Source organism: Rhodopseudomonas rhenobacensis (genome assembly GCF_014203125.1).
Classification (GTDB): Bacteria; Pseudomonadota; Alphaproteobacteria; order Rhizobiales; family Xanthobacteraceae; genus Rhodopseudomonas_A; species Rhodopseudomonas_A rhenobacensis.
Map to the genome: position 1 here is coordinate 1 of NZ_JACHIH010000016.1, position 56,267 is coordinate 56,267.

53 protein-coding genes and 2 tRNA genes (1 of these 55 running past the window's edge) are annotated in these 56,267 nt (G+C 66.3%); 11 read left to right on the forward strand and 44 right to left on the reverse strand.

Going from position 1 to position 56,267, the window contains the following annotated elements:
- The first annotated feature begins 285 nt into the window (after positions 1 to 285).
- The 5 genes from HNR60_RS13340 to HNR60_RS13360 all read left to right on the forward strand — a co-directional run bounded on the left by HNR60_RS13340 (position 286) and on the right by HNR60_RS13360 (position 5,160).
- Complete coding sequence (locus HNR60_RS13340) at positions 286 to 1,059, forward strand: ABC transporter permease subunit (protein ID WP_184258414.1); 774 nt, start codon at positions 286 to 288, stop codon at positions 1,057 to 1,059.
- Entirely contained in the window at positions 1,056 to 1,841 is a 786-nt protein-coding gene (locus HNR60_RS13345) for an ABC transporter ATP-binding protein (protein WP_184258255.1), read from the forward strand. The genes HNR60_RS13340 and HNR60_RS13345 overlap by 4 nt, the downstream gene beginning before the upstream one ends.
- Positions 1,834 to 3,066, forward strand: a complete 1,233-nt coding sequence (locus HNR60_RS13350; RefSeq protein WP_184258257.1) for a Zn-dependent hydrolase — start codon at positions 1,834 to 1,836, stop codon at positions 3,064 to 3,066. Before HNR60_RS13345 ends, HNR60_RS13350 begins: the two co-directional genes overlap by 8 nt.
- Before the next feature lie 77 nt (positions 3,067 to 3,143).
- Complete coding sequence (locus HNR60_RS13355) at positions 3,144 to 4,145, forward strand: ornithine cyclodeaminase family protein (RefSeq protein ID WP_184258259.1); 1,002 nt, start codon at positions 3,144 to 3,146, stop codon at positions 4,143 to 4,145.
- A 202-nt stretch (positions 4,146 to 4,347) separates the two neighbouring features.
- Positions 4,348 to 5,160 carry a phosphate/phosphite/phosphonate ABC transporter substrate-binding protein gene (locus HNR60_RS13360; RefSeq protein ID WP_184258261.1) on the forward strand — a complete coding sequence of 271 codons (813 nt, stop codon included), beginning with the start codon at positions 4,348 to 4,350 and terminating at the stop codon, positions 5,158 to 5,160.
- Between the two features lie 161 nt (positions 5,161 to 5,321).
- Here the strand turns inward: HNR60_RS13360 and HNR60_RS13365 are convergent, their stop codons facing one another.
- The 3 genes from HNR60_RS13365 to hutI are packed head-to-tail and all read right to left on the reverse strand — an operon-like array spanning position 5,322 to position 8,843.
- The gene (locus tag HNR60_RS13365) at positions 5,322 to 5,978 is read right to left on the reverse strand and encodes a HutD/Ves family protein (protein ID WP_210313527.1); all 657 of its coding nucleotides are present in this window, start codon (positions 5,976 to 5,978) and stop codon (positions 5,322 to 5,324) included.
- Entirely contained in the window at positions 5,920 to 7,584 is a 1,665-nt protein-coding gene (hutU, locus tag HNR60_RS13370; RefSeq protein WP_184258263.1) for a urocanate hydratase, read from the reverse strand. The genes HNR60_RS13365 and hutU overlap by 59 nt, the downstream gene beginning before the upstream one ends.
- A gap of 23 nt (positions 7,585 to 7,607) precedes the next feature.
- Entirely contained in the window at positions 7,608 to 8,843 is a 1,236-nt protein-coding gene (hutI, locus tag HNR60_RS13375) for an imidazolonepropionase (protein WP_184258265.1), read from the reverse strand.
- Positions 8,844 to 8,946: 103 nt separating this feature from the next.
- Here hutI and HNR60_RS13380 point away from each other — a divergent pair, with 103 nt between their 5' ends.
- Positions 8,947 to 10,302: a formimidoylglutamate deiminase gene (locus HNR60_RS13380; protein WP_184258267.1), complete on the forward strand. Its 1,356-nt coding sequence runs from the start codon at positions 8,947 to 8,949 to the stop codon at positions 10,300 to 10,302.
- Positions 10,299 to 11,030, forward strand: a complete 732-nt coding sequence (gene hutC / locus HNR60_RS13385) for a histidine utilization transcriptional repressor HutC (RefSeq protein WP_184258269.1) — start codon at positions 10,299 to 10,301, stop codon at positions 11,028 to 11,030. Before HNR60_RS13380 ends, hutC begins: the two co-directional genes overlap by 4 nt.
- A gap of 200 nt (positions 11,031 to 11,230) precedes the next feature.
- Here the strand turns inward: hutC and HNR60_RS13390 are convergent, their stop codons facing one another.
- The 10 genes from HNR60_RS13390 to HNR60_RS13435 form a co-directional block, all read right to left on the reverse strand.
- Complete coding sequence (locus tag HNR60_RS13390; protein WP_184258271.1) at positions 11,231 to 12,274, reverse strand: ABC transporter substrate-binding protein; 1,044 nt, start codon at positions 12,272 to 12,274, stop codon at positions 11,231 to 11,233.
- A 22-nt stretch (positions 12,275 to 12,296) separates the two neighbouring features.
- Positions 12,297 to 13,133 (reverse strand): ABC transporter permease, encoded by an 837-nt coding sequence (locus HNR60_RS13395; protein ID WP_184258273.1) that lies wholly within the window; start codon positions 13,131 to 13,133, stop codon positions 12,297 to 12,299.
- Positions 13,130 to 13,942 carry an ABC transporter ATP-binding protein gene (locus tag HNR60_RS13400; RefSeq protein ID WP_184258275.1) on the reverse strand — a complete coding sequence of 271 codons (813 nt, stop codon included), beginning with the start codon at positions 13,940 to 13,942 and terminating at the stop codon, positions 13,130 to 13,132. The genes HNR60_RS13395 and HNR60_RS13400 overlap by 4 nt, the downstream gene beginning before the upstream one ends.
- Before the next feature lie 294 nt (positions 13,943 to 14,236).
- Complete coding sequence (locus HNR60_RS13405; protein WP_184258277.1) at positions 14,237 to 15,781, reverse strand: class I adenylate-forming enzyme family protein; 1,545 nt, start codon at positions 15,779 to 15,781, stop codon at positions 14,237 to 14,239.
- 6 nt (positions 15,782 to 15,787) lie between these two features.
- Positions 15,788 to 16,204, reverse strand: a complete 417-nt coding sequence (locus tag HNR60_RS13410) for a Zn-ribbon domain-containing OB-fold protein (RefSeq protein ID WP_184258279.1) — start codon at positions 16,202 to 16,204, stop codon at positions 15,788 to 15,790.
- Positions 16,205 to 16,206: 2 nt separating this feature from the next.
- Entirely contained in the window at positions 16,207 to 17,376 is a 1,170-nt protein-coding gene (locus HNR60_RS13415) for a thiolase family protein (RefSeq protein WP_246432931.1), read from the reverse strand.
- A gap of 2 nt (positions 17,377 to 17,378) precedes the next feature.
- Positions 17,379 to 18,173: an enoyl-CoA hydratase/isomerase family protein gene (locus HNR60_RS13420; RefSeq protein ID WP_184258282.1), complete on the reverse strand. Its 795-nt coding sequence runs from the start codon at positions 18,171 to 18,173 to the stop codon at positions 17,379 to 17,381.
- A gap of 37 nt (positions 18,174 to 18,210) precedes the next feature.
- The gene (locus HNR60_RS13425; RefSeq protein WP_184258284.1) at positions 18,211 to 18,966 is read right to left on the reverse strand and encodes an ABC transporter ATP-binding protein; all 756 of its coding nucleotides are present in this window, start codon (positions 18,964 to 18,966) and stop codon (positions 18,211 to 18,213) included.
- Positions 18,963 to 19,817, reverse strand: coding sequence for an ABC transporter permease (locus HNR60_RS13430; RefSeq protein ID WP_246432932.1), 855 nt, complete (start codon positions 19,815 to 19,817; stop codon positions 18,963 to 18,965). Before HNR60_RS13430 ends, HNR60_RS13425 begins: the two co-directional genes overlap by 4 nt.
- Positions 19,818 to 19,835: 18 nt before the next feature.
- Positions 19,836 to 20,816 carry an ABC transporter substrate-binding protein gene (locus HNR60_RS13435; protein WP_184258288.1) on the reverse strand — a complete coding sequence of 327 codons (981 nt, stop codon included), beginning with the start codon at positions 20,814 to 20,816 and terminating at the stop codon, positions 19,836 to 19,838.
- A gap of 196 nt (positions 20,817 to 21,012) precedes the next feature.
- Here HNR60_RS13435 and HNR60_RS13440 point away from each other — a divergent pair, with 196 nt between their 5' ends.
- Positions 21,013 to 21,954: a LysR family transcriptional regulator gene (locus HNR60_RS13440; protein WP_184258290.1), complete on the forward strand. Its 942-nt coding sequence runs from the start codon at positions 21,013 to 21,015 to the stop codon at positions 21,952 to 21,954.
- A gap of 27 nt (positions 21,955 to 21,981) precedes the next feature.
- Here HNR60_RS13440 and HNR60_RS13445 read toward each other — a convergent pair whose 3' ends face one another.
- From HNR60_RS13445 to HNR60_RS13485, 9 genes are all read right to left on the reverse strand, one after another.
- Complete coding sequence (locus tag HNR60_RS13445) at positions 21,982 to 23,433, reverse strand: aldehyde dehydrogenase family protein (RefSeq protein WP_184258292.1); 1,452 nt, start codon at positions 23,431 to 23,433, stop codon at positions 21,982 to 21,984.
- Between the two features lie 81 nt (positions 23,434 to 23,514).
- Positions 23,515 to 24,321 carry an enoyl-CoA hydratase/isomerase family protein gene (locus HNR60_RS13450; RefSeq protein ID WP_184258294.1) on the reverse strand — a complete coding sequence of 269 codons (807 nt, stop codon included), beginning with the start codon at positions 24,319 to 24,321 and terminating at the stop codon, positions 23,515 to 23,517.
- Positions 24,322 to 24,348: 27 nt separating this feature from the next.
- Positions 24,349 to 25,905, reverse strand: coding sequence for an AMP-binding protein (locus HNR60_RS13455; protein ID WP_184258296.1), 1,557 nt, complete (start codon positions 25,903 to 25,905; stop codon positions 24,349 to 24,351).
- On the reverse strand, positions 25,898 to 26,419 hold the full coding sequence (locus HNR60_RS13460; protein ID WP_184258298.1) for a (2Fe-2S)-binding protein: 522 nt from the start codon (positions 26,417 to 26,419) through the stop codon (positions 25,898 to 25,900). The genes HNR60_RS13455 and HNR60_RS13460 overlap by 8 nt, the downstream gene beginning before the upstream one ends.
- Positions 26,416 to 27,228: an FAD binding domain-containing protein gene (locus HNR60_RS13465; RefSeq protein WP_184258300.1), complete on the reverse strand. Its 813-nt coding sequence runs from the start codon at positions 27,226 to 27,228 to the stop codon at positions 26,416 to 26,418. The genes HNR60_RS13460 and HNR60_RS13465 overlap by 4 nt, the downstream gene beginning before the upstream one ends.
- Entirely contained in the window at positions 27,225 to 30,218 is a 2,994-nt protein-coding gene (locus tag HNR60_RS13470; RefSeq protein ID WP_184258302.1) for a xanthine dehydrogenase family protein molybdopterin-binding subunit, read from the reverse strand. The genes HNR60_RS13465 and HNR60_RS13470 overlap by 4 nt, the downstream gene beginning before the upstream one ends.
- Positions 30,219 to 30,351: 133 nt before the next feature.
- Positions 30,352 to 31,194 carry an AraC family transcriptional regulator gene (locus HNR60_RS13475; RefSeq protein WP_184258304.1) on the reverse strand — a complete coding sequence of 281 codons (843 nt, stop codon included), beginning with the start codon at positions 31,192 to 31,194 and terminating at the stop codon, positions 30,352 to 30,354.
- Between the two features lie 224 nt (positions 31,195 to 31,418).
- On the reverse strand, positions 31,419 to 32,837 hold the full coding sequence (locus HNR60_RS13480; protein WP_184258306.1) for a UbiD family decarboxylase: 1,419 nt from the start codon (positions 32,835 to 32,837) through the stop codon (positions 31,419 to 31,421).
- Between the two features lie 24 nt (positions 32,838 to 32,861).
- Entirely contained in the window at positions 32,862 to 33,479 is a 618-nt protein-coding gene (locus HNR60_RS13485) for a UbiX family flavin prenyltransferase (protein ID WP_184258308.1), read from the reverse strand.
- A gap of 161 nt (positions 33,480 to 33,640) precedes the next feature.
- Here HNR60_RS13485 and HNR60_RS13490 point away from each other — a divergent pair, with 161 nt between their 5' ends.
- Positions 33,641 to 34,570: a LysR family transcriptional regulator gene (locus HNR60_RS13490; protein ID WP_184258310.1), complete on the forward strand. Its 930-nt coding sequence runs from the start codon at positions 33,641 to 33,643 to the stop codon at positions 34,568 to 34,570.
- Here HNR60_RS13490 and HNR60_RS13495 read toward each other — a convergent pair.
- The 19 genes from HNR60_RS13495 to HNR60_RS13585 form a co-directional block, all read right to left on the reverse strand.
- A complete protein-coding gene (locus HNR60_RS13495) occupies positions 34,554 to 35,264 on the reverse strand; it encodes an ABC transporter ATP-binding protein (RefSeq protein WP_210313531.1) in 711 nt (236 codons plus the stop codon). The genes HNR60_RS13490 and HNR60_RS13495 overlap by 17 nt on opposite strands.
- Positions 35,264 to 36,004: an ABC transporter ATP-binding protein gene (locus HNR60_RS13500; RefSeq protein ID WP_184258314.1), complete on the reverse strand. Its 741-nt coding sequence runs from the start codon at positions 36,002 to 36,004 to the stop codon at positions 35,264 to 35,266. Before HNR60_RS13500 ends, HNR60_RS13495 begins: the two co-directional genes overlap by 1 nt.
- Positions 36,001 to 37,038, reverse strand: a complete 1,038-nt coding sequence (locus tag HNR60_RS13505) for a branched-chain amino acid ABC transporter permease (RefSeq protein WP_184258316.1) — start codon at positions 37,036 to 37,038, stop codon at positions 36,001 to 36,003. The genes HNR60_RS13500 and HNR60_RS13505 overlap by 4 nt, the downstream gene beginning before the upstream one ends.
- Positions 37,031 to 37,918 carry a branched-chain amino acid ABC transporter permease gene (locus tag HNR60_RS13510; protein WP_184258418.1) on the reverse strand — a complete coding sequence of 296 codons (888 nt, stop codon included), beginning with the start codon at positions 37,916 to 37,918 and terminating at the stop codon, positions 37,031 to 37,033. Before HNR60_RS13510 ends, HNR60_RS13505 begins: the two co-directional genes overlap by 8 nt.
- A gap of 67 nt (positions 37,919 to 37,985) precedes the next feature.
- A complete protein-coding gene (locus HNR60_RS13515; protein ID WP_184258318.1) occupies positions 37,986 to 39,158 on the reverse strand; it encodes an ABC transporter substrate-binding protein in 1,173 nt (390 codons plus the stop codon).
- A 506-nt stretch (positions 39,159 to 39,664) separates the two neighbouring features.
- Positions 39,665 to 41,128, reverse strand: a complete 1,464-nt coding sequence (locus tag HNR60_RS13520) for an ATP-binding protein (protein WP_184258320.1) — start codon at positions 41,126 to 41,128, stop codon at positions 39,665 to 39,667.
- A 302-nt stretch (positions 41,129 to 41,430) separates the two neighbouring features.
- A tRNA-Phe gene (locus tag HNR60_RS13525) sits at positions 41,431 to 41,506 on the reverse strand.
- A gap of 223 nt (positions 41,507 to 41,729) precedes the next feature.
- A complete protein-coding gene (gene yacG, locus HNR60_RS13530; RefSeq protein ID WP_184258322.1) occupies positions 41,730 to 41,915 on the reverse strand; it encodes a DNA gyrase inhibitor YacG in 186 nt (61 codons plus the stop codon).
- Entirely contained in the window at positions 41,905 to 42,528 is a 624-nt protein-coding gene (locus tag HNR60_RS13535) for a Maf-like protein (protein ID WP_184258324.1), read from the reverse strand. Before HNR60_RS13535 ends, yacG begins: the two co-directional genes overlap by 11 nt.
- 369 nt (positions 42,529 to 42,897) lie before the next feature.
- Complete coding sequence (locus HNR60_RS13540) at positions 42,898 to 43,365, reverse strand: arsenate-mycothiol transferase ArsC (RefSeq protein WP_184258326.1); 468 nt, start codon at positions 43,363 to 43,365, stop codon at positions 42,898 to 42,900.
- A gap of 66 nt (positions 43,366 to 43,431) precedes the next feature.
- Entirely contained in the window at positions 43,432 to 43,923 is a 492-nt protein-coding gene (locus HNR60_RS13545) for a UPF0262 family protein (protein ID WP_184258328.1), read from the reverse strand.
- The gene (hisD, locus tag HNR60_RS13550) at positions 43,920 to 45,215 is read right to left on the reverse strand and encodes a histidinol dehydrogenase (protein ID WP_184258330.1); all 1,296 of its coding nucleotides are present in this window, start codon (positions 45,213 to 45,215) and stop codon (positions 43,920 to 43,922) included. The genes HNR60_RS13545 and hisD overlap by 4 nt, the downstream gene beginning before the upstream one ends.
- A 132-nt stretch (positions 45,216 to 45,347) precedes the next feature.
- Positions 45,348 to 45,818 (reverse strand): DUF2948 family protein, encoded by a 471-nt coding sequence (locus HNR60_RS13555; RefSeq protein ID WP_184258420.1) that lies wholly within the window; start codon positions 45,816 to 45,818, stop codon positions 45,348 to 45,350.
- Between the two features lie 16 nt (positions 45,819 to 45,834).
- Positions 45,835 to 47,124 carry a UDP-N-acetylglucosamine 1-carboxyvinyltransferase gene (murA, locus tag HNR60_RS13560; RefSeq protein ID WP_184258332.1) on the reverse strand — a complete coding sequence of 430 codons (1,290 nt, stop codon included), beginning with the start codon at positions 47,122 to 47,124 and terminating at the stop codon, positions 45,835 to 45,837.
- 348 nt (positions 47,125 to 47,472) lie between these two features.
- Positions 47,473 to 48,132: an NAD-dependent epimerase/dehydratase family protein gene (locus HNR60_RS13565; RefSeq protein WP_184258334.1), complete on the reverse strand. Its 660-nt coding sequence runs from the start codon at positions 48,130 to 48,132 to the stop codon at positions 47,473 to 47,475.
- Positions 48,133 to 48,282: 150 nt separating this feature from the next.
- Positions 48,283 to 48,783: a hypothetical protein gene (locus HNR60_RS13570; RefSeq protein ID WP_184258336.1), complete on the reverse strand. Its 501-nt coding sequence runs from the start codon at positions 48,781 to 48,783 to the stop codon at positions 48,283 to 48,285.
- A gap of 386 nt (positions 48,784 to 49,169) precedes the next feature.
- Complete coding sequence (locus HNR60_RS13575) at positions 49,170 to 50,108, reverse strand: alpha/beta fold hydrolase (protein ID WP_246432933.1); 939 nt, start codon at positions 50,106 to 50,108, stop codon at positions 49,170 to 49,172.
- Between the two features lie 42 nt (positions 50,109 to 50,150).
- The gene (locus tag HNR60_RS13580) at positions 50,151 to 51,836 is read right to left on the reverse strand and encodes an FAD-dependent oxidoreductase (RefSeq protein ID WP_246432939.1); all 1,686 of its coding nucleotides are present in this window, start codon (positions 51,834 to 51,836) and stop codon (positions 50,151 to 50,153) included.
- A gap of 84 nt (positions 51,837 to 51,920) precedes the next feature.
- Positions 51,921 to 52,136 (reverse strand): hypothetical protein, encoded by a 216-nt coding sequence (locus HNR60_RS13585; protein ID WP_184258340.1) that lies wholly within the window; start codon positions 52,134 to 52,136, stop codon positions 51,921 to 51,923.
- 39 nt (positions 52,137 to 52,175) lie between these two features.
- On the opposite strand from HNR60_RS13585, the gene HNR60_RS13590 reads away from it, so the two are divergent.
- Both HNR60_RS13590 and HNR60_RS13595 read left to right on the forward strand, forming a co-directional pair.
- Positions 52,176 to 52,616 (forward strand): nuclear transport factor 2-like protein, encoded by a 441-nt coding sequence (locus tag HNR60_RS13590; protein WP_184258342.1) that lies wholly within the window; start codon positions 52,176 to 52,178, stop codon positions 52,614 to 52,616.
- A 238-nt stretch (positions 52,617 to 52,854) separates the two neighbouring features.
- A tRNA-Thr gene (locus HNR60_RS13595) sits at positions 52,855 to 52,929 on the forward strand.
- A 140-nt stretch (positions 52,930 to 53,069) separates the two neighbouring features.
- Here HNR60_RS13595 and HNR60_RS13600 read toward each other — a convergent pair.
- The 3 genes from HNR60_RS13600 to HNR60_RS13610 form a co-directional block, all read right to left on the reverse strand.
- Complete coding sequence (locus HNR60_RS13600) at positions 53,070 to 53,846, reverse strand: DeoR/GlpR family DNA-binding transcription regulator (RefSeq protein WP_184258344.1); 777 nt, start codon at positions 53,844 to 53,846, stop codon at positions 53,070 to 53,072.
- 286 nt (positions 53,847 to 54,132) lie between these two features.
- The gene (pdxA, locus tag HNR60_RS13605; protein ID WP_184258346.1) at positions 54,133 to 55,140 is read right to left on the reverse strand and encodes a 4-hydroxythreonine-4-phosphate dehydrogenase PdxA; all 1,008 of its coding nucleotides are present in this window, start codon (positions 55,138 to 55,140) and stop codon (positions 54,133 to 54,135) included.
- Positions 55,137 to 56,267, reverse strand: partial view of a four-carbon acid sugar kinase family protein gene (locus HNR60_RS13610; protein ID WP_184258348.1) — the 3' portion only. Its footprint extends 120 nt past the window's final position; only the last 1,131 of its 1,251 coding nucleotides appear in the window; its start codon lies off the right edge, out of view — the gene reads right to left on this strand; its stop codon occupies positions 55,137 to 55,139. The genes pdxA and HNR60_RS13610 overlap by 4 nt, the downstream gene beginning before the upstream one ends.

Here is a 56,267-nt window from a genome sequence, read left to right on the forward strand (position 1 = left end):
CGGCCGCGCGCCCCCCCCCCTCATTCATCCCCACCCCCGGCGGGGCCGTTTGCGGGGCGCCGCCCCCCCCCGCCCCCCCCCCCCCGGGGGGGGGGGGGGGGGGGGGGGGGGGCCCCCGCATCCGCGAGGTCGGGCTCGATGAGACGCCCCCTCACCCGACCCGGCTTCGCTTTCGCTACGCCGGGTCGACCTCTCCCCGCAGGCGGGGAGAGGTGAGGCCCGCGGCCGGCATTGCAGCACGATGATGAGATATCAACCTCGACCAGCCACCAAGGAAGCCCCGTGATACGTCCCCTGGATCCCGTGAGCGCGAGGCAGCGCGTCGTTTACGGCCTTGCGTTCTTCGTGGTGTTCGTCGCGCTGTGGAGTTGGGCGACGTTCGGCGGCCATGTCTCGCGGACCTTCCTCGCCGATCCCTTGACCATGCTGCGCGAAGGCTGGGACCTGTTGACCAAATACGATTTCCTCTCCGACATCGGCATGACGATCTGGCGGGTGATCGGCGGCTTTACGCTGGCGGCCGTGGTGGCGGTGCCGCTCGGCGTGCTGATGGGCGCCTACAAGCCGATCGAGGCGCTGCTGGAGCCGTTCGTCTCGTTCGCGCGCTATCTGCCGGCCTCCGCCTTCATTCCGCTGCTGATCCTGTGGGCCGGCATCGGCGAGATGCAGAAGCTGTTGGTGATCTTCATCGGCTCGGTGTTCCAGATCATCCTGATGATCGCGGTGAATGTCGGCGGCACCCGGCGCGATCTGGTCGAAGCCGCCTATACGCTGGGGGCCAGCGACAGCGGCATCATCCGCCGCGTGCTGTTGCCCTCTTCGGCGCCGGAGATCGCCGAGATTTTGAGGCTGGTGCTGGGCTGGGCCTGGACCTACGTCATCGTCGCCGAACTGATCGGCTCGTCGTCCGGCATCGGCCACATGATCACCGACAGCCAGGCGCTGCTCAACACCGGCCAGATCATCTTCGGCATCATCGTCATCGGACTGATCGGGCTGGTCTCCGACTTCCTGTTCAAGGCGTTCAACGCCTGGCTGTTTCCCTGGAAGCTGGCATGACCGAGCTTGTGATCGATCAGGTGTCGCGCACCTTTCCGGCGCGCGCCGGCCACGAACCGACCAGGGCGCTGGAGCCGACCACGCTCCGCGTCGGCAACAACGACTTCGTCACCATTCTCGGCCCGTCGGGCTGCGGCAAGTCGACCTTGCTGCGCATCATCGCCGGGCTCGACCGGCCGAGCAGCGGCCGCGTGCTGCTCGACGGCCGCGAGGTCACCGGCCCCGGCGCCGATCGCGGCGTGGTGTTTCAATCCTACACGCTGTTTCCCTGGCTGAGCGTGCGCGACAACATCGCCTTCGGCCTGCGCGAGCGCGGCGTGCCGGAGGCTGAGCGCGGCAGAATCGCCGACGGCTTCATCGCGCGGGTCGGGCTCGCCGGCTTTGAAGATCATTGGCCGAAGCAATTGTCCGGCGGCATGCAGCAACGCACCGCGATCGCCCGCGCGCTCGCCAATGATCCGAAGATCCTGCTGCTCGACGAACCGTTCGGCGCGCTCGACAATCAGACCCGCGCCTTGATGCAGGAGATGCTGCTCGGGATCTGGGAGCGCGAGCAGAAGACCGTGCTGTTCGTCACCCACGACATCGAAGAGGCGATCTTTCTCGGCGGCCGCGTCATCGTGATGACCGCGCGGCCCGGCCGCATCAAGGCCGAGATCGCCGTCGATCTGCCGCATCCGCGCTCCTACAAGATCAAGACCACGCCGGAATTCGTCCAGCTGAAAGAGCGCCTGGTCGAAGAGATCCGCGCCGAAGCATTGAAAGTCGCCGCCGATGTCTGACGCTGAATTGCCGGTCGACGGCGCCCGCGTGCTCGCCGATCTCACGACGTTGCGCGGCTTCGGCGCCTACGAGACCGGCGTACACAAGCCGACCTTCTCCGAGCCGCATCTGCGCTCGCTGCATTGGCTCGCCGATGAATTGCCCGAGGCCGGACTCAGCGCCACCATCGACGGCATCGGCAATGTGCTCGGCCAAAGCACCAAGCCCGGCTTGAAGCTGCTGGCCGGATCGCATCTGGAGAGCCAGAACTACGCGGGCTGGCTCGATGGGCCGCTCGGCGTGATCTACGCGCTGGAAGCCGCGCGGGTGATCAACAATGACCCGAGCATTGCCGGGTCGGTCGAGGTGGCGTCGTGGTGCGACGAGGAAGGCCATTTCGGGTCATTGCTCGGCAGCCGCTCCTATGTGGGCGACGTCAGCGAGGCCGAGCTCGACGCCGCGCGCGACCGCAGCACCGGCCGGCCGATGCGCGAGGCGCTGCGCGACGCAGGGCTTGAAGGACGGGCGCGTATCACCGCCGAACCCGGCCGCCATATCGGCTATCTCGAAGCCCATATCGAACAGGGCGACACGCTGGAAAGCGGCGGGCTTGCGATCGGCGTGGTGACGTCGATCGTCGGCATCTGGCAATATCGCATCGGGTTTGCCGGCGAACAGAATCACGCCGGCACCACGCGGATGGCGGTGCGCAAGGACGCCGGCCTGGCGCTGGCGAAGTTCTTCGTCGCGATCGACGCGCGTTTCCCCGCGGCCTGCGGCCCGCGCACGGTGTGGACCACCGGGCGCATTTCGCTCGAACCCGGCGCGCCGAGCATCATCCCAGGCCACGCCGAGATGCTGTTTCAGATTCGCGACGACGATCCGGCGGTGATCGAACGGCTGGAGAGTTTGCTACGCAGCCTGGCGGAGGACGCCACCGCGCACGGCCCGTGCCGCGTCACCGTGGAGCGGGTCCGCACCGGCGCGCCGGCGCGGATGGACCCGATGTTCCATCATGCCATCGAGACGGCGAGCGCCACGCTCGCCAACGGCCGCTCACTGCACATGCCGAGCGGCGCCGGCCACGACGCCCAGGTGCTCGCCCGCATCATGCCGGCGGGGATGCTGTTCGTGCCGTCGATCGGCGGCGTCAGCCACCATTGGACCGAAGACACCAGCGACGCCGACATCGTCACCGGCGCCCGGGTGTTCGCCGAGGCCTGCCGGCGTCTGCTGGCGGGATGACATCGGACCAACAGGCCGCGCCGCCTCGGCCTGCCGCCGACCAAGCCGCGCACCGCGCGGCAACATGGAGAATCCACTTGCCCCCGATCTACATCGATTTCCTCAACCGCCTCGACATCGAAGAACTGCAGATCACGGACGACGAGATTCTTGCGGCGGTGGAAGGCGGGCTGCTGAGCCAGGGCCGCGGCGAGACCGTGATCGAGCCGCGAATGCATCTGGAGCCGGGCGTCGCCAACGGCCACTTCAACGTGCTGCGCGGCGCGATCAAGCCGCCGATCGATTCCGCCGGCGTGAAGATCGTCGGCGATTTCGTCGACAACTACAAACTCGGCTTCCCCTCGGAGCTGGCGATGCTGGCGCTGTTCGATCCGCGCACCGGCGCGCCGAAGGCGATCCTCGACGCCAGCGGCATCACCGACATGCGTACCGGCGCGGTGACCGCGATCGGCGCCAAGCATCTGGCGCGGAAGAATTCGAAGATCCTCGGCCATGTCGGCGCCCGCGGCACCGCCTATTGGAACGTGCGGCTGCTGGATCACCTGTTCGACTTCGACGAAATCCGCGTGCATTCGCGCCGCCCGGAGAGCCGCGACGCGTTTGCCGAGCGGCTGAGCCAGGATCTCGGCAAGCCGGTGATCGCGACGGCCGACTGGAAGAGCTGCGTGGAGGGCGCCGACATCGTGGTCGAGGCCTCGCGGCTCGATCAGCCCACCCCGATGCTGAAGACCGAGTGGATCAAGCAAGGCGCGCTGGTGGTGCCCTACGGCACGATGAGCGCGGTCGAATTGTCGCTCACCGACATCATGGCGAAGATGGTGGTCGACGACTGGGGCCAGTGCAAGGGCGGCAAGTTCGGCAGCCTGCGCGCCCATGTCGAGGCCGGCAAATTGTCGGAGACGACGCTGCACGCCGAGTTGGGCCAGATCGTCGCCGGCCTCAAGCCCGGCCGGCAGAGCGAGGAGGAGACCAATCTGTTCTGGCATCGCGGTCTGTCGCTGTCGGACATCGCGCTCGGTCATGCCATGCTGGAAAAATCCAAGCGGCTCGGCATCGGCCAGCGGCTGCGCTTCGCCTGAGTACTTCGCAAAGTAACCGTTCCGTCATTGCGAGCCGAGGACGGCGCGCAGCGCCGGCCGAACAGCGAAGCAATCCAGGGGCTGCACGCGAAGCCCTGGATTGCTTCGTCGCAACAGTTCCTCGCAATGACGAACTTGAGCGCCGGATTTCGTTGAGAGCATGATGAGTCAAACTCTGGGATTGGCCACGGGAGCTTCCGCGATGTCCTGGATCGCCAATGCGCGGATGTATGCGGTCGATCCTGCTGCTGCGGCGGCGTGGCGCGAGTTGTTCGGCTGGCTGGCGGCGGCGAGCGGCGTCGAGCTGAAGGTGATCGACCACGCCTACCCCTCGCCGCTGTCAGAATTGTGGGTGCGGCCGGATCTCGGCTGCGGTTTCATGTGCGGCTTGCCGTTTACCCACGCGATGCCCAAGCCGCAGCCGGTCGCGGCGCCGGTGCCGCTGAACGCGGCGCTGTCGGGACGGCCGCTGTACCAGACGCGACTGGTCGTGCGCGCGGAGTCAGACTATCAAACGCTGGAAGATACGTTCGGCGGCCGCCTCGGCTACACCGTTGCGGAGTCGCATTCCGGCTACAACGCGCTGCGCCATCATCTGCTGCCGTTCTGGCGCACCCGCGGGACTAACCTCTATCGCGAGAGCATCGGTCCGCTGGTGACGCCGCGGCGGGTGATCGAGGCGGTGCTCGCCGGCGCCATCGACGTCGGCCCGCTGGACGGCTACGCGCTGGAGCTGATGCTGCGGCACCAACCGGATCTCGCGGGTAGGATCAGGGTCGTCGCCAGCACCGAGGCTGCGCCGATTCCATTTCTGATCGCGAGCCCGCAATGTCCGCCGGCGGTGGTGGAGGCACTGCGATCGGCGTTGCTATCTTTCGGCGATGACGCGCAATGCGCAGGCTTGCGCGACCGGCTGTGCCTGCTGGGTTTTGCGCCGGTGCGTGTCGTGGATTACGATGTGATCGCGGCTTGGGAGGCCGAGGCCGAGGCGGCGGGCTACATGCAGCCGGGCTGACGATGCCGGCCTGCGTGCGATGACTCTCGGTCAGCAGGGATCGCCAGCTCCGTCATTGCGAGGAGCTCTTGCGACGAAGCAATCCAGTCCTCGCAGGTTGCCTCTGGATTGCTTCGCTTCGCTCGCAATGACGCGGCGAAGGGGGCCGATTTGACGTTAAGTCATCCGGCTAGTGGCGTCGCGCGCAGCAAGACCAGATAGCAGACGCCTCCCGGCGCCGGCACGATCTGCGCGCCGGCATCGGCTCGCTGCAACAACGCGGCGTCACGCGGCGCCAGCGCCTCGCTTTCGCTGGCCGTGGTCAGCTCGATGCTGCCACGCAACGCAACAACAACCGCGATCTCATCGTCAGCGAAATCGCAGCGCATCGGCTGCGCACAGCGCAGCAGGCGATGCGCATAGCGGCCGCGCCGGGTCATCACGTTGAGGTCGGTGATCTCGCCGTCGAGCAGCTTTGCCTGCGTCGCGACGTCGCCGGCAAACCCGAGCGGCCTACTGTCCGGCGTCAATATCAGCGGCGCCGCCTCGCCGATCATCAGTTCGAGTCCGTTGCCCTGCACGACCGCGAGCGTGCGGTCGATGCCCGGAAAGCGCGAGAACGGACCGTCCGAGGCCACCCGCGCCATGCTGATCCGCCAGTCGAACGTCTCCAGCGAGGCACCCTCGGGTGACGCGGCGATCTGCGTGGTCGAGCCGCCGCCGTTCTTCCACGGCATGGTGCGGCAGTTAGCAGCCCGAATGATCCGCACGGCGGCGCGCTCAGCGCAGGCTCGGCAGATCGAGATTTTTCTCGCGCGCACAGTCGATCGCCAGATCATAGCCGGCGTCGGCGTGGCGCATCACGCCGGTCGCCGGATCGTTCCACAGCACCCGCCCAATGCGTTGCGCGGCTTCGGGCGTGCCGTCGCAGACGATCACCATGCCGGCGTGCTGCGAATACCCCATGCCGACGCCGCCGCCGTGATGCAGCGACACCCAGGTGGCACCAGACGCGCAATTCAACAATGCGTTGAGCAATGGCCAATCCGACACCGCGTCGGAGCCGTCCTTCATCGATTCGGTTTCGCGGTTGGGCGACGCCACCGAGCCGGAATCCAGATGATCGCGGCCGACCACGATCGGCGCTTTCAATTCGCCGCGCGCCACCATCTCGTTGAAGGCGAGGCCGAGGCGATGGCGGTCGCCGAGCCCGACCCAGCAGATCCGCGCCGGCAGCCCCTGGAACGCGATGCGCTCGCGCGCCATGTCGAGCCAGTGATGCAGCGCGGCGTTGTCCGGCAGCAGCTCCTTCACCTTGGCGTCGGTGCGATAGATGTCCTCGGGATCGCCGGACAGCGCCGCCCAGCGGAACGGTCCGATGCCGCGGCAGAACAGCGGCCTGATGTAGCCTGGCACGAAGCCTGGAAAATCGAACGCGTCCTTGACGCCTTCGTCGAACGCCATCTGCCGAATGTTGTTGCCGTAGTCGACCACCGGAATGCCGAGGCGGTGGAAGGCCAGCATGGCGCGGACGTGCTCGGCCATCGATTGCTTGGCGGCTTTCGCCACTGACGCAGCATCGCTCTCGCGGCGCGATTGCCATTCGGCAAGGGTCCAGCCCTTCGGCAGATAGCCGTTCACCGGATCATGCGCCGAGGTCTGATCGGTGACGATGTCGGGCCGCACGCCGCGCTTGACCAACTCCGGAAACACATCGGCGGCGTTGCCGAGTAGCCCCACCGAGACGGGTTTGCCGTCGCGCGCGGCCTGCGCCATCATCTCCAGCGCCTCGTCGAGCGTAGCAGCCTGGCGATCGAGATAACGCGTGCGCAGCCGCATTTCGATCCGCGACGGCTGGCATTCCACCGCAAGACACGACGCGCCCGCCATCACCGCGGCGAGCGGCTGCGCGCCGCCCATGCCGCCGAGCCCGCCGGTGAGAATCCATTTGCCGGTGAGATTGCCGCCGAAATGCTGGCGGCCGATCTCGACGAAGGTCTCGTAGGTGCCCTGGATGATGCCCTGGCTGCCGATGTAGATCCACGAGCCCGCGGTCATCTGGCCGTACATCATCAGGCCCTTGCGATCGAGCTCGGAAAAATGCTCCCAATTCGCCCAATGCGGCACCAGGTTGGAGTTGGCGATCAGCACCCGCGGCGCGTCGGCATGGGTGCGGAATACGCCGACCGGCTTGCCGGATTGCACCAGCAGCGTCTCGTCGCCTTCGAGCCGCTTCAGCGTCGAGACGATGCGATCGAAACTCTCCCAGTCGCGCGCGGCGCGGCCGATGCCGCCATAGACCACGAGTTCGTTCGGCCGCTCGGCGACATCGGGATCGAGATTGTTCATCAGCATCCGCAGCGGCGCCTCGGTCAGCCAGGATTTCGCCGAAAGCTCAGGGCCGCGCGCGGCGCGGATGATACGGGCGTTGTCGATGCGGGTCATAGGCGGGATGTCCTTGGCGTCTGTTAGTTGCGTGAGGGCGCGACGGCGTCGGGCGTGCCGCGCCAGACCCGCGCATGCAGCGGATTGAAGCCCATGCGATAGACCAGCTCGGCGGGGCGCTCGATGTCCCAGATCGCGAGGTCGCAGGATTTGCCGACCTCGAGGCTGCTGGTCTCTGCGAACAGCCCGAGCGCCCGCGCCGCCTCGCGGGTCACCGCGGCGATGCATTCGTCGACGGTCAACCGAAACAGCGTCGCGCCCATGTTCATGGTCAAGAGCAGCGAGGTCAGCGGCGAGGTGCCGGGATTGCTGTCGGTGGCCAGCGCAATCGATACGCCGTGGCGGCGCATCGCGGCGATCGGCGGGGTCTTCGTTTCGCGAATGAAATAGTACGCGCCGGGCAGCACCACGGCGACCGTGCCGGCGCGCGCCATCGCGGCGATGCCGGCGTCATCGGCGTATTCCAGATGATCTGCCGACAGCGCGCCGAAGCTGGCGGCTAGTGCGGCGCCGTGCAGGTTGGACAACTGATCGGCATGCAGCCGGACCGGCAGGCCGAGCGCGCGCGCCTTGCTAAATACCCGCGAAATTTGCTCCGGCGAGAACGCAATGCCTTCGCAGAACGCATCGACGGCATCGGCGAGACCCTCGGCGGCAATTGCCGGCAGCATGGTCTCGCAGACCGCGTCGATGTAGCGATCCTTGTCGCCAGATAGTTCCGGCGGCACCGCGTGGGCGCCGAGAAAGGTGGTCCGCACCGAAACCGCGCGGTGTTCCGCCAAAAGCCGCGCGGCCTGCAATTGCCGCCGCTCGGTCGCAAGCTCGAGGCCGTAGCCGGACTTGATCTCGAGCGTGGTGACGCCCTCCGCAATCAGCGCGTCGAGCCGCGGCAGCGCGGCGGCGACCAGCGCCGCGGTGTCGGCTTGCCGCGTCGCGTTGACCGTTGATACGATGCCGCCGCCGGCGCGGGCGATCTCTTCGTAGCTGGCGCCGGCCAGCCGCCGCTCGAATTCATGGGCGCGGTTGCCGCCGTAAACGAGATGGGTGTGACAATCGATCAGTCCGGGCGTGATCCAGCGCCCGCCGCAGTCGATCCGCTCACGCGCATCGAGATCGGGCGCCTCGGCGGCGGGGCCGGCGTAGACGATGCGGCCGTCGCGGCTGGCGATCAGGCCGTCCTCGATCACGCCGAGGCCTTGGCGCGACGGCGCGAGCGTTGCTATGCGGCAGCGGTGCCAGATCCGATCAACGACGCTCATGATGACGATCCACTATGGGAGGCGCTTGGCAGGCGATCCATTTGTCTATACATATTGGAGGCGCTTTCATCTGTCCAGCCCACAGCGATCATCGGAGGCCTGCGTGTCCGGATTATTCTTTGAGGATGCGTTGTTGCCGCAAGGCTGGGCGCGCAACGTCCGACTGCTGATCGACGCCGGCCGCTTCGCCAGCATCGAGTCCGGAGCTACGCCGCAGCCCGGCGACGAGCGGCATCGCATCGGCCTGCCGGGGATCTGCAATCTGCACAGCCACGCGTTCCAGCGCGGCATGGCGGGGCTCGCCGAATTCAGCAGCTCGTCCGCCGACAGTTTCTGGACCTGGCGCGAGGTGATGTATCGCTTCGTCGGCCGCATGAGCCCCGACGATATCGAGGCGGTGGCGGCGCAGGCCTATGTGGAGATGCTGGAGGGCGGCTTCACGCGGGTCGGCGAATTTCACTACATCCATCACGATGCTGCCGGCACGCCTTACGACAACATCGCCGAACTGGCCGAGCGGATCGCAGCCTCCGCGCAGGCGACCGGAATAGGGCTGACGCTGCTGCCGGTGTTCTACGCGCATGGCGGATTCGGCGGCCGCGAGCCGAGCCCGGCGCAGCGCCGCTTCATCAACGGCATCGACGGATTTTCGCGGTTGCTCGAGGCGAGCCGCCGCGCGGTCGCCGGACTGCCTGGCGCCGTGGTCGGCGTCGCGCCGCATTCGCTGCGCGCGGTGACGGCAGATGAACTCGCCACGGTGCTGGCGCTCGCCGGCGAAGGGCCGATTCACATCCACATCGCCGAGCAAATGCTGGAAGTGGACGACTGCGTCGCCTGGAGCGGGCAGCGGCCGCTGCAATGGCTGTTCGAGCGCGCCGGCGTCGATCGCCGCTGGTGCCTCGTGCACGCCACCCACGCCGACGCCGAGGAGTTGTCGCGAATTGCTGCGAGCGGCGCGGTGGTTGGGCTCTGTCCGATCACCGAGGCCAATCTCGGCGACGGCGTTTTCGACGCGCCGCGGTTTCTCGACGCCGGCGGCCGCTACGGCATCGGCTCGGATTCCAATGTGCAGATCGGGCTTGCCGACGAATTGCGGCTTTTGGAATACGGCCAGCGGCTGGCGCAGCGCGGCCGCAACGTCATGGCGCGCGACGGCTCGACCGGCCGCGCGCTGTTCGAGGCGTCGCTGCAAGGCGGCGCGCAGGCGCTCGGGCTTCAGCCGACGGGCTTGGTGGAAGGCGCGATCGCCGATTTGATCAGCCTTCAGACGAGTCACATCGCGCTCGCCGGCCGCGCCGGCGACGCGATCCTCGACAGCTGGATCTTTGCGGGCCAAGAGAAGCTGGTGGATTGCGTCTGGGCCGGCGGCGTCCAGCTGGTGAGCGGCGGCCGGCATCACGACCGCGAGCCGGTGGCGCAGCGGTTTCGGCGCACCTTGGAGCGATTGTTGGCGGCATGAGCATCGAGCAGAAATCGGCCGGGACGGTGGCGCTGTATCAGCGCATTCGTACCGATCTCGAAACCAGGATCCTGTCGGGGGAATGGCCGCCGGGCTATCGCGTGCCGTTCGAGCACGAATTGATGCAGTCCTATTCCTGCTCGCGGATGACGGTGAACAAGGTGCTCTCGGCGCTGGCCGCGGCGGGCCTCGTGGTGCGCCGGCGCCGCGCCGGCAGTTTCGTGTCGCGGCCGCGCGCGCAATCCGCGGTGCTGCAGATTCCCGACCTCAAGGCCGAGGTGGAAAAGCGCGGCGAGCGCTACGGCTATCAACTCTTGAAGCTCACCAAGCGGATCGCCACCGCGAACGACCGAGCCCGGCTCGCGGTCGGTGCCCGCGAATCGGTGCTGGCGCTGCGCTGCCGGCACGACGCCGACGGCGAGCCGTTCGCGATCGAGGACCGGCTGATCAATCCGCAGGCGGTGCCGGTGGCGTTGCAGCAGGACTTCTCCGTGATCCCGCCGAACACCTGGCTGGTCGGCCAGGTGCCGTGGACCGAGGCCGAGCATCGCATCATCGCCTGCAACGCCGCAGGCGCCGACGCCGCCGAGCTGAAGCTCGACGAGGGCACCGCCTGCCTGGTGATCGAACGCAAGACCTGGCGCAACGGCGAGCCGATCACCGCGGTGCGGCTGACCCATCCCGGCCACCTCTACAATCTGATCGCGCGGTTCACCCCGACCGGATAAATCGTCTTCGGTTGGGATTGACGCATTCCACTCAAATACAGCCGTCATTCCGGATTGCGAGTTCGCAAGAACGAGCAAGTCCGGAATCCATACTCCCTGCAGGGGTTATGGATTCCGGGCTCACTCGCAGCTTGCGCTGCTCGCGCCCCGGAATGACGGCTTGGGAAGCTCGAAGCGCATCGATCTAACTCGAGATGTAGCTACTTCTTTTTGGCGCCGTCGACATACTGGTTGGTCCACAGATCGTTCTCCGATGCGGCGGCGTCGAACTCCTTGCCGAAATTGGTGCCGACCTCCTTGGAGAACGTCAGCAGGTTCTGGAAGCTCTTGGCGTCGAGCTGGCCGCCGCTGGCGACGCCGCTGCGCATCGCCGTGATCGCCGCGACGATCGAATCCGGATCGGCCTTGGCGAAGAACTGCTTCTGGATGGCGAGCGCGGTCGGCTCCGGCTTGTCGACAAGCGCGACGCTCGCCGCCTGCAGCGCGCGCGCGGTCTTGACGATCAGCTCCGACGTCTTGGCGTCGATCGGCTTCTTCGCCGCGAGCACCAGGTAAGGCTGATCGGCGAGCAGCGGAAAGTCGTCGCCGAGCGACACCAGCACCACACCGCTGCCGGACTTGCTCGCCAGATAGCCTTCCGGCGGCGACAGCACGAAGGCGTCGATGCGCTTGTTTTCCAGTGCGGCCTGCAGCGCCACCGGATTGCCGACTTGCGCCACCTTGATGTCGGCCTTGGGATCGAGCCCGCCCTTGCCGGCGAGCCAGCGCGCCGCGGTCTCCTGGGTGCCGCCGATCGCCGCCACCCCGATCACCGCGCCCTTCAGCGCGGCGAGCCGCTTCGGCAGCGGATCATCCGCCTTGACCTTGGCGGCTTCGAGGAACGCCGGCGACACCACGAGCTGCAGCGTCACCTTCGACATCAGCGTGTAGACGATTTCGAACGGTTGGCCCTTGGCGGCGGCGCGCAGCACGGTTTCGGAGCCGACCGCGGCGAGATCGATGTCGCCGGAATCGAGTGCGGCGAGCGCCGCGGAATCGCCGCCCGGCATCATCACGCCGGTGGCGTTGAGGCCCTCCGGCGCAAAGGTGTTCAGCGCGCGCGCCGCCCACAGCGGCAGGAAGCTCAGCGTCGAAACCCCCTGCCCGATCCGCACCGGCTGTTGCGCCGACGCCAGCTGAGGGATCAGCGACAGTGTTGCGGCGAGCGCCGCTACGCGGGTCAGTTTCGCGATCGATCGCATCATAGGCCTCTCACGGTGAAGGACATCAGATATCGCTTGGCCCCTGGCCGGACGGTTTGCGCCAGCGCAGCAACCGCCGCTCCAGCCGCCCGGTGACGGCGTTGGCGCCGACCACGAAGGCCAGCAGGATGACGATGCCGGCGAACACGCCGGCCGGATCATAGGTCGACGAGGCCTCGTGGATGAATAGCCCCAAGCCCTGGATCGACGAGGTGAACTCGCCGACGATGACGCCGATCACCGCATAGGGCACCGCCATCCGCATGCCGAGGATCACATAGGGCGCCGCCGCCGGCAGATAGACGTGATAGGTGAGCTGCCGCTGATTGGCGCCCATCACCAAAGCGAGATTGACGACTTCGCGATCGACGCCGCGCACCCCGGCATAGACGTTGTAGAACACCAGGAAGAACACCATGATCGAGGCCAGCGCCACCTTGGAGCCGACGCCGATGCCGAACCAGATGATGAACAGCGGCGCCAGTGCGATCTTCGGCACGCCGTAGAACGCCATCACATAAGGCTCGAAGATCCGCGCCAGCCGCGGCGAGCGCCCCAGCGCGTAGCCGCCCAGAATGCCCGCGGCGACGCCGATGCCGTAGCCCATCACCAGTTCCTGGCCGGTGGTCCACAGATGCGGATAGATCTCGCCGGAGGCGAACAGTTCGAACAGCCGCTGCGCGATCGCGGTCGGCTTGCTGATGTAGATCTCCTTGATCAACCGGCCCGACGACCATTGCCAGAACGCCAGCAGCGCGATGCCGGGCAGCAGCACCAACAGCCGGTGCGCCCAGTCGCCGCGCGGCTTGGCGCTCACGGTGACGTCGGCGGGTTTCTCAGCGGTGGCGACCAGATCATTCATGGCGTGGCCTCCATCGCCGGGGCGCGGTGCCGGATGTTGATCTGCGAGCGGAACACCGACCACACCGCGTCATAGGCCGCCTCATAGCCGGGATTGCGGAACGGCTCGAACACGTCGCGCGGCCGCGCCAGATCGATCGGGATGGTCGCCAAGAGATGCGACGGCCGTTGCCCCATGATCACCACGCTATCCGCCAGCACCACCGCTTCGGTGATGTCGTGGGTGACGAACAGGATGGTGGCGCCGGCATCCTGCGCCAGTGTCTGCAAATCGTGCTGCATCACCATTCGGGTCTGCGCATCGAGCGCGCCGAACGGCTCGTCCATCAGGATCACGTCGGGCCGGTAGATCAGCGTGCGGGCGATCGAGCCGCGCTTCTGCATCCCGCCGGACAATTGGCTCGGGTAGTAGTCCTCGAAGCCGCTGAGCCCGACCGAGGCCAAGGCTTCGGCGACGCGCTGTCGGCGCTCGGCCACCGCGATGCCGCGCAGCAGCAGCGGCAACTCGACATTCTCGGAAAGCGTTTTCCAGGGAAACAGCTGCGCCTGCTGCGGCACGAAGCCGACCTCGCGGTTGACCGCGTCGATCAGCCGGCCGCGGTGGCGCACGGTGCCGCGCGTCGGCTTCAGCAGCCCGGCCGCCATCTGCAACAGCGTGCTCTTGCCGCAGCCGGAAGGGCCGATCACGGCGACGAATTTGCCGCTGGCGACCTCGAAGCTGAGGCCGTCCAATACGCGGATCGGAGCCTGACTGCCCGGCGCGGGGAAGTCCTGGCCGATCCCCTCGAACGCAAGAACGGCGTCACTCATCAAGCGCGGCTCCTCACCTCGGGTCATCCGACTTGTATAGACATAATGGGGAGGCGCCGCGGAAGGCAAGGTCAGATGCGCAGCAGCGACTGCGCAATCCTGAGGCAGTGGGCGCGGGCGCGCCGGCGGATGCGCCGGTCTCAGAGGCTGATGATCAATGAATCAGGCACTCAACACGTCATTGCAAGGAGCACTTGCGACGAAGCAATCCAGGGCTCCGCAAGATGCCCTGGATTGCTTCGCTGTTCGGCCGGCGCTGCGCGCCGGCCTCCGCTCGCAATGACAAAGCCCCGCTCAGCTCGCCTCGGGCTCTTTCAACAGATCGCCGACCTTGTCGCGCAATTCGCGCTTCAACACCTTGCCGAGCGAATTGCGCGGCAGCTCGTTGACGATGAAGACGTGTTTCGGCTTCTTGTAGCCGGCGACCAGGCCGCGCACCGCCTCGACGATGGATTGCGGCGTCGGGCTCTGGCCGGGCTGCGGCTCGACGAACGCCACCACCGCCTCGCCGAAGATCTCGTCCGGAATGCCGATCACCGCGGCTTCGGCGACGTCGGGATTGGCCAGCAGCGCCAGCTCGACTTCCTTGGTGTAGATGTTGAAGCCGCCGCTCAGCACCATGTCCTTCTTGCGGTCGACGATATAGAGGTAGCCGTCGTCGTCGGCGCGGGCGACGTCGCCGGTGCGGATCCAGCCGTCCTCGATGGCTTTGGCGGTCTCTTCCGGGCGGTTGTAGTAGCCGCGCATCACCGAATAGCGGCCGGGTTCGCCGACCCGCACCAGCAACTCGCCGGCCTCGCCGGTGGCGACGGCGTTGCCGGCGTCGTCGACGATCCGCACCTCGACGCCCGGCGTCGGCCGGCCGATCGAAGCCGCGTGTTCGAACTGTTCCTCGTGCGACAGCGAGGTCACGCCGCCGACCTCGGTCATCGCGAAGAACGACACCAGCCGCACCTGCGGCAACAGCGCGATGAAGCGGCGTTTCAGATCGACCGGAAAAGCTTCGCCGGTGACCACGATGCGGCGCAGCGACGCGCATTTTTCCGGATCGGCTTCGATCTGTGGCAGCATCATCCGGCACACCGTCGGCACCATGCCGATCACGCTGATCTGTTCGTTCGCGATGGTTTCGATGGTCTGCTTGGGATCGAATTTCTTCATCACCACCAACGTGCCGCCGAGCGTCAACGCGTTGGACAGCCGCGCGAAGCCGGTGCGATGCGCCAACGGCGTGGTGACCAGATAATGATCGTCGCGCGAAATCCCCCACTCCACCGCGTTGATGAAGCAATGCTGGGTGACGATGTTGGCGTGGGTGATGATCGCGCCCTTCGGGCTACCGGTGGTGCCCGAGGTGTACATGATCACCGCGTCGTCGGACTGCACCGACAACAGCGGCAGCGGCGCGATCGCGGCCTCGCGCAATCGCGCATAGTCGAACGCGCCGTCGACGCTTGTCCCGACCGCGATCCGCAGCGCGTCGGGATTGGCCTGCAGCGCGCCTTGGATCGCATCGCCCGGGCCTTCGAACGCGATCGCGAAGGGCTGGCTGTCGGCGCAGATGTGCTGCACTTCGTGCGAGGTCAGCCGGGTGGTGACCGGCACCACGATGGCGCCGAGCGAGAACGCCGCGTAGAACAATTCGACGATCTCGACGCCGTTGTTGAGAAACACCACGATGCGGTCGCCCGCACCGAGTCCCTGTTGCCGCAGCCCGCTGGCGACGTGGGCGATGCGGCGCTCGAGATCGCGATAGGCGATGCGCTCATTGCCGCAGACCAAGGCGGTCTTGTCGGGGAAGCGCACCGCCTGCGCGCGCAGGATGGTATCCAGTCGCATGATGCCCTAGACCAGTTTGAAGGCGGGATATTGCACGTCGTTGCTGAGTTGATCCCAGGTCACTTCGACGCGCTGGCCGATCGCCACCTTGTCGGGATCGCTGCCCAGCACGTTGCCGAGGATGCGCACGCCCTCGTCCAACTCGACGGTCGCGACCGACAGCGGCAAGCGGCCGTCGAGGCCGGGCCCCGGCACCCGGATCACCGTGCAGGCGTAGATCGTGCCCTTGCCGGAGACCTCGCGCCATTCCAGGTTGCGGCTGCCGGTGAAGATCGAGACCGGCCGCGGATAGTGCTGGAATCGCCCGGTGTCCTTGCAATATTGCAAGACCAGCTTGCCCTGCTTGGCGCCGTCCCAGAACGCCTGGGTGTCGACATAGGTGGACGGCTTGGGGACCGGACGGCCCGCTTTCTCTTCAGCCATGCTCAGGCCTCCAGGATCATGGCGGCGCTGGTTCCCCAGTTCCGCGCGTAAGGGATGACGCCGATGCCGGTGATCAGCGCGTTGGTCGGATTGGCGACCTGACGGCCGCCGCCTTCGCCGAACATCTGGCGCACCGCTTCGGCGAGGTTGAGCCCGCCACTGGCGAGCCCGGGTTGGCCGGCGGAGATCTGCCCGCCTCCGGTGTTGAGCGGCAGCGTGCCCTTGAACGACAGGTCAGTGTCGAGCGTGAAGTCGCTGCCCTGGCCGCGCTTGCAGAAGCCGAAGTCCTCGAACTTCATCATCACCGCGATGGTGAAGTCGTCATAGGGCTGGAACATCTTGATGTCCTTCGCGGCGAGCCCGGACTGCTTGTAGAGCTTCGGCGCGATCTTGGAGAACCCGGTCTCGGTGATGTCCGGGCAGGACTGGTTGCCGTTGACGTTGGTGATCTCGGCATACGCGGTCGGATACACCATCTTGCTGATGCCGAGGCTCTTCGCCTTGGCCTCGCTGGTGACCAGGAAGGCGTTGGCGCCGTCGCAGAACATCACGCAGTCCAACAGCCGCAGCGGATCGGCGATGATTCGCGACTTGTTGTAGTCGTCCATCGTGATCGGGGTCTTGAACTTGGCGTAGGCGTTGTCGTTGTGCAGCGCGTGGTTGCGCTGGGTGATGGCGATCTTGCCGAGCGCGTCGGAGTTCAAGCCGTATTGATGCTTGTAGCGGCTCATCAGCAGGCCGAAGGTCGCGGGAGGTCCCTGCACGCCCGGCGGATCCTGGAATTCGCCGCGATAGGCGCCGTAATTGGCGCGCCATGATGTGCTCGGCGCATCCGCCGACAACACCACCACCACCTCGCACAAGCCGTCGCGAATGGCAGAGGCCGCACGCGCCACGCCGCCGGTGGCCGAACAGCCGCCGGTGCCGCCATAGTTCAGCCAGGTCGGCGTCAACCCGAGCGCCTCGGTCATGTAGACCGCGAAGAACGGATTCGGGCATTCGCTGAGCGGCGCGGTGACGGCGAGGCCATCGATCGCGTCCTTCTCGATGCCGGTCGCGGCCAATAGCTTCGCCAGCGCTTCGCCGCCGAGGTCGTAGGCGCTGCGGCCGGATTTGTACTCGATCGCCGTCTCCGAATAGCCGGCGATCACGATGTCGCGTTTGCTGCTCATGGTCATTCTCCGCGGAACGCTGGCGATCGCTTTTCCTTGAAGGCCTTCAGGCCCTCGTCGCGATCTTTGGTGAAATACAGCAGGAAGGAGGCGTCGCCTTCGGCCTCGAAGCCGTCGGGCAGCGCCATATCGATGCCGCGGTCGATCACCGACTTGGTCATCATCACCGGGATCGGCGCGTTGTCACTGATGCTCTTCGCGATCTCGCGCGCCTTGTCGATGGCCTGTCCCGCCTCGGTGACGTGGTTGACCATGCGGTAGCGCTCGGCTTCAGCGGCGGTAATGCGCCGCCCGGTCCACATCAATTCCTTGGCGAGCGGCTTGCCGATCAGCCGCGGCAGCGTCTGAGTGCCGCCGCCGCCCGGCATCATGCCGAGCTTGATTTCCGGCAAGCCGAACTTGGCGTTGGCGCCGGCGACGATGATGTCGCCGACCAGCGCCAGCTCGAGCCCGCCGCCGAGCGCAAAACCTTCGATCGCCGCGATCAGCGGCTTGGTGAACGAGCCGATCTCGCGAAACAGCCGGTTGACTTTGCGGTTGCGCTTGCGGAAGCGATAGAAATCGAAATAGCCGTTTTCGGCGATCTGGAATTCGCTGGTGTCGATCCCGGTGCAGAACGCCTTGTCGCTGCCGCGCAGGATCACCGCGCGGACCTCGCGGTCGTGCTCGACCTCGGCGAGAATCGCCAGGATTTCCTCCGCGGTCTGTTCGCGCAGCGAGTTCAGCTTGTCGGGCCGGTTGATGGTGATCTCGATCCAGCCGCTCTCGCGCGACAGGATGACGTCCTGATAGTTCATGGGTGCTCCAGGGTGTTTTGGTTTCGGTTGTCGGTTGTCAGCTGCCGGACTCTTCGCCGCCCATCGCGGCTGCGATCTGCGCGTGCAGCTCGGCGATCCGCGCCGGATCGGCGCGCGCGGCGTCGTCGATGTGAACTTCGAGGGCGATCTTCGCCGGCTGGCTCAGCACGATGGCGCGATCGGCCATTTCCAGCGCGTCGTCGATGCGATGGGTGATCAGCACGCAGGTTTTGCCGAGCTCGCGGGCGATCTGGTAGAAATCGCGGCGCAGCGTGCCCGAGGTGACGTGATCGAGCTGGCTGAAGGATTCGTCGAGGAACACGATCTCCGGATCGATCGCCAGCGCGCGCGCCAGCGACACCCGCTGCCGCATCCCGCCGGAGAGTTCATGGACGTATTTGTCGTCGGCGCCGTCGAGCCGCACCCGTGCCAGCCACTCCTTGGCGCGGCGGCGGGCGTCCGGCTTGGAGACGCCGAGGATCAACAGGCCGAGTTCGGCGTTCTCCACCGCGGTGCGCCACGGCAACAGCCGGTCGGTCTGGAACGACACCGACAGCCGGCCCTTCAGCGCCTTGAAGGAATCGTGCGGATCGAAGCCTGCGACCCGCACCGAGCCGGAGTTCGGCGAGGTGGTGCCCATGATCAGATTGAGCACCGTGCTCTTGCCGGCGCCGGTCTGGCCGAGCAGCACCACGATCTCGCCGCGACGCACCACCATCGACAGGTTGTCGACCGCGAGATAGCTGCCGAAACTCTTGGTGACGCCTTTGACTTCGATGAGATTGTCGATCATCGCACCACCGCCTCCGCACGCCAGCGCAGCGTGACCTTCTCGACCGCGTTGACCGCCGCCTGCAGCACTAGGTTGAGAATCACCAGGAAGAACGTCCAGGCCAGCACCTGGTCGATCCGGAACGTCGACTGCGCCAGATTCATCCGCGCGCCGATGCCGACCGCGGACGCCACCAGCTCGGCGAAGATCACCATGCGGATCGCGTAGCCGATCACCGACTTGGTGGTGAGGAAGATGTAGGGCACGATGTGCGGCAGGATCAGATAGCGCAGCACCTGCCAGCGCGACGGCCGGAAGCTCTCGATCATGTCGACCAGATCCTTCGGCAGCGCGCGCACCCCCTCATAGACGTTGAGCGCGTAGAACGGCAGCAGGATCACCAGCAGGATGAAGAAGATCCGGGTTTCCGGGTTCTTGAACCAGAACACCGCGATCAGCATCCAGGACAGCGCCGGAATCCCGGTGTCGATCAGGATGATCGCCTTCAGATACGGCCGGATCCAGCGCACCGTGCCCATCGCCAGGCCAATCAATACGCCCAGCGACATCGCCACCGCGACCGCGGCGGTGAGCCGGATCAAGGTGACGCCGACATGGTAGGGATCGGCGAAGAACAATTCGCGCGCCGCGGCCCACACCGTCACCGGCGACGGCATGATGTAGTCCGGCACGTAGCGGCTGGTGATCTCCATCGCGATCAGCATCACGATCACCACCACGGCGGTGGCGAACAGGTCGCGACGGTTTTCCGGATTGCGTTGCGGCCGCACCACCGCGGCGAGCGGCTTGACCAGCTGGTCGGCCGGTGCCGCGGCGCGCGGTGGGGGATTGCTGTTGACGCTCACTGCCATGTTGTCCGCCACACTCATTCAGATCGCAAAGAAGCTGTCGTCGACCGGCTTGGTCAAAAGCCCGTTGCGGGCGAGGAACTCGCTGGCTTTCAGCACCGAGTTGCGCGACGCAGGATCCGACATCGGCCGGAAGTTGAAGGTCAGCCGCTTCGAGCCCATCGCCTCTTTCAAGATGTCGTTGGCCACCCCGGTCTTGGCGCCGAACAGGTCGACCGCCTTGGCGGTGTCGGCGTTGATGCCCTTGAGGCAGTCCTCGAACACGCTGGCGATCTTGGCGGCGATGCCGGGGTTCTTGTCCAAGAGCTCCTGGCGGATGCCGACGCCGAAATACGGCAGGTCGCCCTCGCCGATCTTGTGATAGGCGTCGCCGGCCTTGAAGATCACCCGCAGGTCCGGCTTCTTGACCAGGCCGGTGGTGATGTTCGGCTCCCACGACAAGGCGGCGTCGGCGCGGTCGGCCATGACCAGGGTGACCGAGGCCGCCGGATTGTCGACGTTCTGGATGGTGGCGTCCTTCTCGATGTCGAGGCCGCTGCCTTCCTTGATCAAGGCCCGCACCATCCGATAGGTGCCGGTCGACTGCAGCGCCGCGATGGTCTTGCCGCGGAGCTGCGTCACGTCGCTGACGCCCGTCTTCGGCGCGAGAAGCGCGATCATGTTGGCGTCGGTGATGGTGCAGAGATATTTGATCGGCACGCCGGCCTGATGCCGCGCCGCGAAGGTGTCCCAGCTGCCAATGCAGACGTCGTAATTGCCGGCGACGAAATCATTGTAGTAGGTCGAGACCGCGGTGTAGGGCGCGGGATCGGGCAGCGTCAGCCCGTGCTTTTGGCCAAGCTTGTTAGCAAGGATGTATTGCACCGGCAGCACGGTGAAGCCGGGCTGCAGCGAGGCCCAACGCACCGCGACGTCGGCAGCCAAGGCCGGCCGGCCCGCGGCGAGTAGCGCGGCCGCCGCTGCCGATCCGAACGCGAAATCGCGTCGTGTCAATCCGTTCATGTTTCTCTCCCGAGGTCGCGTTCGTTGCGCGTTTGTTGCGGGTGCGTGCGGCTTTGCCGCTCCGCCCCGATGTGTTGACTGCAGTCTAACCTTGCCAAAGCCGAGACGTGGGCGCAATTTCGACCCTGCAACGTTCCAAAAATGAGACGATAGGCCGCGCGCGATGTTGCGCTGCGGCCGGGAGGCAACGATCCGGATGACGCGCAAGCTCGACCTCAACGCGCTGTTGCTGTTCTTTGAAGTCACCAATGCGCGCAGCATCAGCGCCGCGGCGGCGAAGCTCGGGATTCCGAAATCCACCATCAGCCGCAAGATCCAGTTCCTCGAGGATCAGACCGGCGCCACGCTGTTCCGCAAGGGCAGCCGCAAGCTCACCACCACCGACATTGGCCAGACGCTGTACGAGCATTGCGAGCGGATCGCCGCCGAGATCGAGGAAGCCGGGCTCGGCACCGCGCGGATGCAGACCGAATTGCGCGGCACGCTGCGGGTCAGCATGCCGGTGGACTTCGGCATCGGCTGGCTGTCGAGCGCGATCGCCGCCTTCGCGGTGACCTATCCGGATATCCATCTGGTGATCGACGCCAACAGCCGCTGGGTCGACGTCACCGTCGAGCCCTACGACGTCGCGGTGCAGCTCGGCCCGTTGCCGCAGACCCAGGGCGGCACCAGGCCGCTCGCGAGCATCACCCGCGGCGTCTATGCCAGTCCGGAGTTCTTGCGGCGCGCCGGCTCGCCGCTCAACATCGACGATTTCGGCCGGTTCGACTGCGTCGTCACCGAACATCAGCGCGCCGAAGGGGTGTGGAACTTCCGCAGCGCGCAGGGCGCCAAGGTGATCAACGTCGCCGGCCGGATCACCGTCAATCACATCGGCATCGCCCGCGAACTGGTGATCGGCGGCGTCGGGCTCGGCATCCTGCCGAACATCATGTGCCAGAACGACGTCCGGGCGAAGCGGCTGAGCCGGGTGCTGACCGATTGGGAAAGCCCGGCGCTGCAGGTCTCGGCGACGTTTCCCGGCAAGCGCAAAGAGTCGCGGCGCTTGCGCACCTTCCTGGATTTTCTCGAACAAAAACTGAAGATCGAGGGCGATCCGCGCGCCCGCGGCCCCGCCGCGCGGCAGGCCGGCGGCTAGGCTGGCGCCGCGCGGCGGGTGCATCCGCTACACCACGCCGCAGCTCTGATAGACGTGCTTGATCTCGAGGAAGTCGATCAGCGCATCGTAGCCGTGCAGGCGGCCGAGCCCGCTGCGGCGATAACCGCCGGTCTCGGCTTCGGCGAACAGCTTGTTGTGGTCGTTGATCCACACCGTGCCGTTGCGCAGCGCCCTCGCCACCCGCATCGCGCGGGCGCCGTCATGGGTCCAGACGCTGGCGGACAGCCCATAGTCGCTGTGATTAGCGCGGGCCACCGCCTCTTTCTCATCCTCGAATTTTTCCAGCACCACCAGCGGCCCGAAAATTTCCTCCTGGACGAAGAACGCCGAGGTGTCGCGATGCGCCACGAGCGTCGGCGACAGGAAGTAACCGTTGGCGAGATCGTCGGGCCGGCTGCCACGCAGCACCACCTCGTCGGCGGCCTGCATCGCCTCGTCGGTGCGCTTCGCCACGGCGGCCAGCGCGGCTGCGTCGATCAGCGGCCCCATCTCCGCGCCCGCCGCACTGCCCGGCGCAATCCGGATATTCGCCAGCGCGGCTTTCAGCGCCGATTTCATCTCGTCATAGCGCGAGGCGTGCACCAAGACGCGGCGCGCGGCGGTGCATTGCTGGCCGGCGATGATGGTCGCGGCATTGGCGAGCTTCGGCGCCACGTCGGCGATATCGGCGTCGTCGAACACCAGGCAGGCGGATTTGCCGCCGAGCTCGAGCGACAGTTTCTTCATGGTCGGCGCCGCCGCCGCCATGATCCGCGCGCCGGTGGCGTTGGAGCCGGTGAAGCTGATGACGTCGACATCGCTCGACGTCACCAGATGCTCGGCGACTTCGTGGCCCTGCTCGCTGACCAGATTGACCACGCCGCGCGGCAACCCCTCGACCTCCTGCAGGCATTTGATGATGGATGCGGTGATCTGCGCGGTCTGCGGCGCCGGCTTGATCACCACGGTGCAGCCGGCGGCAAGCGCCGGGGTCAGCGCGCGGATCAACAACACCGCCGGCGCATTCCACGGAATGATCAATCCTGCGACGCCTGCCGGCTCTTTCAGCAACGTCGAGAAGCTGCCCGGCTCGACCTCGAACACATGGCCGGGGATGTACCGCGTGAGCCCGGCGTAATAGCGGATCTCGGAGACACTGCCGGCGATTTCGCCGCGCGACTGCGGCAGCGGCTTGCCGTTCTCCAGCGTCAGCAGCCGGGCGAGTTGGTCGGCCTGCGCCTCCATCCGGTCGGCCCAGCGCAGCATCACCATCTGCCGCGCCCGCGGGTTCTGCGACCACTCCGGCCGCTCGAAGGCGCGCCGCGCCGCCGCCACCGCGGCCTGCGCATCGGCGACGCCGCTGGCCGCGTAGCCGCCGATCGCGTCGCCGCTTGACGGATCGCGGCTCGGCGCGGTTGCGCCGGATTGCGCCGGCTGCCAGGCGCCGTCGATCAGATTATCCGCGTGCAGAGAAGTCATGCCCATCGTCTCCCCAAAGAATGCTTCGGGCGGCGCGTCGTTTGGCGCGCGCCGCCTCGTCAGTGAACCGATCCGGACGCCTCAGCGCCCGGTGAACTTCGGCGCGCGCTTGCTGTTGAAGGCTTCGACGCCTTCCTTGAAGTCGTCGGACTGCCGCAGCCGGCTGTAGCAATGGCCTTCCAGCTCGATCGCGATCGCCAGCGTGGAGTCCTCGGTGTCGTTCAGAAGCTTCTTGGCGGTGCGCTGCGCCAGCGGCGAGAACGCGCGCAACTCGTCGACCAACTTGTCGGTGGCCTTTTCCAGGTCGGCGTCGGCCATGCATTCGGTGGCGATGCCCCACTCCAGCGCCTGCTTGCCGGGAATCCGCTTGGAGCGCATCACAATGTCTTTGGTGCGGGTGATACCGATCATCTTCTGCAGCCGTGCGGAGCCGCCGGAGCCCGGGATCTGGCCGAGCTTCTGTTCCGGCAGCGCGTATTGCGTGGTCTCCGAGGCGAGGCGGAAATCGCAGGCCAGCGACAATTCGAAACCGACGCCGAAGCAATAGCCGCGATTGGCGACGATCACCGGCTTGGCGCAGCGCGCCGGGGCTGCGATGTTCCACGCCAGCTTGGAGACGTGCTCCGGCGAGGCTTCCATGAAGCCGCCGATATTGCCGCCGCTGGAAAAATGCTCGCCGACCGAGCGCACCACGATGACGCGCACGCGATCGTCCTCGTCGAGGGTTTCGAACACCAGCCGCAACTGATCGCGCTGCGGCATGCTGACGACGTTGTAGGGCGGCCGATCGAGGATGATGTCGGCGCGCTCGTGGGCTTCGTCGATCTCGACGTGAAAACCATCGAGCTTGCCGAGGCGGGGATCGGTGAAGGCGTAGGTTGACGGCATTCGGAATGTCCTTCTGTTGAGAGAATTTCAGGCGGCGCCGGGCGGCGCGCTTTCCGGCTCGTAGTCGCCGGTGACCAGCAGCCGGCGCAGCAATTTGCCGACCGGGGATTTCGGCAGCGCGTCGACGAACACGAAGCGGCGCGGCCGCTTGAAATTGGCGAGCCCCGAGGCCTGGCAGAACTGCTCCAGCTCGCGCTCGGTCACCTGTGCGCTGCGCTTGACGAACGCCACGACGATCTTGCCCCAGCGCTCGTCGGGCAGCCCGACCACCGCGACTTCGCCGACCGCGTCGTGCAGCGACAGGCAGCTCTCGACTTCGACGGGGGAGACGTTCTCGCCGCCGGTGATGATCATGTCGTCGACCCGGCCGGTGACGAACAGGTCGCCGTCGCGATCCATGAAGCCGGTGTCGCCGGTGAAGTACCAGCCCTCGCGCAACGCCTTGGCGTCGGCTTCCGGCCGCCGCCAATAGCCCTCGAAGGCCTCATCGCTGGAAAGATGCGCGATGATCTCGCCCTCTTCGTCGGTCGCAGCGACGTCACTGACCGAGCCGGCGTTCAGCTCCACCACCCGGATGTGCTGATTGATGCCGGCGCGGCCGGCGGAGCCGGGCTTGGCCACCGCGTTCTGATCGATCGCAAACGTGTAGACTTCCGAGCTGCCGTAGTGATTGACGAACAGCTCCGGCCGAAACGCCTGATCGAGCTTCTTCAACAGCCCGTCGGTCATCGACGCCCCGGCGAAGCCGAGCTTGCGCACGCTCGACACGTCGCTGCCGGCAAAGTCGGCGTGATACACCAGGTCGTGGTACAGCGTCGGCACCAGATAAAGATTGCTGATCTTCTCCGCGGCGATCAGCTGCAGCGCCTGGCGCGGATCGTAGCGCGGCAGGCAGACGAAGGTGCCGCCGATCAGCGACATCGCCAGCAGCGAGCGCACCCCCATGGTGTGATAGAGCGGCATCACGCCGAGCGTGCGTTCGCCGCGGCCGTAAAGATTCTGCGCCAGATGGGCGACCGCAGCGGCGCGCTCGGTGCGATGCCGTCGCGGCACGCCCTTCGGCTTCGAGGTGGTACCCGAGGTATAGAGCATGATCGACCACGCCTCGGCGCTGACCCGCGGCAGCGCGTCGGCGGCCTCGGCGGCGATCATACTAGAAAAGCTGAACGTCTTATTAGCAACGCTCGCGTCGGCATCGCCATCGAGCGAGATCCGCCGCAGCGATTGCGCCAACTTCGATTGCGCCACGGCCTCGGCGCTGACGTCCTGATAGGCCACCGCGCAGGATTCCGAATTCTCGATGCAGAAATCCAGCTCGTCGGCCTTCACACGCCAGTTCACCGGGGTGATGACGATGCCGGCGAACTGGCAGGCCCAGTGAATCGTCGCGGCTTCCCAGCGGTTCTGCAGCGCGGTGACCAGATGATCGCCGGGCTTCAGCCCGATCCGATCGAACGCTTCCACCAGCGACGAAATCTTGCCGTACCATTGCCGGTAGCTCAGCCGCAGATCGCCGTCGACGATGGCGATGGCATCGGGATCGCGCGCCACGCTGGCGATGAAACTGCGTCCGAGATCAAACATCGCGATGGTCACTCCTAGATAGCTCTGCGAGTTCGGCGGCCGCTTCGAGCGCCGCCTGGACGATCGGCGTGTAGCCGGTGCAGCGGCACAGATGACCGCTCAGCAGATCGCGGATCTCGGCTTCGCTTGGCTTCGGATGGGCGCGCAAATAGTGATCGAGCGACATCAGGATGCCGGCGGTGCAGAAGCCGCATTGCAAAGCGTGGTTGCGGCGGAACGCGGCTTGCAACACGCCGAGCCGGTCCGGCGCCGGCGCCAGGCCCTCGACGGTGCGTAGTTCGCAGCCGTCGATCTGCACCGCGAGCGTCAAACAGGCGCGGGCGAGCTCGCCGTCGACGGTGATGGTGCAGGCGCCGCAGACGCCGTGTTCGCAGCCGACATGGGTGCCGGTGGCGCCGATGGTCTGGCGCAGGAAATCGGTGAGGAGTAGCCGCGGCTCGGCCTCGCCTTGCACCGGCTTGCCGTTGAGCGTGAAGCGCACCAAGTGGCGCTGGGCGGAGGACAGCCTTGTCATTGCAGCACCTCGCGCACCAAATCGCGGCCGATCAGTCGCACCAGGTCGCGGCGATAGCGCGCGGTGGCGTGGACGTCGTCGCGGGCGTCGAGCTCGTGGGCAAAGCCGTTCAGCGCGTCGTCGAGCGCGGAGCCTTCGAGCCGCGGCCAATCGCGCGCGGTCGGCACGTCGGCGACGCCGCCGACCGCGAAGCGCACGCCGTCCTTGGTGGCGACCGCGGCGCAGGCCACGATGGCGAAATCGCCGTGCCGTCGCGCCACTTCGCGGAACGCGCAGCGCGCATTGCCGGACGGAAACGACACCGCCTCGATCAGTTCATCGTCGGCGCGTGCCGTCGCCATCATGCCGGCGAAAAATTCGCGCGCCGCGACCTTGCGCTGCTTGCCGGCGCTGCGCAGATGCAGTTCGCCGCCGAGCGCGACCAAAGCGAGCGGCAATTCGGCGCTGGGATCGGCATGCGCCAGCGAGCCGCACACCGTGCCGCGGCTCCTCGTCTGGGCGTGGCCGGTCCACGGCAGGGCTTTTGAAAGCAGTGGCAAACTTGTGGCAAGCTCCGGCCAGGCCAACAGCGCCGCCTGCCGCACCCCTGCGCCGATTTTGACGCTGCCGGACGTCGAGTCGATGCGGTCGAGCTCGCGCAGCCGCATGATGTCGATCAGCACTTTCGGCCGCGCCAGCCGCATGTTCAGCATCGCCATCAGTGACTGACCGCCGGCGATGATGCGGGCGTCGCCGCCGTGCTGCGCCAGCACCTCGATCGCTTCGCCGAGCGTCTCAGCGCGGACGTAGTCGAACGCCGCCGGCTTCATCGCGACCACCCGATTAGTCGCAGAAGGCGCGTCAGCCAGGACTCGCTCGGCACCGGCTTGCCGCCGGCGGTGGCGGCGAGCGCCGTGAAGAATCTTCCGATGATGACGCGCGTCGCGCCGTCGAGCAATCGGCCGCCGATGCTGGCGACCTTGCCGCCGATCGCCGCCTCATAGACGTAAGTCATCGTGGTGCCGCCGTTGCTATCAGGCGCAAGCGTGATGCGGCCTTCGCCGCCGCCGAAGCCGAGCGCGCCCTCGGCGGTGCCGCCGAGCGTCACCGCGCGCGGCGGATCGAGATCGGAGAGCTTGACGTCGGCGCGATAGCGCCCGGTCACCGGACCAATGCCGAGCGTCACCTCGGCGCGAAAATGCGTGTCGGAGATTTTGTCGACGCGCTCGCAGCCGGGGATCACGCTCTTCAGCGTCTCCGGATCGAGCAGCATCGCCCAGACTTGTTGCGGCGGCGCGCCGACCGACGCGCTCCCCTCGCCGCGCAGCTTGCGGTCGTTGCCACCGGCGCGTGGCGCCACGGGCGCACGGCCGCCCGCGGGGGCGGCGGGCTCATCGCCGCGCACGATCTGAGCCAACCGCGCCGGCGCCAGTGGCAACGTGATATCCTTGATGCCGAGCGCATCGGCGACCGCGTTGGCGATGCACACCGGCGTCGACATGCAATTGCCCTCGCCGACGCCCTTGGCGCCGAGCGGCGTGAACGGCGACGGCGTTTCCATATGCAGGATCGTAGGCTCCGGCACTTCCATGGTGGTCGGCAACAAGTAATCGGCGAGCGTGCCGGTGAGGAAGCTGCCGTCGGGCGCGTAGGCGTATTCTTCGTAGAGCGCGGCGCCGATCGCCTGCGCGAAGCCGCCGCGGATCTGGCCGTCGACCATGCCGGGATGCAGGATGGTGCCGCAATCGTGCATGGTGACGTAGCGATCGATCTTGGTTTCCAGCGTCACGGGGTCGATCTCGACGCCGCAGAAATCGAAGATGAAGCCGTGGCACAGCGAGGAGTTCACCCGGTCGGAATCATCCGGCGCTGCCAATTCGGGCGGCGTCCAGAACACGGTTTCGCGCAAGGTGTTGCCGACGTCGTCCGGCAACGAGCCCGGCGACCAATGGCTCAGCGCGGCGAGCCGCGTGAACGCGATGCTGTTGTCGGGGTTGGACTTGGAGCCGACCCGGCCGCCGCGGAACACCACGTCGGCAAAGTCGATGTTCAACTGGCTCGCGGCAACACGCGCCAGCCGCTCCGCGAGGCGTCCGGCGGCGAGTTTGGCGGTGCCGGCCACCGCAGCGGCAAAGCGGCTCGCGTAGTTGCCGGACGCGATCGACCAGGCATCCTTCGAAGTATCGATCTCGGTATTGACGCGGACGTCGGCGGGCGCAACGCCGAACACGTCGGCGACCACCTGCGACAGCACGGTGCGATGGCCCTGGCCCTGCGGCACCGAGGCGACGTGCACGGTGATGCCGCCGACCGGATCGAGCGCCACGGTGGCTGTGGCCTGCGCGCCGTTCTTCGGCCCGGCCTTGCGGCGCTCCGCCGCGGTCAGCACCGTGGTGATGTAGCCCATGTTGGAGACGCTGGGCTCGACCACGGCGGTGTAGCCGATGCCATAGAGCCGGCCCTGCGCCCGCGCCGCGTCGCGCCGTGCCTTCAGCTCGGCGAGCCCGCCGCCTTGGACGCCGCGCGCGATCGCCTCTTGGTAGTCGCCGGAATCCAGCAGCGCGCCGGTCGCGGTGCGATAGGGAAACGATCCGGCCGGAACCAGATTGCGTTTGATCACCTCGAGCGGATCGAGGCCGAGTTCGACCGCGATGCGCTGCAGCAGCCGCTCCAGCGCGAAATACACTTGCGGGCCGCCGAAGCCGCGGTTGAGCCCGGTGGGGGTCTTGTTCGTCACAACCACGCGGTTGCGCACCGCGACGTTGTCGATCGCATAGGCGCCGGTGAGATTGCCGTGCATCCGGTACAGCGTCGCCGGCTCCGGCGCGCGCAAATGCGCGCCGCAATCCTCGACCTGATCCCAGTCGAGCGCGAGTATCTTGCCGTCGGCGGCGACCGCCGCCGCGATGGAGGTCGCGCGATTAGTCGCCGACACCGAGGCGGTGAGATGTTCGAGCCGGTCCTCGATCCATTTCACCGGGCGGCCGACCACCCGCGAGGCCGCGGCGATCAGCACGATATAGGGAAACACCCCCTGCTTGATGCCGAAGCTGCCGCCGGAATCCGGCGGCGTGCGCAGCCGCAGCCGATTGCCCGGCACCTTCAGCGCGCGCGAGATCACCGCGTGGATGCTGAACGGCCCCTGGAAATTGGCCAGCACGTCGAAGGCATCTTCCGCTGCGTCGTAATCGGCGACCACGCCATAGGTTTCGATCGGGGTGCAGGAATTGCGCGGATACTTGATGGCGATGGAGATTTGATGCGGCGCCTCGGCGAAGGCGCGCTCAGGATCGCCGTAGCGGAAGCTGCGATCGCTGGCGACGTTGCCGGCAAAGCCGTCGTGCAGCACCACCGCGTCGGGTGACAGCGCTTTGAGCGGATCGATCACCGCTTCGCGCACCTGATAGTCGACCTCGATCAGATCGACGCCGTCCTCGGCGACGTAGCGATCGGTCGCGACGACGATCGCCACGGCCTCGCCCGCATAGCGCACCCGGCCGACCGCGATCGGCCAGCATTGCACCGGCGCCTTGACGCCGACCACGAGGCTCGAGGTCAGCGCGGTGATATCTTCGCCGGTGAGCACCGCGACGACGCCCGCGACCTTTAACGCGGCTTCGGTGCGGATCGCCAAGATGTCGGCGTGGGCGTGCGGCGAGCGCAGCATCGCGGCGTAAAGCGTGCCGGGCCGAGTTCCAAGGTCATCGATGAATCGCCCGCGTCCGGTGAGCAATGCTGCGTCTTCGACGCGCTCGATCGAGCGGCCGACCCAAGGCCGGTCGACGTCGCGCTCGATTGCCGCATCGGCGGGTTTCGCCATCCTGAACACGTGCTCCCGGTCGCGCTTGTTTTTCGCGCGTTCCGTAACTTGTCAGGTGGAAGGGCTATCGAGCCATGCCGAGCGTGCTCGGCAATTACCAAACCGTCTCATTCGCGAAACGGCCGCGCGGCAATCAGCTCGCCAGCCGCGACACGTTGCGGAATTCGCGCGGGCCGACGCCGGAGTGATTGCGGAAGAACCGGGTGAAATGCGCGGGCTCGGCGAAGCCCAGCCGCTCGCCGATTTCGGCGAACGGCGCGTCCTGATGCAGCACCGCCTGCACCGCGTGTTCCATCCGCACCACGTTGAGATAGACCTTCGGCGGCATGCCTTCGGAATTCTCGAATAGCCGGAAGAAATGCGCGCGCGACAGCCCTGCCGCCTTGGCGAACTTGTCCATGTTCGGCGCCTGCCCGGCTTCGGCGCGCATCGCGTCGATCGCCCGCCGGATCCGCCAATCGCGTCCGGTCACCGCCATCTCGCGGATCGAAGCCGGGAAGCTGCGCCACGGCGTGAAGCGTTCGATCACCGCCACCATCAGGTCGGACAACAACGTCTCGTGCACGGAGACGTTGTCGGGCCGCGACATCATCTCGGCGGCGAGCGCCATGGTGAGGTTGCGAATCCGCGGCGAGATTTCGCCGGAGGGTTGGCTGAAGAACCCGGGGGCGCCGCTCGCCGCCCAGCCCGGTCGAAATCGCTTCAGCCATTGCGGCTCGACATAGAGCGCGAGGATCAGCGTGCAAGGCCGGCTCGGATCATGCACATAAGCGTGCGGCTGCCAGCCATTGACCAGCACCGCGCAGCTATCGGTGAGCGGATAGACCTGGTCGCCGACCGCGAACTGGGTGTCGGCGCCTTCGACCTTCAAGAGAACGTGGCAATGCGGATGGGCGTGCCGCACCAGCGAACAGTCCATGTCCAACAAGGCGACGCGGCCGAATTCGCCATGGGCGATACGCAACGCAGTCGACATCGCATCCTCCGCTCAGACGTTGGTCCTCCAGGGGATCAATCTCCGTTCGATCTCGTCCAACACGATGGAGAAAACGAACCGAGACTGGCGATCACCAGAAGGCCAACATACATGGTGTCGACGGTCAGCACCTGCCAGGCGTTTCAGATCATCAATCCGATGCCGTCGTTGGACGCCACCATTTCCGATATCGCGATCAGGATCAACCCCATGCGATGGATACGCTAGGCGGACAGAATCCCTGCCAGCGCCGCTTTCGGATCGCTCTGCAGCGCGCGCGACAAATCGACGTCCTCCAGGCCATGAACGTGAATGCGCTTGAACACCATCGGCTCGGCTTCGATCGGCTTGGTGGCGTCGAGGCCCATCTTGGCGCTGATGCCGCCGTCGCTGGAAGGATCGAGCTTGGAGCCCTGCGCGCCGGACACGACTAACAAGTCGCGATCGGCCTGGAACCGGGTGGCGATCGCCCATTCGATCTCGTGCGGATCGTCGATGTCGACATCCATGTCGACGATCACCACCTGCTTCACGTCGTAATGACCGCCGAACGCCCCCATGATAATGTTCTTCGGCTCGCCATTGTTGGTCTTGTCGATCTTCACCACGAGGTGATAGCGGCACACCCCGCCGCGCGTCAGCCGCACGTCGCGAACGCTGGAAAAGCTGCGCTGCAGATGCTCCAGCAGCGTCGCCTCGCGGGGAATTTCGCCGAGCACCAGATGCTCCATGCCGCCGCCGACGATGGTGTGGAAGATCGGATTGGCGCGATGGGTGATGGCGTCGACCTGAATGACTTCGCGATCGGCGCGCGGGCCGTAATATTGCGGAAATTCGCCGAACGGGCCTTCCGGCTCGCGCACTCTCGGCAAGATGCGGCCTTCGATCACGATCTCGGCGTGCGCCGGCACCCGTACCGCGTTGGTGCGGCACTTCACCATCTCGATCGGATGGCCGAGCAGCGCGCCGGCGATTTCCATCTCGTCCTCGTCGACCGCGGCGATTGCCTGCGACGCCAGGATGCAGGCCGGATGCACGCCGATCACCAGCGCGATCTCCAGCGCCTGCCCGGCTTGCTCCGCCATCTTGAAGTAATGCAGGGTGTGGCGCGGCAACAGCAGCACGCCGATCCGATCGGGGCCACTGACCTGGCAGCGATGGATCGAGACGTTCTGGATTCCGGTCACAGGATTGCGCGCGATCAGCAATGCGGCGGTGATATAGGGCCCGCTGTCGTGCTCATTGTGCTTGGGGATCGGCAACTGCTTTAAGAGATCGACGTCGCGGTGGATCACCTGTTGTGCCGGGGCCTCATTGACCTCGATCCAGGGCAGCGGATGCCGCACGGCGTCCTGAAACCGGGTCAGCAGCTGATCGGTCGGCACGCCGAGCGAGTCGGCGACCCAGCTGCGGTCGGCGAAGATGTTGGCGACCACCGGGATCGCGTGCTGGCCGGGCTGCGGAAACAGCACCGCGCTGTCGCGCTCCAGCACCTTGGCCACCGCGGCGAGCTCGTCGATCAGCGCAACGCCGTCGCGCGCCACCGCGAGACGATCGTTCGCCGCGAGCTGCCGGAGCCAACTGCGCAGATCCGGCGTGGCGTTGTGCCCGGCGACGGCGTGAAGGCTGCTTGTCTGGGTCATCATGTCCTCTGGCAACGGGGGCACTTAGTTCGACCGATCGGTCGCGGCGGGGCGGCGCTGCAGCGCCGGGTCTTCGCCCCAGCGCGGCGCCACGCCGACGTCGATGTCGTAAAGATCGAGCACCCGCCCGACGGTGTGGTCGACCATGTCCGCGATGCTGTCCGGCTTGGCGTAGAACGCCGGCACCGGCGGCGCGATGATGGCGCCGATCTCCGACAGCGCGGTCATGGTGCGCAGGTGCCCGGTGTGCAGCGGCGATTCGCGCACCATCAGCACCAGGCGGCGGCGCTCCTTCAGCGTGACGTCGGCGGCGCGGGTCAGCAGCGTGGTGGTGACGCCCGAGGCGATTTCCGACATCGAGCGCATCGAGCACGGCGCGACGATCATCCCCATGGTGCGGAACGAGCCGGAGGCGAGCGCGGAGGCCATGTCGTCGATTGCGTGATGGACGTCGGCCAGCGCCTTGACGTCGGCGATCTTCAGCCTGGTCTCGTAGGCGAAGGTGATCTCCGCGGTCTTCGACATCACCAGATGGGTCTCGACCCCGGCGTTGCGCAACAGCTGCAGCAGCCGCACGCCATAGATCACCCCGGACGCGCCGGAAATGCCGACGACCAGGCGTCGCCGCGAAGGCTGCATCATGGTTTCCACCCGAACTCCCTTGGTTCCGCGCGTCATCGTTGATCGGACGCGCGGCCAGAGCGCCGACGCTACGCGCCGCATCCGATCACCGCAAATAATAGATTTTGATTTTCTCGATCATCGAAAGTGATGGTAGGGTCCGTGGCGACGGAGGATGCCCGATGGATTTCAAGCAGATGCAGTATTTCCTGTGCCTGGCGCAGGAGGGCAACGTCACCCGCGCGGCGCGGCAGCTCAACATCGTGCAGCCGGCGCTCAGCATGCAGATCGCCAAGCTGGAGAAATCCGTCGGCAAGCAGTTGTTCTATCGCCAGGCGCACGGCGTGGCGCTGACCGCGGCGGGCGAAACGCTGGCGAGGCTCGCCGGCGCGATCATGCAGAATATCGATCACGCCCGCGAAGAAATGGCGCGGCTCGACGGCAAGATCTCCGGGCGGGTGTCGATCGGCATGATCACCTCGGCGGCGCAGAGCACCCTGGCCACGTCCTCGGCAAAGATCGCGGCGCGCTATCCGGAAATCCAGCTGTCGGTGTGCGAGGGCTATACCGAGGTGCTGCTGGACTGGGTGACCACAGGCCAGCTCGACATCGCCATCGTCAACATGCCGCCGGGCAAATCCACGCTCACCGCGCACCACATCCTCGACGAGCAGATGATGCTGGCGCGGCGGCCCGGCAGCGCGCTGGTGCTGCCGGCGATCGTTCCCTATGCGCGGCTGAAGGACATCGACATCGTGATCCCATCGCGGCGCCATGGCCTGCGCCGCATTCTCGACGCCGCCGCGGCGGAGGCCGGGTTCAGCCTGAAGCCGCGGCTGGAGATCGATACGCTGTCGGCGGTCTGCGAGGTGGTGGCGACCACCGACCTCGTCACCGTGCTGCCGGGCATCGCGCTGCACGCAGCGCTCGCGGAAGGCCGGCTGCAGGCGCATCGGCTGAAGAAGCCGGCGATCACCCGCGCCGTGGCCTGGACCACCCACCCGCGCCGCGTGGTGTCGGCGGCGATGACCGCGGTGATGGAGATCATCTCGGCGGATCTGTTGGCGGCGGCGAAACAAGCCTCGCGGCTCACGTTCACAGCACCGCGATGACGTCCATCAGCCGGGCGCGGTCGACGGCGTCCTTGGCGTTGCCGGTGAGCACCACGGCGCCGCGCTCCAGCGCGTAGAAGCGGTCGGCGACGCCGAGCGCGCCGTCGACATTCTGCTCCACCAGCAGGATGATGGTGCCGGCCGCCTTCATTTCCTTGATGATGGCGAAGATGTCGGCGACGATCATCGGTGCGAGGCCCTCGCTCGGCTCGTCGATCAAGGCCAGACGCGGCTGGCCGACCATGATCCGCGCCATCGCCAGCATCTGCTGCTCGCCGCCGGACAGCGTGGTGCCGGCCTGCCGCCGCCGTTCGGCGAGCCGCGGCATCCGCTCGTAGATCAGCTCGATCTCGCGGTTTTGTTCGGCGCGGCTGCGACCCTTGCGCTGCATCAGGCCGAGCTTGAGATTTTCCTCGACGCTGAGGCCGGGAAAGATCCGGCGATCTTCCGGCACGAAGCCGACGCCGTGGTGGCAGACTTTATCTGCCGTCAAGCCATCGAGCCGCTGGCCGTCGAGCGTGATGGCGCCGCCGGAGGCGCCGACCCAGCCCGCCACCGCCTTCATCAGCGTGGTCTTGCCGACGCCGTTGCGGCCGAAGATGCCGATCACTTCGCCGGGCGCAGCTTCGAGCGAGACGCCCTGGATGATGTGCGACAGCCCGTAATGCACCTGAAGCTGATCGATGCTGAACATCACGCGTGCCCGAAATAAGCTGACTTCACCGCGGGATCAGCCCGCACCACCGCCGGCGCGCCTTCGGCGAGCTTGCGGCCTTGATGCATCACCACGATGTGGTTGGAGATATCCATCACCACGCCGATGTCGTGCTCGATCAACAGAATGGTGACGTCGCGCGCCAGATCGCGGATCAGCGCGGCGGTGTCGGCGGTGTCGGAATGACTCATGCCCTGGGTCGGCTCATCCAGCAACAGGATGCTGGGCTCGGTGGCGAGCGCCACCGCGATTTCGAGCCGGCGCTGTTCGCCGTGCGACAGCGCGCCCGCCAACTCGCCGGCTTTCGGCGCCAGCGCGAAGCGTTCGACCAGTTCATGCACCCGCGCCAGCGCCCGCTCGCTGCGACGCACCGGCAGCAGGAAGCGTCCGGTGGTTTCGAGGCGCTGCGCCGCCAGCCGCAGGTTCTCGAACACGGTGAGCTCGAAGAACAGATTGGTGATCTGAAACGAGCGCCCCATTCCGGCGCGCTGCATCAGATAGGGCGGTCGTCCCGTCAGATCGACGCCGCGCAGCATCACCTTGCCGGAACTCGGCCGAATCATGCCACTGATCAGATTGAACAGCGTGGATTTGCCGGCGCCGTTGGGGCCGATGATGGTGGTGATCGCATTCGATTCGGCGTCGAACGAGACGCCGTCGACGGCGCGGATGCCGCCGAAGCGGACGCCGAGCCCGCGGACTTCCAGCACCACGCTCATCGCTTGCCTCCGCGCAGCATGCGCTCGATCAGCGGCCGCACCACACCCATGATGCCCTTCGGCAGAAAGATCACCGTGGCCATGAACAGCAGCCCGATCACGATCAGATGGTGTTCGGTCAACGAGCCGATCACCGATTTCAGCACGGTGAGGATCACGCCGCCGTACAGCGCGCCGGCGAGCGTGCCGACGCCGCCGATCACCACGGTGATCACCGCGTTGCCCGAGGTGGTGAAGAACAGCAGTTCCGGCGACACGAAGCCGCGCAGCATCGGATACAGCGCGCCGGACAACGAGGCGATCACCGCCGCCAGCACATAGGCCGACAGCCGCAGATTGCGGGTCGAGTAGCCGAGCGACGGCACCCGGCGCTCGTTGGCGCGCAGCGCCAGCAGCACGCGGCCGAACGGCGTATCCAGGAGATAAGCGCAGACCGCGTAAAGCACGACGATGAAGCCGAGCGTGAACAGGAAGAACCCGGCCGGCGAATTCGACATCACGGTGATCACGCCGAGGTCGATCGGCACCACCGGCACGCCGATCAGGCCGTCGGAGGCGCCGAGCGAACGGGTGTTGTAGACGGCGCGCGCGGCGACCTGCGCCAACCCGAAGGTGACGAGGGCGAAGTACACGCCGCGGACCCGGTTGGCGATCAATCCGGCGAGAAAGCCGATCACCAGCGCGACCACCAGCGCGGCGGCCATCGCCGCCCAGAACGACGGCACTTCCTTCAGCACCACCGCGGAGACGTAAGCGCCGAGCCCGAAATACAACGCCTGGCCGAGCGACAACAGCCCGGTGTAGCCGAGCAGGATATCCACCGACAGCGCGAGGCCCGCGAAGATCAGCGCCTCGGTGCCGAGCCGCAGAAAGAACCTGTCGTCCTGGATCACGCCGACCGCGGCGAAGATCAACGCCGCGACCACGAACAGCGCGACCAGCACGTGGCTTGCCCGCATCGCCAGGCCGAGCCGATCGATCACCCGCTTCGGCCGCGCGGTCCCTTTGGCTTCAACAACGTTGATATCAACCATGACCGAGCCGCCCGAACAGGCCCTGCGGCCGAAGCACCAGCACCAGCACCATGATGCTGAACACGATCGGATCGCTCCACACCGGCGACACCACGAGGCTGGAGAGCGCCTGGATCTGGGTGATCACCAGCCCGGCCACCACGGCACCGGCGATCGAGCCCATGCCGCCGACGATCACCACGGTGAAGGCGAGGAAGATGAAGTCGCGGCCCATGGTCGGGAACACCGAATAGATCGGCGCCAGCAGCACGCCGGCGAGCCCGGCCAACGCCACCCCGAACGCAAAGGTGCCGGCGAACACCCGCTCCACCGGCACGCCGAGCGAGGCCGCCATGTTGCGGTCGAAGGCCGCGGCGCGCACCATGGCGCCGAGCCTCGTTTTGTTGACCACGAGCGCCACCGCGATCACGATCGCAGCGCCAAGCCCGATCAGGAACATCCGATAGGTCGGCAGGATCACGCCCATCACCTCGACGGCGCCGGGGATCGGCGTCGCCGGGCGCTGCGTGGTCGGGCCGAACACCACCTTCAGCCCCTCCTCGAGCACGAGGCCGAGGCCGAAGGTCAACAGCAGCGTGGTGACGTGGCGGTCCGGCATGTTGAACACCCGCTGGATCAGCCCGCGCTCGACCACATAGCCGATCGGCATCATCAGCAGCGGCACGATCACGATCAGCAGCCAGAAGCTCACGCCCGAGGCGCCGAGCGCCAGCGCCAGATAGGCGCCGAGCGCGTAGAACTCGCCATGCGCCATGTTGATGACGTCGAGCAGGCCGAAGATGATGGTGAGGCCGAGCGCCACCAGCACCACCGCCATGCCGAGCGACAGCCCGGTCACCATCTGCGGCGCCAGCACGAACTGGATGTAGTCGAGAAACATCGTCAACCGCCCTTACCGAACCGCCGCCGGACGCTGCCGGCGGCGAATGAGCTGCGCATCGTGGGGCTCAAAACCGCTTGCAATCGTCGGGGCCGATGGCTTCTTCGCCCGAGACATTGCCGACGATCTTGAACTGGCCGCCGCTGACGCGGACCACATACATCGGCTGGATCGCCTGGTGATCGCCGGCGCGCATGGTCTTCTTGCCCTGCGGCGTGGCCCATTCCAGCCCGCGCATCGCCTCGCGCACCTTGTCGGTGTCGGTGGACTTCGCCTTTTCGACCGCAGCCTTGTAGAAATAGATCAGGCCGTAGCTGTCGGCGCCGTAGAGATCGGGGTCGGACTTGTTGGCGGCCTTGAAGGCGGCGACGAAGGTCTTGTTCTCCGGCGTATCGATCTGCGTCGAATAGCCGACGCCGGTGCCGAAGCCCTCGGCGGCAGCGCCGATCGCCGCGATGTTCTGCGAGGTCACGGTGCCCGACGCACCGACCACCAGCAGGTCTTTCAGCAGGCCGAAATCCTGCATCTGGGTCAACAGCCGCACGGTGTCGTTGCCGGCGACCGAGGTGTAGAGCACCTCCGGGCGGGCCTGGCGCAGCTGCCCGAAATATTGCGTGAAGTCCTTGCTGTCGAGCGGCGCGAACACCTCGCCGGCCGGCGTGGCGCCGAGCGCTTCGACGGTCTTCTTGAAGGTCGCCACGGTGGAGCGGCCCATCTCGTAGTCGGGGCCGAGGAAATACACTTTGGCTTTGGGCTTCTGCTTGATCACCCAGGCGGCGAGCGCGGTGGATTGCTGGCCGGCGCGGGCGTTGACGCGGAATACGTTCGGCGAACATTTGTCGGTGGTGATGGAATCCGCGAACGACACCGTGGTGGCGATCAGCTTGCCGGCGCGCTCGGCGGTCTGCCCGACCGCCAGCGTCGAGCCGGAATTCACCGTGCCGGTGAGGAAATCCACCTTCTGCACGTCGAACAGTTTTTCAGCCTTCTGCACCGCAACCGACGGATTGGCTTCCTCGTCCTCGAAGATCAGCTGCACTTGGCGGCCCATGATGCCGCCGGCGGCGTTGACCTCGCTGGCGGCGAGCTCGAGACCCCAGCGCACCTGCTGGCCGATCGGCGTGTAGGTGCCGGACAAAGGCGTGACGACGCCGATCTTGATCGGATCGGCCGCGAATGCCGGCGCGGTCAGCGCCGTGGTGGCGCACAAGCTCGCCAGTATGAGTGTTGTCCTGATCACGTGCTCTCCTCCCGGTGAAGTGTCTTGGTGACTGCGGCACTCTGTCGGTGCTGCTTAGGGTCGGCGCGGCGTCGATGACCGCCGCATTGGTCGATCACCCCGCCACCATCGAAGACGTCTGCCGCGACGCTGCAGGCTTGCCGGGGCGACCCGCCAGGCCGATCTCGCGGCAAGCCGCGCAACAGCGTCGCTTTCGCAATGTTGTGAAAGAACCGGCAGAGCACAGCGATGCCGGTCGTTCTTACGACTTACCAAACGGTCTCAATATGTTCGCTGCGGTGCACGGCGGGGTGGCGGCCAATGGCGGACGGAGGCGCGGCAATCGGCCGAGGTCCGCGGCGGCGACGGCGGCTTGGCCGCGTCCACCAGGAACGCGCGCCGATTGCTCACAGACGCCCTTCAATCGGCTCAGAGCACTGCAAGCGATCTGCGATGGGGCAACGCAAAGTGCTTGCAGCTGAGATAGGCCGCGCCGAGGCAACATCTGTCGCGCTTTTACAAGAGGATTAGCTCGCCGATCCTGCCCAATAGGGTAGATACCGCGCGTTTCTTCGTCCTTGCCCCTCTTCTGCCGGGATTATTCGCCCAGATCGAACTAATTCTGAAATTACAGAAGAAACGGCCTGATATTCCTCGTCCGGCAAAGAAAAGCGCTCCCGAAGAGTGGAATTGCTCATATAGTTGTGCTGCATCCATCGTAGCACGCAATGGAAGAAACCGGCTCGTAGCTTCTCCTGTTTTGACATTTCGCTGAATGGCCGAGGGCTAAACAGCACCACGCGCATTGAATTCTCTGAGGATACAAATTCGGGTGGTGGCAAATGCAAGCGCTCAACCTCTATCATCGCTTTGTCAAGGCCACTGCCGCGCTCTTCGCAAAGGTTTAACTGCCTCATCATCATCGCGAGCTTTTCGTTTCTAGAACGCCTTTCGTCCAGTAACCTGTCTGTGGCAATCAGACAGTTGCCGGGATTTGTGAATTCCACTCGGTCAGCATAGATTTCAACAAGAGGTCCGGCGCCCGTGATCGTCAAATCTTGGTGGATCATCGAGTTAGCGATGATCTCTCGAATTGCAATTTCTGGATACCGAGGCGTGTTACGTCTCACACCGTCGATATATCGCTCTTCTTTTGGTAAGTGTGCCATCAACCACTTCATCATATTCACAAAGCCCGCCGCATATCCCATACTCGCTTCGCGGCTTAGATCAGAACGGCTTTTGTCTCGTCCACTATAACTGACGATGCGCATTGCCTTCCCCTGTATGGGAGGGAACTTAGTGACATCTTTCGCCAGAAGGATTGCACCCAAATTAGTGATGTCAAATTTGCCCTCTAGGTTATCTCGGACAAGACCACACCCTTCTAGCTTTCGAAGGATTTCATTATTGAGCGACGGAAGCGGTTCGTTTAGCAAACTGTAGAAAGCATCAATCTCAAGTAAAGCTAGAGCGCCTTCAGGACTCTGATTGGTCAGGGCTACTGCTTCCTCGAATTTTCGGCGACTAGTTGCCAGCCAAAGGGAGCGCTCATGGTTTGGGAAGTCAGCAAGCCTTTTCTTATTCTCGCCAATTCGAATGTACTCGATGCCAGCAAACCTTACCGGTCGATCATAGGTCGGCTCGATCGCCAAAATTGCGAACTTCATACCGCCGCATTCGAAATCCAAGAATTCCATCATCAGCCGGGGCTCAATCACGCGGCTGATCCAGTTGGGGAAATTTTCCGCCCCTTTGCGAAGATCAGCGAGCACAGTCGAGGTGCCCACTCTGGCTCCTGTCCCGTCTTCAACTCCGAAAACGAGGAACGCGCGGTCTTTCCCAGCAAGCATTGCTGAGTTCGACAGCGCCGAGACGTATTCGCCAATTTCCCCAACGTCCGAGAGGTTGCATTTGAATTCTAACCACTCGACCTCGCGGGGCTCTTTCAGGAGCCTTTCGAGGAGAGCGCAAGGATCGTCCACTGCCATCCGCGTACCTTCGTTAGACGTTTTATCCCCCTTATATCGAACTCCCAGGAGCGTCATGGAAAGGGACAAAAAATTTTAATTGCTTTCAATGAGTTATCCAAATCCGATGCGGAATTCTTTATCCTTGTTTTGAGTGGATTCGGAAGTCGCCATCGCTGACGCAAGGTACTGCCGCGTGAGGCTCGTAGGACGAATTTTGGAAATTGGTAGGGCGGGGCAAGCCTGACGCAGGCCTAACCGACGCGAGCCTCGCCACGACCATGCCAGGGCAAAGGTATATCGTACTGGTAAAATTGGGAAAATGGTGCCCAGGGGCGGGATCGAACCACCGACACTGCGATTTTCAGTCGCATGCTCTACCAACTGAGCTACCTGGGCGCCGCCCCGGAACGTCCAGGGAGCGCCGGGTTATAGTCAGGCCAGACAGCGCTGTCCACCCGCCCGACGTCGATTTACGCAGTGAAAAATTCTGGCTGTTCAAGAGCCGTCCGGCGGCGCGGCCCATCCGCCCTGGCAAGGGAGGGGGGCCGGCTCACGATCCCCTGCCGCGGATCTCGATTCAGGGAAAAGCCATGCTCGATCAAGATCTAGCGCACCGCGCTCAATCGGCGTCGTCGTCGTCGTCCTTGGCGGCCGGGATGCTGTAGGAATTCGACAGCCAGCGGTTGAGGTCGACGTCGCGGCAGCGCTCGGAGCAGAACGGCCGCGAGGCCTCGGTGGCCGGCTTGCCGCAGATCGGGCAGCGCTTCTCCGGCTTGGCCGCCTTGGCCGGCTTCTCAGCTGGCATTGAGCCAACCGGCGCGAATCGGGAAGCCCTCGCCGCCGAGCAGCGAGATGGTCTCGTACAAAGGCAGCCCGACGATGTTGGTATAGGAGCCGACGATCTTGACCACGAAGGTGCCGGCGATGCCCTGCACCGCGTAGCCGCCGGCCTTGCCGCGCCACTCGCCGCAGCCGACATAGGCCGCGATGTCGTCCTCGTTGAGCCGCTTGAACCGCACTTTGGTCTCGATCAGGCGCTGCCGGAAGCTTTCCTTCGGCGTCACCAGGCAGATCGCGGTGTAGACCCGGTGGTTGCGGCCAGAGAGCAGCCGCAGGCACTGCGAGGCCTCGTCGACCAATTCGGCCTTCGGCAGGATGCGGCGGCCGACCGCCACCACGGTGTCGGCGGCGAGCACGAAAGAGCCGCGCAAATCGTCGTCGAGCTGCACCGATTTCAGCGCCGCCTCGGCCTTGGCGCGGGCCAGGCGATTGGCGCAGGAACGCGGCAATTCGCCCCGCGTCGGGGTCTCGTCGATGTCGGCCGGACGCAGCGCGTCGGGCTCGATGCCGGCCTGGTTGAGCAGGGCGAGCCGCCGCGGCGAGCCGGAGGCGAGAACGAATTTGGGACGGCCGAGCATGCGGGGATTTTCGGGGCTGGAGGGGTGCGCGCGGAACCTATCGGATGCGTCCGGCTTCGACAACCGCGCAGGGAGAGTTTCGCCGCGGCGACGCATCAAGCCGCCGTGTCCCGGGCGTGGAGCAGCGCGGCTTCGCGCTGGTCCGCAGAACCGGGACCGTTACGAATGCTGGCTCTCGGGGTGCCCATCGCGAAGACTGCGGTCCGTCACGGCCCCGGATCTGCAGCGCACCACGCCGCAAGCGCGGCGTAGTGCACTGCGTCCGGGGCACGTTGGGGAGAGGCCACAAGCGCGGCGCGTTGCACTGCGTCCGGGGCACGTGCGTTGAGAGGCCGCAGCGCGGCGTTATGCGCGGCGTCGAAGGCCGCCTCACTCATTCCCCAGGCCATGGCGGCCGAATCGTTTGCGGATGTGCGCGCGCAGGCCGTCGCGGACCTCGCGATAGGCCTGCAGCCGCTGCTCGCGGTTGCCGTCGAGCCCGGTGGGGTCCGCGGTCGGCCAGTATTCGACCTCGACGGCGTGGGTGCGGGTCAGTTCCAGCGCCTTGTGGTGCGCCTCCGGCGACAGCGTGATGATCAGGTCGAAGTTCAGTCCCTCGTAATCATCGAGCTCGTCGATGGTGGTGGGCTTGTGCTTGGTGATGTCCTCGCCGAGCTCGGCCATCGCCGCCACCGCGAACGGATCGAGCTCCTGCTTCTTCACCCCGGCGGAGCGCACATACATGGTGCGCGGCGCGATCTGCCGCAGCAGGCTCTCCGCCATCGGCGAGCGCACGGCGTTCATCCCGCAGGCGAACAGTACGGCTTGCGGATGGCGCGACCGCGCCGGGGCCGGCATCGGCTATATCCGCAGGATGGCGCGCGGGCGAAGGCTCGATCCAAGCCCGCACGCGGCGTTCATCGCTCAGCCCTTCCAGTGCAGCACGGAGATCAGCGTGAACAGCCGCCGCGCGGTCTCGAAGTCGATCCGCACCTTGCCGGCGAGCCGCTCCTGCAGCGTGCGCGAGCCTTCGTCATGGATGCCGCGGCGGCCCATGTCGATGGCCTCGATCTTGTCCGGCGTGGCGGTGCGGATCGCCTGATAATAGCTGTCGCAGATCATGAAGTAGTCCTTCACGATGCGGCGGAACGGCGACAGCGACAACAGGTGCACCATCACCGGGCTGCCGTCCTCGCGGCGGATGTCGAACATCAGCCGGTTGCCGGTGATGCCGATATGCAGCGTGAACGGGCCTTCGCCGACGCCCTCCGGCGCGAATAGGTTCTTCTCGACCAGGTCGTAGATCGCGATCGCGCGCTCGTGCTCGATGTCGGGACCGGAACGCCCGATCGATTCCTCGTCCAGCGTCACCGCCACGATGCAATTTCGGGAATCGTCTGGTTCCTGCTGGCTCATCGCAAATTGAGGCGCAATCCAACCGAGCGCGCATGGGCATCGAGGCCTTCGGCCTTGCCCAGCGTCATTGCCGCCGGGCCCAGCGCACGCAGTTGCTCGGGCCCGCATTTCAGCATCGAGGTTCGCTTCATGAAGTCAAGCACGCCGAGGCCGGAAGAGAACCGCGCCGACCGCGCGGTCGGCAGCACGTGGTTGGAGCCGCCGACGTAATCGCCGATCGCCTCCGGCGTGTGCGGGCCTAAGAAGATCGCTCCGGCATTGCGGACCCGGCCGGCCACCGCCTCGGGATCGACGGTCATGATTTCCAGATGTTCGGCGGCGAGCGCATTGGCGATTTCGGCGGCCTCGTCGAGATTGGAGACCAGGATCACCGCGCCGAAGTCAGTCCATGACGCGGTCGCGATGGCGGCGCGCGACAGCGTGGTGAGCTGCGCGGCGATGGCGCGCTCGACCTGGTCGGCGAGGTCGGCGTCGTCGGTGATCAGGATCGACTGCGCGTTGGCGTCGTGCTCGGCCTGCGCCAGCATGTCGGCGGCGATCCAGTCCGGATTGCCGGTGGCGTCGGCGATGATCACCACCTCGGAGGGGCCGGCGATCATGTCGATGCCGACCTTGCCGAACACCAGCCGCTTGGCGGCGGCCACATAGGCGTTGCCGGGGCCGACGATCTTCGACACCGGCGCGATGGTCGCGGTGCCGTAGGCCAGCGCCGCCACCGCCTGGGCGCCGCCGACGCGGTAGATCTCGGTGACGCCGCCGAGTTGGGCAGCGGCCAGCACCAAAGGATTGAGCTTGCCGTCCGGGGTCGGCACCACCATCACCAGCCGCTCGACGCCGGCGACCTTGGCGGGCACCGCGTTCATCAGCACCGAGGACGGATACGACGCGGTGCCGCCGGGGACGTACAGCCCGACCGCCTCGATCGCGCTCCAGCGCCAGCCGAGCTCGACGCCGAGCGCGTCGGTGAAGCGGTCGTCCTTGGGCAATTGCCGGCGGTGAAACGATTCGATGCGGTCGCGCGCCAGTTTCAAGGCGTCGATGGTCTCGGCATCGCAGGCGGCGACCGCGGCGGCGACCTCGTCCGGGCCGATCGCGAGGCCGGCGGCCTCGAGCGGCAGCCGGTCGAATTTGGCGGTGGCCTCCAGCAAGGCGGCGTCGCCGCGCTTGGCGACGTCATCGACGATGCCGCGGGTGGCGGTCTCGATGTCGAGCGAGGCCTCCCGCTTGGTGGCGAGGAACGCGTTGAATCGGGTGGCGAAATCGGCGTTGCGGCGATCGAGGCGGATGGGCATTTGCGGGTTCCAGCAGGGTCTTCGTCCGAAGGGCCCCCTGCTCAATGACGTGGCAAGAAATCGCCGTCAACCCTTGGGTTTCATAGAAGTCGGGTTTGGCGGGAGCGGCGGGGTGGCAGGTCGGCCGCCCGATCAGGGGCCGGCGGCGCCGCCGCCGGGATCGGTGGCGAGATCGTCGGCGCCGAGATCGTCGGGGCCAAGATCGTCAGGACCAAGATCGGTCAGTTCGCACTCCAGGCATTCGAGGTCGAGCCGCAGCGCGCCGCCATTGCGGAACATCAGCAGCGCCGCGCCGCCCGGGGCATCCCCGGGATAGAACTCGATGCCGAGCAATTCCAGGATCGCGCCCGGCGTGTTGAGCTCGATATTACGCGATTTGCAGGCCAACACCCGGTCGAACCGCAATGCTGCGATCAGCCGGCCCGGCAACGGTTCGCCGGCCAGCGTCTGGTCCCAGTCCGGCCGGCTCAACCCCAGCACCAGCCGCTTCTCCTGCTGCCGCCAGACGATGTCGCCGGCGTGCAACCTTGCGTCCTGGACATGGGCGGAGATCACGGCGAGATCGTCGGCATCGAGCGCGATCAGCTTGAGCAGCCCGGTCACGGCGTCACCCTGCACCTTATCCGCTGATGCGCTCGATGGTGGCGCCGCAGGCGGAGAGCTTTTCCTCGAGCCGCTCGAAGCCGCGGTCGAGATGATAGATCCGGTTGACCATGGTCTCGCCTTCGGCGGCAAGGCCTGCGATCACCAGCGACACCGAGGCGCGCAAGTCGGTCGCCATCACCGGCGCACCGCGCAATTTGGCGACGCCGTCGATGGTGGCGGTCTCGCCGTCGAGATGAATCCGCGCGCCGAACCGCGCCAATTCCTGGACGTGCATGAAGCGGTTTTCGAAGATCGTCTCGGTAATGTGCGAGGCGCCCTTGGCGCAGGCCATCAGCGCCATCAGCTGCGCCTGCAGATCGGTCGGGAAGCCCGGGAACGGCGCGGTGGTGACGGTGACCGGATTGATCCCGGCGCCGTTGCGGGTGACCCGGATGCCGTCATTGTTGACGGTGATGGTGGCGCCGGCCTCGGTCAACACGTCGAGCGCCGATTGCAGCAATTCCGGCCGCGCGCCGGACAATTGCACATCGCCGCCGGTCATCGCCACCGCCATCGCATAGGTGCCGGTCTCGATGCGGTCCGGCAGCACGGTGTGGCGGGCGCCGTGCAGCTTGGCGACGCCTTCGATGGTGATGCGCGGGGTGCCGGCGCCGGTGATCTTGGCGCCCATCTTGTTGAGGCAATCGGCGACGTCGACGATTTCCGGCTCGCAGGCGGCGTTGCTGATGGTCGTGGTGCCCTTTGCCAGCGTCGCGGCCATCAGCGCCACATGGGTGCCGCTGACGGTCACCTTGGGGAACTCGATCGCCGCACCCTTGAGGCCGCCGGGAGCCTCGGCAATCACATAGCCGCCGTCGATGGTGAGGGTGGCGCCGAGCTTTTCCAGCGCCATGATCAACAGATCGACCGGCCGGGTGCCGATCGCGCAGCCGCCGGGCAGCGAGACTTTCGCCTGGTGCATCCGCGCCAGCAGCGGCGCGATCACCCAGAACGAGGCGCGCATCTTCGAGACCAGCTCATAGGGCGCGGTGGTGTCGATGATGTTCTTCGCCGAAATGTGCAGGGTCTGGCCCTGATATTCGTGGTCGCCGGGGCGCTTGCCGGCGGCCATGATGTCGACGCCGTGGTTGCCGAGAATGCGCTGCAATTGCGCGACATCGGCGAGCCGCGGCACGTTGTCGAGGATCAGGGTTTCGTCGGTCAAAAGACCGGCGATCATCAGCGGCAGTGCTGCGTTCTTGGCGCCGGAGATCGGAATGGTGCCGTTGAGCTGTGCGCCGCCGACGATGCGAATCCGATCCATGCCTGGTCCTGCCGATTGCTGCTGGGTTGCTGTGCCGACGTTCTAGGCGTGTCCGCCTGGGATTGCAAAAGCCGCGGGATTTGCGGCGATTTCATGGGAACTCGGCTGGTTTTGCCGGATTTGGGGCAAAAATGCCGGGCTTGGCGTGGCCCTGGCCCCTTCCCTCGCCCCGCTTGCGGGGAGAGGGTGGCGTGACAAGCGAAGCTTGTCGCGTCGGGTGAGGGGGCGCCGCGTTTTGCCGAGGCGCCCCCTCACCCGACCCGGCTCCGCTGCGCTACGCCGGGTCGACCTCTCCCCGCACGCGGGGAGAGGTGGGGGGCGCGGCGGGCGCATCCGACGAGCTTGAGATCACCCGACCTTGTTGATGTCGGCGCTCTCCAGCACTGGCTTCGGATAGCCGTCGCGGGCGACGGTAATCATGGCGCGGCCGACCCGCTCGGTGGTGGTCATGGCGTTCGGCGCGACCTTGCTGAGCCAGCTCCACAGCGGCGCGCCGAGCCGATAGATCGTGTTGATCCACGGCGTCTTCGACTCGATGCCGTGCAACGGCTGGATCGCGGCGGGGCGGAACATGTAGGCCCGAAACGGCAGCTTCAACAGATCGTTCTCGGTCTTGCCCTTGACGCGCGCCCACATCAGCCGGCCCTGCTCGGTGGAGTCGGTGCCGCGGCCGCTGACATAGATGAAGGTCATCGCCGGATTGAGCTTCGCCAGCGTCCGCGCCGCCGCCAGCGTGATGTCGTAGGTCAATTGCCGGTAGTGCCGCTCGTTCATCCCGACCGAACTGACGCCGAGGCAGAAGAAGCAGGCGTCATAGCCAGCCAACTGGGATTCGATGTCGGAGAAATCCAGAAAATCCTCGCGCAGGATTTCGTGCAGCTTGTCGATCTTCCGATGCGTCGAGCTGCGGCCGATCACCAGCACGCGTTCGACCAGCGGATCGCGCAGGCATTCCCGCAACACACCCTGCCCGACCATCCCGGTTGCGCCGAACAAGATCACCTTCATGCAGCGTTCCATCCCTCGCGCGACACCAGCCACCGCCTGATGCCGATGCGGGCCGCGCCGCAATCATACGCGACTTGACGGGACAGATACAGCCGCGGCGCCGGCAGGGCGTCGCGGCGCATGGGCACAACTTTGCCGCGCGACGCGCGATCAGGCGGCGCTGGTCAGCGCCGGTCGGAACCGTCGTGTGGCCAGCACAATCACGACGACGAAGAAAGCCAGCAGCGCACCCTGCGCCGCGAAGAACGGCGGCTCGGTCTGGGTCGGCGCCAGTGCATTGAGCAACGAGATTTTCACGAACCCCTGAACCACCAGCACGAACATGTTGAGATACAGCGAGAGCAGCGCTGTTATCACGTAGATCGGCCGCCACACGCCTTCGAGCCGTCGCAGGTAAAGCGCGATCACCGCCGCGGCGAGCAGCAGCAGCGAGATGATCCCGACGATGTGCGACGGCAACAATTGCGCAAAGGGAAAGAAGAACCCGGTGACGCTGGTCAGGATCGTGGCGGCGAGGAACAGCGCGGTCCAGCCGCGCAGCGGATTCGAAGTGAGCAGTCCGACCATCGCGATCAGCCCCGCGGCGATCGCGACCAGGCTGATCAGAACATGGATGAGCGTAAACGTCGACAGACTGAGACCGAGAATCATCGTCGCCTCCCGTCGTGCAAACTGATTAAGTAATCAACTTTGTCGTCCAAGCGAGGTTAAGTGAAAATTCCGACGCTGGCTAGTTGCTGCAACGCGCAACGCCGCACAGCTTTGCGGCAGGTCGATCAAGAAATGTTGAGCATCATGCCACAATTCGTCGCGGGCGAAACCGCTGCGATACGAGTGACGCGCGTTCGAGTTAGATGGATGCGCATCGCAATCGGCAGAAGTCATTCCGGGGCGCGAGCAGCGAAGCTGCGAGCGAACCCGGAACCCAGTACTCACCGCCCTGGAATACTGGATTCCGGACTTGCTCGTTCTTCGAACTCGCAACCCGGAATGACGACGCAACTCGATTTGATGCCTCAACTCGACCGAATACTGCGCTAACGATCGAGAAATTCGACCAGCTTCGGAATCACCTGATCCGGCGCCTCTTCCATCAGCCAGTGCCCCGCGCCGGTGATGACCACGCCATCGACATGGCTCGCGACCAGCTTCGCCTGCGTGATCAAGACCTCGCCGGAGGCTTTCTCGCCGCTCAGCACCAGCATCGGCCTAGTCAGCGGCGTCTTGGCAAAGCCTGCGAAATCCGCGGCGTCCTGCTCGAAGGCGCGGAACACTTCGAAGCCGGCGGCCATATGGCCCGGCTGCGCATAAGCCTCGGCGTAGAATTTCCGATCCGCCTCCGGCACCGATTTGGTCGGGTCGGCGGCGAAGTCGTTCCAGAAGTGCTCGAAATAGATCCGCTCGCGACCGCTGACCAGCGCCAGCGGCGTCTTGCCGTAGAAATGAAAATGCCAGAGGTCGCGCAACAGCCAGACACGGGTCCAATCGCCGACGCCGGGCAGGAACGCATCCATCAGCGCGATGCGCTCCACCTCGGCGGGATACTGCGCCGCATAGGCGTAGGCCACCATCAGCCCGATATCGTGGCCGACGATCTTGACGCGGTCGATCTTGAGACTCTGCAGCAGCGCGTGAACGTCGCGCGCCAGCGCCGCCTTGGTGTAGCCGTCGGGCGGCGCGTCAGAGCTGCCGAAGCCGCGCAGATCCGGCGCTATCACCAGATGTTTGTCGGCGAGCCTTTCGATCAGCGGCCGCCACATCCGGCTGGTTTCGGCGTAGCCATGCAGCAGCACGATGGCGTCGCCCTGGCCGGCGCTCAGATAGTGCAACTTGACGCCGTTGACGGTGGCGAATTTGTCTTGCGGAGGTTCGGCCCGCGCCGAGGGGGGCGATGCTGCGATCATCGCCAGCCCGGCGATGATCAACCAGAACGTCCGTCCGAAGCCGTGAAACGTATTTCTCAGCAAGCGCATCATCGACCTCCGGTCTGGTTCCGACTTGACGTGATTCAGTTGGCGTCACCGCACCGACGCCTGCTCCCGACACGGCGCCGGCGCCGCCGTCAGGCTGTCGGCGAGATAGCCGTGCAGTGCCGCGACCACCTGCGCGCCCTCGCCGATCGCGCCGCCGACCCGCTTGACCGAGCCGGAGCGCACGTCGCCGACCGCGAACACGCCCGGCACCGTGGTCTCGAGCAGCGTCACCGGCCGCTGATGCTGCGCCGACGTCGCGCCGGTGACGACGAAGCCGGCGCGGTCGAGCGCCACGCCGCAGCCGTCGAGCCAGCCGGTGGCGGGATCGGCGCCGACGAACAGAAACACGTTGCGGATCGGCATCCAGCTGGTCTCGCCGGACAGCCGGCTGCGCAATTGCGCGCGCTCCAGCGAGGCGTCCGGCGCGCCCTCGATCGACACCACCTCGGTGTTGAACAACAGCTCGATGTTCGGCGTCGATTCGATGCGCTCGATCAGGTAGCGCGACATGCTGGCGCCGAGCCCGCCGCCGCGGATCACCATGTGCACCTTGCTGGCGTGCGCCGACAGGAACACCGCGGCCTGGCCGGCGGAATTGCCGCCGCCGACCAGGATCACCTCCTGCGCGGCGCACAGCCGCGCCTCGATCGGCGAGGCCCAGTACCACACGCCGCGGCCCTCGAACTTCTCGAGATTGGTCATCTGCGGCCGCCGATAGCGCGCGCCGCTCGCCACCACGATCGCCTTCGCGCGCAACGGCGCGCCGTCGTCCAGCGTCAGCGAAAAATTGCCGTCCTCGCAGCCGCACTCCAGCGTCTTCACCGACACCGGGATCATGATCTCGGCGCCGAATTTCTGCGCCTGATTGTAGGCCCGCGCGGTCAGCGCCAGGCCGGAGATGCCGGTCGGAAAGCCGAGATAGTTCTCGATCCGCGCGCTGGCGCCGGCCTGGCCGCCGAACGCCCGTGCATCCAGCACCGCGACCGACAGCCCTTCGGAGGCGGCATAGACCGCGGTCGATAGCCCCGCGGGCCCGCTGCCGACGATTGCCACGTCGTAGAGTTTGTCGGGGCTGACCGCGGCGAGCATCCCCATGGCGCGGGCGATCTCGACCTCCGACGGATTGCGCAGGATGCTGCCGTCCGGCGTCACCACCAGCGGCAGGTCGGCGGGCTGCGGCGCGGAGCGCGCCACCAGTTCGGCGGCGTCTTTGTCCTGCGCCGGATCAAGCAGGTGATGCGGATAGCCGTTGCGGGTGAGAAAGCCCTGCAGCCGCACCACGTCGCCGGAATTCGCCGCGCCGATCAGCACCGGGCCGCCGACGCCACCCTGGATCAGGCTGACGCGGCGCAGAATCAGCGCCCGCATGATGCGCTCGCCGAGGTCGGCTTCGGCGACCAACAGCGCGCGCAGCCGCTCCGGCGGGATCAGCAGGCATTCGACTTCGCCCTCGGCATGGCCGTCGACCAGCGCGAAGCGGTTGGACAATTGGCCGAGTTCGCCGAGGAACTGGCCGGGGCCCTGCTCGACCACCGGGGAGACGTGGCCGAGCCCGTCGCGTTGGGTGATCGCGACGTGGCCCGCGAGGATGACGAACATGCCTGGTCCGGTCTTGCCGGTTTCGAACAGCGTGTCGCCGTCGTGATAGCGCCTGACCTCGCCGAACCGCCGCATCCGGTCGATTTCAGCCGGCGTCAGCTCAGGAAAGGTCTGTTCGTGCCGCGGATGCATCGCCGAGCGCGAGGCCGTCTCTCGGAGGCTGTCGTTGCGGCTGTCGTTTGCGGATTGAAGCGACATGGGGCGGCGCACCTCTGGTTAGGCGTTGGGGTCCTGGGCTTCGGCGGTCGGCGGCGAGGTCTCGGATGGCTCGGGCGGCGTCGCGGCCGCCCGCCCGGGCGGCGGCGCGGGCTGCTCGGCGCGGCCGCGCAATTGCGATTTCCGCCGCTTCAGGTTTTCGCGCAAGGCATCGCGCAGCCGGCTTTGCCGCGCTATGTTGCGATCGGTCTTGGACAGCTCGGGCGCGTCGGTCATGGCGTGACGGTCGGTTCTCGCAGGTTCGGAAAGGTGATCATGATCCCAACATATGCGCTGGCTGCTGCGCCGCAACAGACCCTCGCGGAATGGCATCGCTTCGTCGCAACCGGCAGCGAAGACGTGCTGCGGCCATTGCTGGCGGAGCACATCGTGTTCCGCTCGCCGTTCGTGCAGTCGCCGATCCCGGGTCGCGCCGCGACGCTGCTGGTGCTGACCACGGTGACGCAGATTTTCGAGGATTTCCAGTATCACCGCACGTTCGTTGCCGGATCGCACGACGCCGGGCTGGAATTCTCCGCCCACATCGGCAAATGGCAGCTCAAGGGCATCGACCTGATCCGGTTCAACGAGGCCGGCGAGATGATCGAATTCGAGGTGATGGTGCGGCCGCTCAAGGCGTTGGCGGCGCTCGGCGAGGCGATGGGGAACCGGATCGGCCCGCAATTGCTGGCCTTGAAGGCCGCAGCGGCCGGATGACGTTTCGCGGGCGGCGTCGGGATGCTCGCAATCCTCGATTGAACAGGATGTCTTGCGAAACCGTGGCCGGCGTTTCGGGATCGGCCGCGGAGCTGGCTGGCACCTCAGCCGGTCCCGCCGCCCCCGCCAAAAGATGGTCAACAAGTCGTCGTCTGCCGCTTGCGTCGACGGATTCAATGTGGCAAGGATCGCCACGCGTTGCGGCGGCCCTCGGGGCTGATTCCCGCATCGATAAAATGCTGCCGTAGCTCAGTGGTAGAGCACTCCATTGGTAATGGAGAGGTCCACAGTTCGACCCTGTGTGGCAGCACCATTTTTCCCGCTGACATTTCAATAGCCTGCTGAAGGCATTGGGCATTTCGCGTCGTTCATGGCGCGGGACCGGCGCACAACGCCTTGAGAACTGCTTAACTGACAAAGCGCAGGCTTCATTGCGCAGCCGGGACCGCGCAACTAAGCGGCGAGGCAGCCTTGCGCGACGATCACCCTTGCGCCGGCATCGGCCAAACGCTGGCATTGCTGCGGCGAGGCGCCGGCGTCGGTGACCAGCGTCCAGCGCGGCGGCAGCGGCGCCCAGGCCTGTTGTTCGGCGCGGCCGAGCTTGCTGGCGTCGGCCAGCACGACCAGCTCCTTGGCCTGCTGCATCATCAGCGACTTCAGCGCCACCTGCTCGAGATCGGCCTCGCACAGGCCGCGGCCGGCGACCACGCCGTCGGCGCTCATGATGGCGCGGGTCGCCGACAGCCGGCGCAGCGCCTCGTTGGCGAGCGGCCCCATCGTGCTCATGCTGGTCGAGCGCAGCGCGCCGCCCAGCACCACGAGCTCGATCGCCGGCGCCTTGGCGAGAAACGGCAACAATGCCAGATTGTTGGTGATGATGCGTAGCCGCCGCTGCAGCAAGAGCCGGCCGAATGCCGCCACCGTCGAGCCGGCGTCGAGGATCAGCGTGTCGCCGTCCTCGATCAGGTCGACCGCGGCGCGGGCGATCGCCTGCTTGGCATCGCCGTCGACTGCGAGGCGCTGCTCGAAGGTGGTCTCGATGGCGTGGCCGGTGAGAATCGCGCCGCCATAGGTGCGGCGAACCGCGTTGGTCTTGGAGAGCTGCTGCAGATCGCGCCGCACCGTGGAGGCGGAGACCGCAAAGCGCTGCGCCAACTCGTCGATATCGATCTCGCCGGCGTTCAGGGCCTCCAACAGGCGGGCGTGACGCTCCTTGCTGCGCATCGACATCGAACCTCAGATCCACTCCGCTTGGTGACGGCGTGCCGCCGGACGCCTTGAGGCAACCCCGTGGCACCGCCGTTTCGATAGCACGCGGGATCGCCGCAGTGGAATGCGGCGCTTCTCCGACCTTAAGCCGTCATTCCGGGGCGCGAGCAGCGCAAGCTGCGCGTGAACCCGGAATCCAATACTCACTGCCCTGGAATACTGGATTCCGGGTTCGCTCGTTCTGACGAACTCGCGCCCCGGAATGACAGCCTCGTTTTCAGTCGCCGCAGCGCGATTGATTGAATGCTCAGACCGCCGCGACGACCGGCTTCGGCGCCAGTTCGACCGCCTGGCGCAGCGCCTCGATCAGGCTGCGCTCGTCGGCGATGCCTTTGCCGGCGATGTCGAAGGCGGTGCCGTGGTCGACCGAGGTGCGGATCACCGGCAGGCCGACGGTGATGTTCACCCCGGCTTCAAGCCCGAGCACCTTGATCGGGCCGTGGCCCTGGTCGTGATACATCGCCACCACCATGTCGAAGTCGCCGCGGCCGGCGAGGAAGAACAGCGTGTCGGCGGGCAGCGGACCGCGGACGTCCCAGCCCTTGCGCTGGCAGGCTTCCACCGCCGGCGTGATCTTCTCGGCTTCCTCGCCGCGGCCGAACAAGCCGTTCTCGCCGGCGTGCGGATTGATCGCGCAGACCCCAATCTTCGGATTCTTGATGCCGGCGCGGACCAGCACTTCGTGGCCGCGGCTGATCACGCGCTCGACCAGGCCGGGCTCGATCTTGGCGATGGCGTCGATCAGGCCGATATGGGTGGTGACGTGGATCACCCGCAATTTCGGCGACACCAGCATCATCGAGACTTCCGGCGTGCCGGTGAGGTGCGCCAGCATTTCGGTGTGGCCGGGGAATTTGTGGCCGGCGGCGTGCAGCGCTTCCTTGGACAAGGGCGCGGTGCAGATGCCTTGCGCGATTCCGGCCTGCACGATCTGCACGGCCTTCTCGATGAAGCGATAGGCCGCTTCGCCGGCGATCGGCGACATCTTGCCGAACGGCAGATCGTCAGGGACGATATTCAGATCGACGCACTGCACCGCCTTGGAGGCGAAGTTGGCGTCGCGGGCATCGCTCAACGAATCCACCTGCAGCGACAGCCCGCAGATCTTGCCGGCCTGGCGCAGCCGGTTGGCGTCGCCGATCACCAGCGCGTTGCAATTCTTCTGCGCGTCGGGATGCGCCAGCGCCTTCATGATCACCTCGGGCCCGATGCCGGCAGGATCGCCCATGGTGATCGCGATGGTCGGATGGGTCATGTGAAGCTTCCTTTGGTTCGAACGGCGGCAAGCCGTTCGCTGATACGGATCAGGCTGTGTTCGTCGCCGAACGCGCCGGCCTTGGTGGCGATCGGGACGACGAGCCGGCCCAGCGTGAGGCCGAGCGAGACGCCGGGCTCGATCTCGTCGGCGAGCCGGATGCCGTTGACGCCGAACCGGGCCAATAGCGCCGCCGCGGTCTCGCCGCCGGTGGCGGCAAAGGCGCCGATCGACGGCGCGACGCTTTGCAGCGCCTCAGCCAGCCGCTGCGCCAGCTTGGGGCCGAGCGCCATGTCGGGATGATCATTCATCACGATCTCGACCAGGGCATCGCCGCCGCCGGACAGCCGTTGCATGACCGCGAGCGCCAGTTCGGCGCGGCCGGCGCCGTCGTTGAGCAGCGTCTCGGGGGTGACCGGGAAATGCGTCACGGTGCCGGTCGCTACCAGCTTGCACGCCGCGGCGCGCGAGGCGCCGGCCAGCGAGCCCACCACGATCAACGTGCCGCAGGCGCTGGTCGGGATCCGCAGCGGTGCGACGGCGTGCTCGGCCTGCAGACCGGCCAGCGCGTGTGCCAGCCCGCCGCTGCCGATGAAGAAGGTGGAAGGCGCTGCCGGCAGGCTGGCCTCGGCGATCAGATGCAGATCCTGGTCGGTCTCGGCATCGCACACCGCGACCACATCGCCCTGCCGCGCCAGCTCGACGAACGTGGCGCGCAGCTCGCCGCCGCGGATGGTGGCGAGCGTCACCTTCTCGCCGCCGACGCCGGCGCTCGCCAGCACGTCGACCAGATCGGCGTTCGGATAGGAATGGTCGCGCTGCCAGACCTCGGCCTGCTCGAGCGGCTGGCCGCCGACCACGATGCGTCCGTCGATCGTGATGCGGCCGGTGGCCGGAAACGCCGGCGCGAATACGCCGAAGGCAGCGCCGGCGTGCGCCTTGAGATAGGCCATCGTCGCCGCGGTTTCTGCCGCGGGCTGGCCGCGCAGCGTCGAGTCGATCTTCTTGAACAGGATGCGATCCGCCGCCGCGAGCTGCGTCAGCACGTCGGTGTGGCGTTTCGCGGCGTCCGCGGCACTCAGGCCGCGGCTCGCTGCATCATAGGCCAACACCGGCAGCTGGTGATC

Bases quoted from the DNA above. Each gene is read 5' to 3' on its own strand.
- hutU (WP_184258263.1), bottom strand. From the start codon at position 7,584: ATGACCCGCATCGACAACGCCCGTATCATCCGCGCCGCGCGCGGCCCT.
- HNR60_RS13465 (WP_184258300.1), bottom strand. From the start codon at position 27,228: ATGAAGCCGGCGGCGTTCGACTACGTCCGCGCTGAGACGCTCGGCGAA.
- HNR60_RS13435 (WP_184258288.1), bottom strand. From the start codon at position 20,816: ATGAACGGATTGACACGACGCGATTTCGCGTTCGGATCGGCAGCGGCG.
- HNR60_RS13365 (WP_210313527.1), bottom strand. From the start codon at position 5,978: ATGATCTGGCGATCGACTGTGCGCGCGAGAAAAATCTCGATCTGCCGA.
- HNR60_RS13600 (WP_184258344.1), bottom strand. From the start codon at position 53,846: ATGTCGATGCGCAGCAAGGAGCGTCACGCCCGCCTGTTGGAGGCCCTG.
- HNR60_RS13570 (WP_184258336.1), bottom strand. From the start codon at position 48,783: ATGATTCTCGGTCTCAGTCTGTCGACGTTTACGCTCATCCATGTTCTG.
- HNR60_RS13445 (WP_184258292.1), bottom strand. From the start codon at position 23,433: ATGACTTCTCTGCACGCGGATAATCTGATCGACGGCGCCTGGCAGCCG.
- HNR60_RS13455 (WP_184258296.1), bottom strand. From the start codon at position 25,905: ATGTTTGATCTCGGACGCAGTTTCATCGCCAGCGTGGCGCGCGATCCC.
- HNR60_RS13390 (WP_184258271.1), bottom strand. From the start codon at position 12,274: ATGATGCGATCGATCGCGAAACTGACCCGCGTAGCGGCGCTCGCCGCA.
- HNR60_RS13415 (WP_246432931.1), bottom strand. From the start codon at position 17,376: ATGAGCAGCAAACGCGACATCGTGATCGCCGGCTATTCGGAGACGGCG.
- HNR60_RS13540 (WP_184258326.1), bottom strand. From the start codon at position 43,365: ATGCCGGCCCCGGCGCGGTCGCGCCATCCGCAAGCCGTACTGTTCGCC.
- yacG (WP_184258322.1), bottom strand. From the start codon at position 41,915: ATGCCAGCTGAGAAGCCGGCCAAGGCGGCCAAGCCGGAGAAGCGCTGC.
- HNR60_RS13485 (WP_184258308.1), bottom strand. From the start codon at position 33,479: ATGATGCAGCCTTCGCGGCGACGCCTGGTCGTCGGCATTTCCGGCGCG.
- HNR60_RS13495 (WP_210313531.1), bottom strand. From the start codon at position 35,264: ATGTTCAGCATCGATCAGCTTCAGGTGCATTACGGGCTGTCGCACATC.
- HNR60_RS13580 (WP_246432939.1), bottom strand. From the start codon at position 51,836: ATGCATCCGCGGCACGAACAGACCTTTCCTGAGCTGACGCCGGCTGAA.
- hisD (WP_184258330.1), bottom strand. From the start codon at position 45,215: ATGCCCATCCGCCTCGATCGCCGCAACGCCGATTTCGCCACCCGATTC.
- HNR60_RS13400 (WP_184258275.1), bottom strand. From the start codon at position 13,942: ATGAGTGACGCCGTTCTTGCGTTCGAGGGGATCGGCCAGGACTTCCCC.
- HNR60_RS13480 (WP_184258306.1), bottom strand. From the start codon at position 32,837: ATGACCCAGACAAGCAGCCTTCACGCCGTCGCCGGGCACAACGCCACG.
- HNR60_RS13460 (WP_184258298.1), bottom strand. From the start codon at position 26,419: ATGACAAGGCTGTCCTCCGCCCAGCGCCACTTGGTGCGCTTCACGCTC.
- pdxA (WP_184258346.1), bottom strand. From the start codon at position 55,140: ATGACCCATCCGACCATCGCGATCACCATGGGCGATCCTGCCGGCATC.
- HNR60_RS13395 (WP_184258273.1), bottom strand. From the start codon at position 13,133: ATGAATGATCTGGTCGCCACCGCTGAGAAACCCGCCGACGTCACCGTG.
- HNR60_RS13425 (WP_184258284.1), bottom strand. From the start codon at position 18,966: ATGATCGACAATCTCATCGAAGTCAAAGGCGTCACCAAGAGTTTCGGC.
- HNR60_RS13410 (WP_184258279.1), bottom strand. From the start codon at position 16,204: ATGGCTGAAGAGAAAGCGGGCCGTCCGGTCCCCAAGCCGTCCACCTAT.
- HNR60_RS13535 (WP_184258324.1), bottom strand. From the start codon at position 42,528: ATGCTCGGCCGTCCCAAATTCGTTCTCGCCTCCGGCTCGCCGCGGCGG.
- HNR60_RS13430 (WP_246432932.1), bottom strand. From the start codon at position 19,817: ATGGCAGTGAGCGTCAACAGCAATCCCCCACCGCGCGCCGCGGCACCG.
- HNR60_RS13585 (WP_184258340.1), bottom strand. From the start codon at position 52,136: ATGACCGACGCGCCCGAGCTGTCCAAGACCGATCGCAACATAGCGCGG.
- HNR60_RS13475 (WP_184258304.1), bottom strand. From the start codon at position 31,194: ATGTCGACTGCGTTGCGTATCGCCCATGGCGAATTCGGCCGCGTCGCC.
- HNR60_RS13565 (WP_184258334.1), bottom strand. From the start codon at position 48,132: ATGAAGGTGATCTTGTTCGGCGCAACCGGGATGGTCGGGCAGGGTGTG.
- HNR60_RS13350 (WP_184258257.1), top strand. From the start codon at position 1,834: ATGTCTGACGCTGAATTGCCGGTCGACGGCGCCCGCGTGCTCGCCGAT.
- HNR60_RS13345 (WP_184258255.1), top strand. From the start codon at position 1,056: ATGACCGAGCTTGTGATCGATCAGGTGTCGCGCACCTTTCCGGCGCGC.
- HNR60_RS13510 (WP_184258418.1), bottom strand. From the start codon at position 37,918: ATGTTTCTCGACTACATCCAGTTCGTGCTGGCGCCGCAGATGGTGACC.
- HNR60_RS13590 (WP_184258342.1), top strand. From the start codon at position 52,176: ATGATCCCAACATATGCGCTGGCTGCTGCGCCGCAACAGACCCTCGCG.
- HNR60_RS13450 (WP_184258294.1), bottom strand. From the start codon at position 24,321: ATGCCGTCAACCTACGCCTTCACCGATCCCCGCCTCGGCAAGCTCGAT.
- murA (WP_184258332.1), bottom strand. From the start codon at position 47,124: ATGGATCGGATTCGCATCGTCGGCGGCGCACAGCTCAACGGCACCATT.
- HNR60_RS13575 (WP_246432933.1), bottom strand. From the start codon at position 50,108: ATGATGCGCTTGCTGAGAAATACGTTTCACGGCTTCGGACGGACGTTC.
- HNR60_RS13520 (WP_184258320.1), bottom strand. From the start codon at position 41,128: ATGGCAGTGGACGATCCTTGCGCTCTCCTCGAAAGGCTCCTGAAAGAG.
- hutC (WP_184258269.1), top strand. From the start codon at position 10,299: ATGAGCATCGAGCAGAAATCGGCCGGGACGGTGGCGCTGTATCAGCGC.
- HNR60_RS13360 (WP_184258261.1), top strand. From the start codon at position 4,348: ATGTCCTGGATCGCCAATGCGCGGATGTATGCGGTCGATCCTGCTGCT.
- HNR60_RS13470 (WP_184258302.1), bottom strand. From the start codon at position 30,218: ATGGCGAAACCCGCCGATGCGGCAATCGAGCGCGACGTCGACCGGCCT.
- HNR60_RS13440 (WP_184258290.1), top strand. From the start codon at position 21,013: ATGACGCGCAAGCTCGACCTCAACGCGCTGTTGCTGTTCTTTGAAGTC.
- HNR60_RS13505 (WP_184258316.1), bottom strand. From the start codon at position 37,038: ATGGTTGATATCAACGTTGTTGAAGCCAAAGGGACCGCGCGGCCGAAG.
- HNR60_RS13490 (WP_184258310.1), top strand. From the start codon at position 33,641: ATGGATTTCAAGCAGATGCAGTATTTCCTGTGCCTGGCGCAGGAGGGC.
- HNR60_RS13500 (WP_184258314.1), bottom strand. From the start codon at position 36,004: ATGAGCGTGGTGCTGGAAGTCCGCGGGCTCGGCGTCCGCTTCGGCGGC.
- HNR60_RS13545 (WP_184258328.1), bottom strand. From the start codon at position 43,923: ATGAGCCAGCAGGAACCAGACGATTCCCGAAATTGCATCGTGGCGGTG.
- HNR60_RS13405 (WP_184258277.1), bottom strand. From the start codon at position 15,781: ATGCGACTGGATACCATCCTGCGCGCGCAGGCGGTGCGCTTCCCCGAC.
- HNR60_RS13420 (WP_184258282.1), bottom strand. From the start codon at position 18,173: ATGAACTATCAGGACGTCATCCTGTCGCGCGAGAGCGGCTGGATCGAG.
- hutI (WP_184258265.1), bottom strand. From the start codon at position 8,843: ATGAGCGTCGTTGATCGGATCTGGCACCGCTGCCGCATAGCAACGCTC.